The following is a 55365-nucleotide window of genomic DNA, read 5'->3' as shown; positions in this document are numbered from 1 at the left end:
AGAGCACCTTGCGCGGGTTCTCCATAAGCAGCTTCAGCAAAGAGAATTCCGTGCGAGTGAGCGAAATGGCGCGGTCGCCGCGCGAGACCTCGCGTGTGTCCCCGTCGAGCTTGAGGTCCTCGAACGCCAGCTTGGTGCTCGCCGCCGGGCGGGAGCTCGCGTTCGCATCAGCCGCGGCACGCCGGACGAGGGAACGCACGCGAGCCAAGAGCTCCTCGAGAGCGAAAGGCTTGGGCAGGTAATCGTCCGCGCCAGCGTCGAGACCAGCGACACGATCAGAGACACCGTCACGCGCAGTGAGCATGAGAATCGGACGACCCCAGCCTTCGCTACGCAGCGTGCGACAGACCTCGAGACCATCCATGTTCGGCATGTTGACGTCAAGAACCATGATGTCCGGGTTCTCGTCCTGGACGATCGTTATCGCCTCAGCGCCATCGGACGCGAGGAGGACTTCATATCCGTTAAAGCTCAATGAGCGGCGCAGCGATTCACGCACTGCCTGTTCGTCATCGACGACCAAAATTTTCATAGGCGCCATTATTCCTTATCTACACTGGGTTTTCGAAGTCCAAAGCCTTTATTAAGGATAGCGATCGGCGCGGTACGACGATGACGTCCCATAAAGCTCATCTGACCAAACACAACCTTAGAGATACGACTATTAAGGTGCAAGGTTCGACCGAAAATACAGAAACGCCCCACCCCCAAAAGGTGAGGCGTCAACTAGTTTTTACTACAGGGCACATAACCCTGCAAAACTAGAACTGCTCGACGTCGATGAGGCCGAGCTTCGCGGCCTTCACCAGACGGCGCGGGATGCGCACGGTCTGGCCGTCAATCTTCACTTCCTGAAGGGCGACGTTGTCAGCCTTCCACTGGGAGCGGCGAGCGCGCGTGTTCGCGCGGGACATCTTGAACTTAGGAGTTGCCATTTTCTACTATCCTCCTTACTTCGCAGACTTCTTCTTACGGCGGGCCATGCCACCGAAGCGCTGGTTGAACTTCTCGACGCGGCCAGCGGTGTCCATGACGCGCTGTGCACCGGTCCAGAACGGGTGGGACTCGCTCGTCACGTCAACGACGATGAGCGGGTACTCGTTGCCATCTTCCCACTCGACGGTGCGGTCGGAGGAGGCAGTGGACTTGGTCAGGAACTTGTGGCCAGTGCCAGCGTCCTGGAAGACCACCGGGTGGTAATCCGGGTGGATATCCTTCTTCATATATATCTTCCCTCAGGGTTGAACTACGGGTCGGTTCCTTGCGAGGCTTCGCCGCGCAGCCCCACTGGAGCCAGCCGGCAGCACGCGCATCCAAGGATCGTGCCCGAGTTGGGATGTATGTCGTGTACTAAAGATATCGAACACACGGTGTGGTACCCCTTTAAGTAAAGAGGAGCCAAGCACCCGCGCGTCGACAACTTGAACAATCATACAGGTCACACGACCTTAAAAGAAATCGCCTCCGCACACGCTGCGCTACGGCGCGATTAGGTAATTGACGTCTCGAACGGTAGACTTTCCCCTTGCTGTTGTCACAATGTACGTATAACGCCCCGTCTACTGGCGTTTTGCCCAGCATGTTCCGCCGCTTACCTCACTTTAAAGCGCGCTGCCCCTCACGCAGATACATGCCGGACAAACAAAGCCATGATGTGGGCGGCTAGGAGAAAGAAGACCCATGTCGGCTATTTGCCAGGTAACGGGCCGCAAGCCGGAATTCGGCAAGCAGGTCTCGCACTCGCACCGCCGCACGTCGCGCCGTTGGAACCCCAATGTGCAGCGTCGTCGCTACTACCTGCCCTCCGAGGGCCGCACCATCACCCTGACCGTTTCTACTAAGGGCATGAAGATCATTGACCGCGACGGCATCGAGTCCGTCGTTGCGAAGATCCGCGCCCGTGGGGAGAAGATCTAACCGATGGCACGTAATGACATTCGCCCGATCATCAAGCTGAAGTCCACTGCGGGCACCGGTTACACCTACGTGACCCGTAAGAACAAGCGCAACAATCCGGATCGTATCTCCATGAAGAAGTACGATCCGATCGCCCGCAAGCACGTCGAATTCCGCGAGGAGCGTTAATCTATGGCTAAGAAGTCTAAGATCGCCAAGAACGAGCAGCGCAAGGAAATCGTCGCCCGCTACGCGGAGCGTCGCGCTGAGCTCAAGGCCATCATCAAGAACCCGAACACCTCTGACGAGGACCGCTTGGACGCACAGTTCGAGCTCAACCGTCAGCCGCGCGACGCTTCCGCGTCTCGCGTGCGTAACCGCGACTCGGCCGATGGTCGTCCGCGCGGCTACCTCCGCAAGTTCGGTCTGTCCCGTGTCCGTATGCGCGGCATGGCTCACCGTGGTGAGCTGCCGGGCGTTCGTAAGTCCAGCTGGTAAAGGGAGAAACGACCAATGGCTATGAAGCGTAATAACTCCAAGAAGTTCCGCATGGAACAGTCCCGTCGCCCGAAGAAGAACCCGCTCAAGGCAGAGGGTATCGAGAAGGTTGACTACAAGGACACCAAGACCCTGCGTCTGTTCATCTCGGATCGTCACAAGATCCGTTCCCGTCGCGTCACGGGTCTGACCCCGCAGCAGCAGCGCCAGGTCGCTACTGCTGTGAAGAACGCTCGCGAAATGGCTCTCCTGCCGTTCACCACCCGCTAAATCAGTAGCAGGGTTTCAACAGCGTTTGTACCCATCCCGCTTCCCACCTCGTGGGCGGCGGGATGTCGTGCTTTTCCACCTCTCTTTCTGCCCCGCAATGCATGCATTGCGGGGTGCTACTATTTCTTGCTAGCACAGATCCCCCTGAGCCTAGTGAATCAAGGAGCGTTGACACATGGCATTGCACCCTTCCCTCGTGGACTTGGGCGAACTCGCTGCCCGTTGCGAGTCCCCGGCGGCCGCCCGCGGTATTCTCGCGGAGGCACAGGACCTTGTGCGCAATGCCGTCGACCACCGCGAGGATGAGGTGGCACTCGCCGCGTGGTTCTCGCGCGCGCTTGCCGATGTCCTCCGTTCCCCAGGTCTGGACTCCCCCGTCCGGCTCACCGGAGCGGCGGCCACGGGCGACGCCATCCCCACGACCACCATCTACTGGCTCGGTGAAGACTCAGACCTCGAAGAGCTATTTGCATCCGTCGGACTCAAGGCCACGACGGGCAAGGACAGCGCCGCCAATCGTGTCGATGCCGGCCTGCCCGTGGGCACCGGCGGCGAGGAGCAGTTACTCGAGGAGGCACTCGCGCAACGTCCGCAGCCGCTGCGCGTCGTGGATGGTCTGCCGGATCGCGACGTCCTCGTCGACGTGCGCGCACACCTACTCTCCCCCATCGCCGCCATCGCGCGCTGGGCGGCCCCCGCGCCACGTCCCACGCCAGACCGCATCGCCATCGGCCACGAGCGTGAGCTTCTCACCTCCAGCCAGCGCGACGCGCTCACGCAGGCCTGGGAAACCGGTCTTGCGCTCGAGCTGCGCAACTGGCGCGACCACGTGGACGGCCACCCGCTGCGATTGGGCGATCTCCCACCGCTTGACCGCACGGCCTACGGCGCGGCCTGCCGCATGGTCGCCGCCGTGTTTGATGGCTTGCAGGCAAGCCAGAATTAAATTCTATTTGTTTATCGGGTAGTGTAGTCGTGTTAAGAGTAACGGTTTTCTGGAAGGAGGCGTCCCACCATGGCAGGTGCTGTAGGTAGGCCGCGTAAACATAGCCCTCGGCGCCGCGGCAGCACGGCGCGCGAGGAGATCCTCGACGCATCCGCTGAGCTCTTCACCACGCAGGGCTTCGCCACGACGTCTACGCACCAGATCGCGGAAGCCGTGGGCATTCGTCAGGCCTCGCTGTACTACCACTTCCCGTCCAAGACGGAAATCTTCCTCACGCTCCTGAATTCCACCATCGAGCCCTCTCTCGGTCTGGCCGAGGAGCTCGACCACTCGGAAGCCGAACCGGAGCTCATCCTCTGGGCACTTGTCGCCGCCGAGGCCCGCCTGCTACTCACCAGCGGTTGGAACGTCGGCCGCCTGTACCAGCTGCCGGTCGCCAACTCGGAGGAGTTCTCTGAGTACCACGAGGCCCGCACCGCGCTACAGAACTACTTCCGTAGCCACGCCCGCGCCATCGTCGGCGAGGATGACCCGCGCGTCGAGCTGCCCTTCCACATCGCACTTTCTGTTATCGAGATGCGCCCCAACAACGGCACGCCGCCCTATGAGCCGGCCCAGTCCATTCCAGACACCGCGGTCATGCTTGCCGATGCCGCCCTGGCCGCCCTCGGCGCCACCCCACCCGAAGACCGTTACGAGGCCACCCTCGAGTTGCTCAAGAACCGCAACGACTCCATCGCCACGGCCACGGCGAAGAAGCAGACCAAGAAGGCCACAAAGAAGCAGGCTACGAAGTAAATTCAAGCCAGTCCCCGCGCGCTCCCACCCCCACGGTGCGAGCGCGTTTTACGTTTTCGTTGCACAGGTCACAGCTTTCGCCTAACTTCAGTTACTAGTGATTAACTGAAATCTCGAGCCACGAACGGAGCCGTCCATGACCCCACCAGCTTCTACCAGCGGACTGCGCATCGCCGTCCTCCTCAAAGAGGTTCCCGATACCTTCGGCGAGCGCGCCCTCAATCTCACCACTGGCCTCGTCGAGCGCGCCGCGAGTGACCCCGTCCTTGACGAAATCTGCGAACGCGCCGTCGAGCTCGCCCTCACCCTCGCCGCAGATCACCCCGCCTCGGAGGTCCACGCTTTCGCCATGGCTCCGGAGAACGCCACCGCCACCATTCGCAAGGCTCTCGCCATGGGCGCCGACGCCGCCTTCCACGTCACCGACCCCGCGCTCCTCGGCGCCGACCTCACGCTCACTGCTGAGGCCCTCGCCGCTGCCCTACGTCACGCCGGGGAACCCTATGACCTGATTGTTGCGGACAACGCGTCGACAGACGGCATCGGCGGGCTCGTGCCTGCCATGATCGCCGCCTGGCTGGACATGCCGCACCTCAGCGAACTCACCGCCCTCACGCTTGATGGCACGACGCTCACCGGTGCCTGCGAGGACGCCGACGTCCGCGCCGAGCTGCCCGCCGTCGTCTCGCTCACCGAGGCCTTCCCCGACGGCCGCTTCCCGAACTTCAAGGGGATCATGGCCGCGAAGAAGAAGCCGCTCACCACGCTCAGCCTCGCCGAGCTCGGCCTCGACGCCGAGGACTTTTCCGTCGCCCGCACCATCATGACCGCCGTGGCACAGCGCCCGCCGAAGGAGGCCGGGCAGAAACTCACCGACGACGGCTCGGCCGGCCAGGCCATCGCCGAGTACCTATTCGCCCACAAGCTTGCCGCCCAGCCGTCTTAGGAGACCACCATGACCGATATCATTCTCGTCATCCCTGACTTCACGCCAGACGGCGTGCCCGCTGCCTCCACCGCGGACCTCCTCGGCGCCGCCGCGCTCGTAGGCACGCCCGTCGCCGTCGCCCCCGCCAACGCTGACCCCGCGGCCCTCGCGAGTCTCGGCGCCACCCAGTTTTTCCAAGGCCCCACCTGGGCCACGCCTGCCGATGCCGCCGCCACCGCCCGCGCCGCCTACGCCGCCGCTCCGCCGCTCGCCCTCCTCGCGCCGCACTCCCCCCAAGGCCGCGATGTAGTGGCGCTGTTGTCCGTCCAGCTGCGCCTGCCCGTGAGCGCCCGCGCCACCGGCCTTGAACACGACGAGCAGGGTGTGCTCGCCCACCACGCGGCCTTCGGCGGCACTTTTACTTCCGTCTCCGCGCCCACCTTCGGCGCACCGCTCATCACGCTGCAGCCCGGCTCCATCGACCACCGCGCGCCGGCTGCCGAGCAAAACGTCACCGTGCTCGATGTCCCCGGGTCAGGCGCACGCCTGTCTATCACCCCGCGCGAGACGGCGCCCGCGTCGACGGACCGCCCCGGCCTCGTCGGCGCCTCCACCGTCGTCTCCGGTGGTCTGGGGCTTGGCTCCGCGGAGAATTTCTCACTCGTCACCGAGCTTGCCGATGCCCTCGGTGCCGCCGTTGGCGCCTCCCGCGCCGCCGTCGACGCAGGCTACATCGACCACACCGCCCAGGTCGGACAGACCGGCGTGACCGTGACCCCCGACCTCTATATCGCGCTCGGTATCTCGGGCGCAGTCCAACACCTCGCCGGCATACAGACCTCCAAACACATCATCGCTGTGAACAAAGACCCTGATGCCCCCATCTTCGAGATCGCCGATCTCGGTATTGTGGGCGACGTCTTTGACGTTGTTCCGCAACTAATTGCCGCCCTCAAAGGGCACGGGGGTTAGGATCCGCCTATGAGTTCCGATAATTTGCGCCGCGGTTTGCCGCGCACGCCCGATGGCGAGCCTTGGCCGCCTGCCGCTTCTGCCCCCGCAGCGCCCTCCGCCGAAACTCCCACCCCACCTGCGCCTTCCGCTCCCGCCGAAGCAGCCGCGGCGCCTTCCACGCCCGCGGCACCTACGGCACCCTCCGCACCCGCCGCGCCGGCTGCACCAGCCGACGATGCTTCAGTCCCTCAGACGGCTCAGGCTCCCACCCTGCGCAGCGGACTTCCCCGTGCCGAGGGCGGCCCGGCCTGGCCGCCGGGCTCAGCGGTCCCGGCAGCACCCGCTGCAACTGCCGTTGTTGGAGCTTCGGCCTCTTCCGCAGCACCCACTGCGCCCGCTGCACCTGCAGCGCCCACGGCCCCCACTGCCAGCACGCCTTCGGCCCCAGCGGCACCTGGCGTTCCGTCCGCGCCGACTTCTTCGAGCGTCCCCGCGGCTCCTGCAGCACCCGCTGATCCGGCTGCGCCAGCTGCGCCAGTAGCACCAGCCGCACCGAGCGCACCGGGAGTTCCCGCAGCGCCAGCTGCAGGCGTTCCGGCCGCGCCGAGTGCTCCGGCCGCACCAGCGGCGCCCGCTGTTCCCGGCGTGCCGGGTGCTCCCGCAGCTCCGGCGGCTGGTGTTCCAGCCGCGCCCAGCGCTGCGGCGGCCCCTGCGGCTCCGGCAGCCCCTGCGGTTCCGGCGGCACCTGGGGTGCCAGCTGCTGCACCCTCAGCGCCGGCGGCATCGGCAGCAGCTGCGACGGGCGCTGGCGCAGCCGTCGCTGCAGCGTCGGCATCTGCGGCACAAAAGCCCAGCGGCACGTCGAAGCAAACGCCGTCCAAGTCTTCTGCCCCGGCGAAGAAGGAGCCAAAGAAGTTTGGTCCGCTCAGCGTGGGCCAATGGATCGGCGCCGTGGTGGCGCTTGCCGTGGTCGCGGTGGTCCTCGTGTGGGCAGCGCGTGCCTACTTGGGCAGCGCGGGCGGCGAGGAGTTCCTCGCGAAGTACCCGGGACATGCGCCCATGCCAGACTCGGCGCCCATCGGCACGCCGGTGTGGCTCTCGTGGTCGCACTTCTTCAACGTTTTCCTCATGGTGCTGATCGTGCGTACGGGCTGGACGGTGCGCACTGAGCGTCGCCCCGCCGCTTACTGGAGCCCGAAGTGGAACCCCAAGCGCAAGATCAGTCTGACGCTGTGGCTGCACCAGGCGCTGGATCTGCTGTGGGTCATCAACGGCATCATCTTCTTTATCCTGTTGTTCGCCACCGGCCAGTGGATGAAGATCGTGCCCACGAGCTGGGAGGTCTTCCCCAACGCCGTGTCGTCTGGTCTGCAGTACTTGAGCCTCGATTGGCCCACGGAAAACGGTTGGGTGCACTACAACGCGCTCCAGCAGATTGCGTACTTCCTTACGGTCTTCGTCGCGGCACCGCTAGCCATCATCTCTGGCGTGCGCATGTCCGGCATGTGGCCCGCGAAAAATTCGACGCTCAACAAGATCTACCCGGCGCCGCTGGCTCGCAAGATCCACTTCCCCACGATGGTCTACTTCATCGTGTTCTTGTGCATCCACGTCTTCCTCGTTGTCGCGACGGGTCTGCTCCGCAACCTGAACAACATGTTCGCCGCACGCGGCGACGTGGACCCGGAGGTCTGGGCGCACAACTGGTTGGGCTTTATCCTCTTCGTCATCGCCATGCTCGTCACGGCGGCTGGCTGGTACTTCGCCCGCGCCATCTTCGTCGCTCCTATCGCCCGAGGGTTTGGCTCGGTCACGAACCGCTAGGATTCCTCGGCCATTTCCCCGCTTCCGCACTCGCGGTGGCGGGGCTTTTACGATCAGGCCACGTTCTTCTTTTCCGAAGGCGTCGCGCACGGCTAACTCAGCCGGAAGAGTAAATCTACATTCAGGACATATAAGGCCCGTGCGAGCGGTTAAAAGCGGGACTATATGTGCTGAAGGGATTTTTTAAGTGGGCACACGAAAGCGCCCCGGCTGATGAACAGCCAGGGCGCAGGTGACATGGAGTTACATGGCGCGGACGGTGAGCGACTGCTCGGCGCGGCCGACGGGGCCTTCAACGTCGTGGAGCGTCGACGAGGTAAGTCCCAGGCCGTGGGGTCCCCAGCTCACGCGGGTGTCGAGTCCGGTCCACTCGCCCACCGGCTGACGGAAGAAGTGCACGGTGAGGTCAACGTTGGGGAAAGCGAAGCGCGTGGGGTCTTCGCGCACGGCAATGCCGTTGGCGACGTCAATGCGGGAGACGAACTCGGCGATAGCGATGGGCTCTTCGTTCTTGACGAGGTGGTTGGGGGAGGTAATCCAGGCTGCGGCGCGCCCGGGGCGGTAGGCGCGCGGCTGGCGGGTCTCGACTTGGGCGATAAGCCCGCCGTTCCACACCGACGTCATGTCACGCGGCGGGCAGGACGCGGGCGCTGGCAGCGGTTCGAACTCGACGCCGGAGACGTCTGCTGTATCGGCCGGGATGAGATACCAGGCACGCGCGATAATAACGGGACGCTCGCCGATGGAGCAGATGGCCTCCACGAGTTCGATGGTGCGGCCGGGGCGCTTGATGGTGACCTCGATGGTCGCTTCCTTGAAAGGCAGGCGGCCCAGGATGTCGAAGGAGATACGCGAAAGGTCGAGCTTGCCGCCGTCGTGTTCCAGGCGGTGCTGCTCAATGACGTGCGTGATAAGGCCAGCCAGGCAAGCGAAGTGGTAGTCCTCATTGGACCAGGCGCCTTCGCCATGGATGGTGGGCGCGAAGGTCGAAGGGCCGGTGCGCTCAAAGAAGTAATCGGGTGCGGAAGTTGTCATAGTTTCACCTCGGAAGGAATGAATCGATGGGCTATGTGCGGCGCAGGGCCGTAATGGTGTCGAGGTCGACGATATAGTCCACCGGCGTCGTGCGCTGGATATCCATGAGCGTGACGCCCGGCGCGAGTGCGCGCAGGATGAGAAATTCGCCGGCGGACTCAAAGCGCGCGAAACGAGTGATGAGGCACGTTTCGGGCGGAGGCAGCGCTGAGCCGGCGCCCAACATGGGGGCACCGGCGGCATCAAGATGCTCCTGCACGAGGGCAGAGGGTCGGTCTGCGGCCTGCGCCGCCATGTCTGCGCAGGACCAGCCTGCAGGCATGGGGTTCGGCGCGGTCATGGCTTACACCCAGCCCAGGACCTTGGGCGCCATCTCGCGCAGCTCGACCTTACGGACCTTGCCGGAGGCCGTCATCGGGTAAGAGTCGACGACGTGGACGTAGCGCGGGATCTTCTGGCGCGAGAGCTGGCCGTGGGCGAACTCCGCAATATCGGACTGGGTGAGGTGCTCGGCGCCTTCATGAAGGATGAGCCACGCCATGATTTCCTCGCCGTATTTGTCGTCGGGAACGCCGATGACCTCGGCGTCGACGACAGACGGGTGGGTGCGCAGGAATTCTTCGATTTCACGCGGGTAGATGTTCTCGCCGCCGCGGATAAGCATGTCCTTGAGACGGCCAGTGACGGAAAGGTAGCCCTCGTCGTCGAAGACGCCCAGGTCGCCGGTGCGCATCCAGCCGTCGGCGTCGATGGCCTCGGCCGTCTTCTCCGGGTGCTCCCAGTATTCCTTCATCACGGAGTAGCCGCGGACAAGGATCTCGCCCTGGGTGCCGACGGGGACGATGTCCCCGGTGTCCTCGTCGACGATCTTTGCCTCGAGGTGCGGCATGATCTGGCCTACGGTGCCCACGCGCTTGTCCAGCGGGTCGTCCGCACGCGTCTGGAAGGACACCGGCGAGGTCTCCGTCATGCCGTAGCAGATGGCGACCTCCGGCATATTGAGCTCGCTGATGACCTCGCGCATGGTCTTCGAGGGGCACGAGGAGCCGGCCATGATACCGGTGCGCAGCGTCGAGAGATCGTAGGGCGAACCGTATTCGATGTGGTCCTCGGCCTCGGTGAGCTCCTGAATGAACATGGTGGGCACGCCATAGAGCGCCGTGGCCCCCGCGGCCTGGACCGCCTTGAGCGACTCACGCGGCTTGAACGAGGGCGCGGGAATGATGATGGCGCCGCCACGGCTAAAGGCAGCGATGGTGGCCATGACCATGCCAAAGCAATGGAAGAAAGGCACCGGCGTACACACGCGGTCAGCCTCGGTGAAGCCGAGGAGCTCACCAACGAAGTAACCGTTGTTCAAGATATTGCGGTGCGTGAGCGAGGCGCCCTTGGGAAAACCCGTGGTTCCCGAAGTGAACTGCAGGTTGACCACGTCGGTATTGGACAGTCCCGCGGTGTACTGGGAGAGGTCGTCGACGGGACCCTCGATAAAGGAGAACCACTCGTCGCCGCCAAAGTAGATGACGTCCTCGACCTGCGTGCCGCGCTGCTTGCGCGCGTCGTTGAGCATGGAACGGTAGTCCGAGTCTTTGTAGCGGCGCGCGGCGAAGACCATGCGGGTGCCGGACTTCTCGAGGACGTAGTTGAGCTCGCTTTGACGGTAGGCCGGGTTGATATTGACGAGGATGAGGCCCAAGTGATGGCAGGCCCACATCACCACGAGCCACTCCCAGCGGTTCGTGGACCAGATACCCACGCGGTCGCCGGGGCGCAGCCCCTTGCGCGCAAGTGCGGAGGCGAGCGCCAGCACGAGCTTGTAGAACTGCTCGTAGCTCAGTGTCTTATCCGAGTAGACATCCACGATGGCATCGCGCGACGGGAACTTCTGGACGGTGGCGCGCAGGGTGTCACCGAGGGTGTCCTCGCGCAGCGGCGGGGCACCCTCGTCGAGGGTCTTGCCAAAGACGTAGGACAGGTCATTGCCGTCCGCGTCAACAGCGATGGCGCCGTACGGGGTGGAACGGGTGGCGAAAGTAGAAGCGATGGTCATGATGGTTCTCCTGGAGTTTTAAGCGCTCACGCGCGCACGGTTGAGGATGGACTGGGCTTGGCGAAAGAGAGGTTCGTCCACCATGCGCCCCTGATAGCGAAAGGCACCCTGGTTATCGGCGGCCGCGGCGAGAAGGCCTTCGGCCCACTGGACTTGTTCGGCGGCGGGTGCGTAGGCCGCCCGGATAACGGGGACCTGGAGGGGATGGATGCACACGCTGCCGGCGAAGCCGAGCGCGGCGGCATCGGTAGCCTCGGACTGCAGCCCGACGGAGTCTTGGATGTCCATAAAGACGGCATCGAGCATGGCCTTGCCGTGCGCGGCGGCGGCAAGATGGACCTGGGCCCGGGCGAAGCGCGGAACGTCGCGGTAGACGCCGTCGGCAAAGCGGGAAGAGACCCCGCCCATGCTGGCCAGGAGGTCCTCGGCGCCCCAAAAGAGTGCCACGCAGCTTTCCGATGCCGCCGTCTCCTCCGCACACATGACCCCCAAGGCGGTCTCGGCGAGCGCAATGACCTGGGCGTCAGGCAGTTCGGCGGCGAAGACCTCCATACTCGCGGCGCCCTCGGCCTTGGGGCACATGAGCTGGCGGAATGCGGTGGTGCGTACCATCTCCATGTCCGCGGCAAACTCCGGGGTTCCGGGCGGGTTGACGCGCACGATGGTCGTCGCCGGGTCGAGGTCGCACTCGGCGATAGCGATGCGGGCGGCCGCGCGGTTTTCGGGGCGGCAGCCGTCCTCGAGGTCGAGGATGACCATGTCCGCGGCGGAAGCCGCCTTGGCGAAACGGTCGGGTCGGTCAGCGGGCACGAAGAGGATCGCGGGGCCCGCGGGCATCCAGGTCATGAGTCTTCTCCTTCTGGTCGACCTTCTGGACAGCACTGCACGAGTGTGGCGCGCGTGGCGCGGCAGACGATGTCGCCGTGCTGGTTGCGGCCGATGTGCTCGAGGTTGACGATTCCCTGGCCGGGGCGCGAGGAGCTCAGGCGCTTGGAGACGCACACCGTCTCCGCGTAGAGCGTGTCGCCGTGGACCATGGGATGTGGGAACGAGACCTCGGTGAAGCCGAGGTTGGCGACGATGGTCCCCAGCGTCAGCTGACCGACGGACAGTCCGACCACGGTGGAGACGGTCCACATGGAATTGACCAGGCGCTGGCCATCGAATGCCGACTGCTGGCTCGACCAGTGAGCATCGAGGTGGAGCGGCTGGGTGTTCATGGTGAGCGTCGTGAAGACGACATCGTCAGCCTCCGTCACGGTGCGGCCCGGGCGGTGGAGGTAGCGCACGCCCTCTTCGAATTCCTCGAACCACAGGCCGCGCTGTTCCACGGTCTTGGCGGTCGTATCAGTCATGCGCGTACTCCTAGATTCCCAGCTCGCGGGCGATGAGCATGAGCTGGACCTCGGTGGTGCCTTCGCCGATTTCCAGAATCTTCGAGTCGCGGTAGTGGCGGGCGACGCGGTACTCGTTCATGAAGCCATAGCCGCCGTGGATCTGGGTGGCGTCACGCGCGTTATCCATGGCGGCCTCGGAGGCGACGAGTTTTGCGATGTAGGCCTCCTTGCGGAAGTCCTGGCCCTTAATCATCTTGGCCGCGGCCGCGCGCCAGGCCAGGCGCGCGGTGTGGGCGCGGGCCTCCATGCGCGCGATCTTGAAGGAGATGGCCTGGTACTCGGCGATGGCCTTGCCCATGGACACGCGCTCCTTGGCGTACTTCACGGACTCGTCGACGCAGCCCTGCGCCGCGCCGGTGGCCACGGCGGCGATGGCGACGCGGCCCTCGGCGAGGATGGAGAGGAAGTTGGCGTAGCCGCGGCCGCGCTCGCCCAGGAGGTTCTCCTGCGGGACGCGCACGTCGCGGAAGGACAACGGGTGGGTGTCCGAGGCGTTCCAGCCCACCTTGTCGTAGGCCGGTAAGACGTCGAAGCCTGGCGTGCCGTTGGGCACGATGATGGCGGAGATTTCCTTCTTGCCGTTCTCGCGCTGGCCGGTCACGGCCGTGACAGTGACGAGCGACGTGATATCCGTGCCAGAGTTCGTGATGAACTGCTTCGTTCCGTTGATGACGAAGTCGCCGCCGTCCTCGACCGCCGTGGTCTTCGTCGCACCTGCGTCAGAACCCGCGCCCGCCTCGGTCAGACCGAAGCCGGCGAGCTCCTTACCGGAGGCCAGGCCTGGGAGGTACTTCTGCTTCTGCTCCTCAGTGCCAAAGTTGAAGATGGGCATCATGCCCAGGCCGACGCCGGCCTCGAGCGTCATGGCGACGGACTGGTCGACGCGGGCGAGTTCTTCGAGCGCGATGCCAAGCGAAAGGTAATCGCCGCCCATGCCGCCGTATTCCTCCGGGAAGGGCAGGCCGTAGAGGCCCATGTCGCCCATCTGTGTCTGGACCTCGTACGGGAAGGAATGCTCCTTGTCATGCTTGTACGAGACCGGATCGACGACTTCGTTGGCGAATTCGCGGACGACGTTTTGCAGCTCCTGGTACTCCTCAGGAAGGTCCGCGATGTTGACGTCGGGGCCGGAGGCGGTCGTGGTGGTCATGGTCGTGCTCCTTATCTGTGGGTGTTATCTGTAGGTGCTGTGTGGATGTGATTGGTCCGTGGTGGTGGCTTATGTATCTGGCTCCACCGTGGCCAGCGGCTGGCCCGCGGGCACGGTCTCGCCCGCCGCGCAGTGGAAGATCACCGTGCCGGGCTCGGCGGCGCGGAGGACGTGCTCCATCTTCATGGCCTCGACGACCACGACGGCATCGCCAGGCTCGACGTGGTCTCCCTCCGCGACGGCGAGCGCCACAACTGTGCCGGGCATCGGCGATGCGAGCGTGCCGTGGTCGTCCTCGGCCGCTGCCGAGACCGAGCGCGCCGCGGGTTGTTCAGTGAGCGCCCACGTACCGCGCGGTCCGGTGAGCAGAATCTGGTCGGCGTGGCGCTCAAGCGCCCAGCGGCTCGTGGTGCCGTCGAGGTTCACGGACCACTGCCCTGCTCCGAGGTTCGCGATAGACGCTGTGAAGGTGGTTTCCTCGGTCTGCTCCGGCTCGCGGTCGGCCTTGATGTCAAGCGCACGCTGAAAGGCTGGGGTATCACCAACCGTGACGGTGGACTCGGCGGGGTCGACGGTGACGACTGTGCCCACACCATCGGTACCGGGGACGCCGGAGGTGCCCTCGGCCAAGCGGACGTGGCGCTCGGCGGGGTGACGCAGGCGCCAGCCATCGGCGACCCAAGCGTCCGCGGCCTCAGCGGAACCGGTGCCTGGCTGGGCGAGGATAAGGGCCGCGGCGGCGAGGTCCTCTGCCGGCACCGGCGTGGGTGCGTAGTCGGGCGCGACGCGCTCGAGCAGGCTCGTGTCGAGGTCGCCCGCGCGAACCTCGGGCACGTTAAGCAGGAAGCGGCAGAAGTCGGTGTTGACGCCCACGCCGGCGACGACGGTGCCGGCGAGTGCGGCGTCGAGGCGGTCCAGGGCCTCCTGCCGGTCCGCGCCGTGCGCGATGACCTTCATAAGCATCGGGTCATAGAGCGAAGTAACCTCGGAGCCGTCCACGATGCCGGAGTCGACGCGGACGCCGGGGCCGGTGGGCTCGACGACGCGGGTGACCGTGCCGCCGGTGGGCAGGAAGTCGTGCGCAGGATCCTCGGCGTAGATGCGCGCCTCGATAGAGTGGCCACGCAGCACAATACCGTCCTGGGTAAAGGGCAACTCCTCGCCGCGGGCGACAGCGAGCTGCGTGGCGACGAGGTCGATGCCGCTTACTTCCTCGGTGACAGGGTGCTCGACCTGAAGGCGGGTATTCATCTCCATGAAGTAGAAATGGTCCGGGCGCGCGGCGGGGACGATGAACTCCACGGTGCCGGCGCCGACGTAGCCAACCGAGCGTGCGGCGTCGCATGCGGCCTGGCCAATCTCGGCGCGGGTCGCCTCGTCGAGCAGCGGCGAGGGGGCTTCCTCAATGACCTTCTGGTGACGGCGCTGGAGGGAGCACTCACGCTCGCCGAGATGGACCACGTTGCCGTGGGCATCGGCGATGATCTGAACCTCGATGTGGCGCGGGGTGTCGACGAAGTGCTCGAGGAAGAGCGAGTCGTCGCCGAACGAGCTCGCGGCCTCGCGGCGGGCGGTAATGAGAGCGGCCGGCAGATCCTCCGGGTTCTCGACGCGGTGCATGCCCTTGCCGCCGCCGCCCGCGGACGGCTTGATGAGCACGGGGAAGCCGATGCCCGGCGCGGCGGCGATGATCTCCTCGTCCGTAAGTCCCGGGCGGGAGATACCCGGCACGGTGGGCACGCCGCGGGCCTCGACGGCGGCGCGGGCCGTAATCTTGTCGCCCATCGTCTCGATCGCGCTGGCCGGCGGGCCGATGAAAATGATGCCGGCGTCCTCGCAGGCCTTGGCAAACTCGGCGTTCTCGGAGAGGAAACCATAGCCGGGGTGGATGGCCTGGGCGCCGGTACGGCGGGCGGCATCGAGAAGTTTCTCGGCGACAAGGTAGGACTCACGCGCGGGCGCCGGACCGATGGCGACGGCGAGGTCGGCTTCGCGGGTGTGGCGCGCGGCGGCATCGGCAGCAGAGTGCACGGCGACGGAACGCACTCCTTCCGCGCGCAGGGTGCGCATGACGCGGCAGGCGATTTCGCCACGGTTGGCGACGAGGACGGTATCGATGTGGTTAGTCATGATGTGCTCCTCTTACATGCGGAAGATGCCGTAGCCGGGGTCGCCGAGTGGGGCGCTGGACGCGGCGCCGAGGGCCAAGCCCACGACGCGGCGGGTATCAGCCGGGTCGATGACGCCGTCATCCCAGAGCCGCGCTGAGGAATAGTACGGATGGGACTCTTCCTCGAACTTCTCGCGGATGGGGCGCTCAAAGTCCTCTTGTTCTTCCGCGGACCACGTCCCGCCGGACTTCTCAATCTGGGTGCGCTTGACGGTGGACATGACCATCGCGGCTTGCGGTCCGCCCATGACGGCGATGCGCGCGTTGGGCCACATCCACAGAAAGCGCGGGCTGTAGGCGCGCCCACCCATGGAGTAATTGCCAGCACCGAATGCGCCACCGATGACGACGGTGAACTTGGGCACGCGCGTGGTGGCCACGGCGTTGACCATCTTGGCGCCGTGCTTAGCGATGCCCCCGGCCTCGTACTCGCGGCCGACCATAAAGCCGGTGGTGTTCTGCAGGAAGAGCAGCGGGATGCCGCGCTGGTCGCACAGCTCAATGAAGTGCGCGCCTTTGATCGCGGACTCGCCGAAGAGCACGCCGTTGTTCGCGATGATGCCCACCGGATGGCCGTAGATGCGGGCGAAGGCGGTGACGAGCGTCGTGCCGTACTCGGCCTTGAACTCCTGGTATTCGCCACCGTCAGAGAGGACCTCGATCACCTCGTGGACGTCGTAGGGCACCTTCGCGTCGACCGGCACGATGTCGTAAAGATCCGTTTGCGGGCGCTGCGGCTCACGCACCGGCTGCACGTCCCAGGGGGCCTGCGGGTCCGGGCGGGTCGTCGCAATGATGGCACGCACGCGGCGCAGCGCATCTGCGTCATCCGTGGCGAGGTGGTCCGCCACGCCCGAAGTTCGCGCGTGAAGGGCGCCGCCGCCGAGTTCCTCTGGGGTGACTTCCTCACCCGTCGCAGCTTTCACGAGCGGCGGGCCGGCGAGGAAGATGGTGCCCTGTTCTTCGACGATGACGGTCTCATCGCTCATCGCGGGGACATACGCGCCGCCCGCCGTGCACGAGCCCATGACGGCGGAAATCTGTGGGATGCCGTGCTTGGACATATTCGCCTGATTGAAGAAGATGCGACCGAAGTGGTCGCGGCCGGGGAACACGTCCTCCTGGTTGAGCAGCATGGCGCCGCCGGAATCCACGAGGTAGATGCACGGCAGGTTGTTCTCCCCCGCGATCTCCTGGGCGCGCAGGTGCTTGGTGACGGTGAGCGGGTAGTACGTGCCGCCGGAGACCGTCGAGTCGTTCGCGACCACCATGCAGCGGCGCCCCTCCACGAGCCCGATGCCGGCGATAACGCCTGCGGCAGGCACCTTGCCGCCATACATGGCGTGCGCGGCGAGCGGGGCCACCTCCAGGAACGGGCTGCCCGGGTCGAGCAGCTGGTTAATGCGGTCACGGGGCAGCAGTTTGCCGCGCGAGAGGTGACGCTCGCGAGCCTTGTCCGATCCCCCGCGCGCCGTGGTGGCAAGCAACTCGCGCAAATCCGCGACGAGGGCCTCATGCCGTTCGCGGTTCGTGGCCGCTGGCGACGCTGCGGGGGCGGTAGGTGCAGTCATGAATGAGCTCCCTAGAAGTCTCGATGAGTGAACTTGGTGAAGTTCAGTTAATCCCAATTAACTAGAATCAGAGAGTACCGCGCCTACGTGTGTCGCTCAACACTTTTCTTCCAGAATGTACAATGCGTCACCTGCCAATGCGGACACACCATCCCCCAAACGTCCCCCATCAGCGTGTTTGCGTGAGAATTTACAAAAGTTAACAAATCCGTGGCATAGATTTACACCCCTGCGCGGGGGTGTACGCGCGCTCCCCCTCGCCCCTGCCGGCTGGACCGCGGCTGGCACGCGTCCTCTCGGTTAGACCAAGATGGCAGCGACGGCCATCTGGCGCAGCTGGGCGCGCAGCACGTCGGGCACGGCCCAGTGGTTGACGTAGCGGGACGATGCGATGAGTCCCGCCGTAAGCTGCACACGCATACGCGCGGTCGAACGCTCCAAGTCCGGGCGCACCTGGACAAGGACATCGGTCCACACGTTCATGTAACTGCGCTGCAGCGAACGAATCTTCGCCGAGTCGACGGCCACGATATTCCACCGCTCGCGCTCTTGCACGCGTACGCGGTCGGGCTCCGTCATACAAATCTCCACGTGGAAATCGATGAGGTCCTGGAGCACTGCGCTCGGATCATCGAGCACCGCGTCCTCCCCCGTGCAGTGCTCGGCAAGGATAGCCAACGCGCCGTCGAGCAGGCGCGTGGAGATATCGACGAGGACCTCCGAAAGCAGAGTCTCCTTGCTGTCAAAGTAGCGATAGAGCCCAGGCCCCGAAATTCCCACGGCTGCGCCCACGTCACTGAGGCGGGTGCGCGCAAAGCCGACGTCCGCCATGATTTCAGAGGCCGCCGCGAGCAGCTCCTGGCGCTTGCGTTGCTTCGCCTTCTCACGCTCCGTGGTCATCGCGGGGTCTCCTTTCACCGGGCGTGGCTGTGGTCTTAGTGTTCGATCATAGCCATGCACAAAGCCCCGACCGCACGCGCCGCAGCAACGACGCGTGGGACCGGGGTTCGTAGCTCTCCTCGCCTTCCTCTAGTCCGGAATGCGGATTAGTGGAAGAAGTGGCGGGTACCGGTGAGGTACATGGTCACGCCGGCTGCCTTGGCAGCCTCGATGACCTGCTCGTCACGAATCGAACCGCCCGGCTGCACGACAGCCTTGACGCCAGCGTTGGTGAGGACCTCCAGGCCGTCCGGGAACGGGAAGAAAGCATCCGATGCCGCGAATGCGCCGCGGGCACGCTCCTCACCCTCGCCGAGGGTGTTGGCGCGCTCGACGGCCAGCTTGGCGGAGTCAACGCGGTTGACCTGCCCCATACCCACGCCCACGGAGGCGTTGTTCTTGGACAGCAGGATGGCGTTGGATTTCACAGAGCGCACGGAGCGCCATGCAAACTCAAGCTCAGCGAGGTCAGCGTCGTTGAGCGGCTCGCCGCAGGCCAGCGTCCAGTTCTCCGGCTTATCGCCCTCGGCCTGGTAAGTATCCGGCTCCTGGCACAGGACGCCGCCGGAGATGTGCTTGATTTCCTCTGCCGGAGCCTCGTGCTCGGCAACGAGGATACGGAGGTTCTTCTTCTCCTTGAGGATCTCCACGGCGCCATCCTCGTAGGACGGAGCGACGATGACCTCGGTGAAGATGTCCTTGACTTGCTTGGCCATCTCGACGGAGACCTCGCGGTTGACGGCGATGACGCCGCCGAATGCGGAGAGCGGGTCGCACGCATGCGCAGCGCGGTGTGCCGCAGCGATGGACTCATCAGACACGGCGATGCCGCACGGGTTGGCGTGCTTAATGATGGCCACACACGGACGCTCGTGATCCCAGGCGGCGCGCCACGCGGCGTCAGCATCCTGGTAGTTGTTGTAGGACATCTCCTTGCCGCCCAGCTGCTCCGCGTTGGCCAGGCCCTTGCCAGAGCCATCGCGGGTAACGGTCGCGGACTGGTGGGAGTTCTCGCCGTAGCGCAGCGTCGTGGTGGCGCCACCCTCGGTGAGCTGGTCCACGAACCAGGCGGAGACGGCCGCGTCGTAGTCAGCGGTGTGCAGGAAGGCGTCGCGAGCAAGCGCACGGCGCTCCTCGAGGGAGAAGCCGCCGTTCTTCACGGCCTCGGCGACGTCACCGTAACGCGACGGGTCGACGACAACGGCGACAGACGGGTGGTTCTTCGCGGCAGCGCGCACCATGGACGGGCCTCCGATGTCGATCTGCTCGACGCAGCCGTCGAAGTCAGCGCCGGACGCAACGGTCTCACGGAACGGGTAGAGATTGACGACGACGAGCTGGAAAGCCTCAACGCCGAGCTCCTCGAGCTGTGTGAGGTGATCCGGCTTGCGGGTATCGGCCAGGATGCCAGCGTGGACCTTCGGGTGCAGGGTCTTTACGCGGCCTTCGAGGCACTCCGGGAAGCCGGTGAGCTGCTCCACCGGGGTCACGTCAATACCCAGATCCGCGATCTTCTTCGCGGTCGAGCCAGTGGAGACAATCTCCACGCCCGCGGCGTCGAGCGCACGGGCCAAGTCTTCGAGTCCAGTCTTGTCGTAGACGCTGATAAGCGCACGCTTGATCTGCTTGGCGTCAGTCATAGGTTGTGTGAAATCTTCCTTGTACTAAAGATCGGTGTTAGAGATCGATGGAAAGGGCGTCGCCGTCCACGCGCGCTGCGCGCAGGACTTCGACGATGAGCTTGCGCTCAACTACTTTGATGCGCTCATGCAGGCTGGCTTCATCATCGCCGCGCTCGACCATGACGGGCCGTTGGGCGATAATACGGCCGGTGTCCACACCAGCGTCGACGAAATGGACGGTAGAACCGGTGACTTTGACCCCGTAGGCCAGCGCGTCGCGCACGGCGTGCGCGCCCGGGAACGCCGGGAGCAGCGCCGGGTGCGTGTTGATGGTGCGCCCTTCGAAGCGCTCCAGGAAAGCCGCGCCCAAAATCCGCATAAAACCGGCAGAAACCACCGCGTCCGGGCTGCCTACGGCAGTCACCAGGCGGTGGTTCCATTCTTCGCGGTCCTCGGCCAGCGCCACCACTTCCGTGGGGATGCCAGCCGCAGCAGCGCGCTCGATGCCCTGACATTCTTTGTCGGCCACAACTTTGACGACACGGTACGAGTCGTCTTGATGGTCGAGGATGTTCTGAAGCAGTGAGCCGGTGCCGGAGACAAGCACAACGATCTCAAGCGGTGCGATACGTGTCGAAGTCACACACCTAGAGTAGCCGGTCACACCCTCATGGCGGAATTTTTCACCGCCTAACGTTGTGTGTCCGCGTCTCCATCCTCCGCAGTGACCCCATCAGTGACAATCTCGCCCTCGATGATCTCGCCTTCTAAGACCTCATCAGAGGACTCGACGTCGAGGAGCTCGCCTTCAAGGACTTCATCCTCGACAGCTTCGGCTTCTGGCTCGTTGTCCTTCGCATCATCGTTCTTACCGGTGACTTCCGCGGTCTCAGACCCGGACGTGCCACGCTGATCCTCGGCCTCGGCCTCGACCTCTCCATCGGACCGGGTTTCGGCGTCATCACCAAACTCCGGCTCAGCGCCAGAGTCAGACTCAGCTTCCGCGTCCGCGTGGAGTTCAGCGTCGGTGTCCACCTCGTCATCGAAAGTCTCATTGTCTTCAGAATCCGCGACTTCATCGCGTGCATCGGTATCTTCCGCGACTTCATCGACCGTCTCAGCAGGCTCAGCTTCGTCGGCTTCAGCATCGTCAGCCGAATCCTCCGACCTTGCCTCGAGCTCGACGGCGTCAGACTCTGCTTCGCTCTCGTCAATGACCGACTCCGCGTGAGACTCTTCCTCGTCCGTTTCCGCCACAGCAGCACCCGCGGCGCGGCGGTCGAAGAAGTAGTAGCCGGCGGCAACGAGGAGGCCGGGCACTGCCGTCCACAGGAAGGCAAGGCCAGCAGCAAGCCAGAGCATGGGGCCGACATGCCCGTAGTAGCCCAGGGTGCCGGACGTGAAGTAGCACGCGAGCACCACTCCGAGCGCAGTCCAGACGCCGGCGAGTGCGGCGTGGGCGAAGCTCGGGCGGGCACGGAGAAAGAGTACTACGGCAACGAGGGCAGGCAGCGCGAGCAGGCCCACAGCCCAGGACGCGGATTGCGCAGGAACGGCGGCCAGGATTGGCAGAGGCGGCAGCGGCAGGAGAACGGTATCGAAGAGACTCACGCTCGCGGTGCCGAGGTGGAACTCGGAGCCGAGCAACACGGCGCCTGTCGCGACGATCGCGTTGGGGATATAGAAAATGGACAGCGCGATAAGCCCCGCCAGACCCACCCCGGGCAGCTTCGGATATCCGGCGAGCATGGCGGCTTGCGCGTCGAAGCGCACGATAAAAAGGACGAGGAAGACGAGTGCGGCCACGGTGGCGAACCCGATGAGCACGCGGCCCGCCGTCGATGCTGCGTCGACGACGACGCGCGGCACACCGTAGCGGCGAGCCAGCGCGCGCCAGAGGCGCGGCCCCATGCCCACCGCCATGGCAGCGAGATGCAGGATCCACACGCGCGGCAGTGCGGTGAGTAGGCTCGGCGGCGCGACGTCATAGACCTTGCCCGCATCCCAGAGCATGAACCACGCGATGAGCGTGAGGAGGGTGGGCACCGCGATAATGCAGCCCAACAGAATAAGGAGGTCCTTGACGCTCACCCGCTTCTTCACCAAGGAATGCACACGCGTGGCGAGCATGACAAAGAGCAGGCAGGCTGGCAACGCGGGAACGACGCCGATGGAGATTCCGTCGGCGCTGGCCGAGCCGAGCGTGGAGACCATCCAACCTTCGGCGATGGCGGTGGGCAGCCACGCCGCGGGCGAACCGGTGAGCAACACGAGCGCGAGGCCGACGGCGATGATGACACCGACCACGAGGGCATCGGGAAGCGCGACGGCAAAAAACATCCGGCGGATGCGGGCGCTGAGGGTGCGAGGGACGGCGGCCTGCTTGTCCTTGCTCCGGGAGCTCACACGGGAGGCGACACGGGCGGCGGCCGGTGTGGCGTGCGTGCGGCGAGGGCTGCGCGAGGTGGGGCTGGTGTTCTTGCTCATGATGGAAAACACTTTGCCACGACCCAGCGGCGGGCTGCGGGTGGCACGACGAGCGACGCCCGTTTTCTATTCCTTATATATAAGGGTAAAGAAGAGGTTGAGACTCGGCGGTGGGGGTAATCAGACACGGAATTTCCGTTCGGAATACGCCCCCAAGATACGACACAGGTTTCTATCAGATTGCTACCACCATGACGGCAAATTGCTAAGAATCAACCAAGAACAGCTCAAGCGGCTTGCCCGACCCCCATCGAGACGCTATTGTTATCTTTCGTTGATAACAAGTAGGTCACAAATTCGTAAACCTACAGGGCGCAATGTAACACTTCGCGCCTGGTAACGAATGAAGGACAAGAAAGAAGAAGTTAGATGCGAAGCACGACTCAGCGCGCCGGCTCCGGCCGCCACCGCAAGATCGCTACCGCACAGACCGCAAAGGGCCGCATCGCGCTCTTCACCGTCGCCGCGGGTGCCGTCTCCTCCGCAGGCGTTGGTGGCGCCACGGCCGCACAGCTGCAGTCCGGTTCCGAGACTCAGGACGTCAAGCTCGCCGCTACGACCAACCCGCTGGGCGACGCCCAGGAGCAGCTGCAGCAGTCCGCTGATGGCGCAATGACCGCCATCACCACCGCCCCGCAGGTCCTCAACCTTGCCGAGGTCAAGCCGGTGCCCAACCTGGACGAGCAGCTCAACACCGCTATCCAGGCATCTGAGGCCCGCCAAGCTGCCGATGAAGCTGCTCGTGCACCGTCTGTCGCTCGCCCGGCCGAGGGCGCTTTCACCTCGCCGTTCAGCCCGCGCTGGGGCTCCTTCCACTACGGCATCGATATCGCCAACTCCCCGGGCACCCCAATCCTCGCCGTCATGGACGGCACCGTCATCGACTCGGGCCCGGCTTCCGGCTACGGCCAGTGGATCCGCATCAAGCACGAGGACGGCTCCGTGTCCGTCTACGGCCACATGCAGACCCTCGACGTCGCCGTCGGCGAGCACGTCACCGCCGGCCAGAAGATCGCTGGCATGGGTTCCCTGGGCTTCTCCACCGGTTCCCATCTCCACTTCGAGATCCACCCGGACGGCACGACCCCGGTCGACCCGGCCGCATGGCTCGCTGAGCGCGGTATCAACGTCTAAATAAGCGCCTCACACTTCTACCGTCGCTGAGTGCCCGCCTCCTTCACGGAGGCGGGCACTCGGCGTTTTTCGTTCCTCCCCACAGCACCGCCCCAGCCATGGCCACCGAACATTCAGGCTCCTCGGCACGTGTAATCACGGGCAATAAGGGCCGCACAAGCCCCTCTTACCTCTACTGTGTGTTAAATCACTTTAATACACATGCCGCTTGCGGACGCGTCAGTATTCTTCACCCCTGAACTACCCCGTTTCACCGCTTTACTCCGGGGAGGTTCAAGACTTTAGTGCCAAACGGGGGTAAAGAGGTGGCACTCAGACGGCCCAGTACGAACCTCGCCCATACACATATATACAAACCCCCACATCACACCACCGAACGCACGTGCCATTGACGCCCCAATGGTTACCCGGTAATCTAACTCTCGGGTTACCCAGTAACCAACGCCCTTACCAGTACACATACCGCTTTCGTGAAGGACCATCATGTCAGTGAAACATTCACTATTGGCCCTGCTCGCGGCCGCGCCGGCGAGCGCGAGCGCCCTGCAGCATGGCTACGCGGAAGAAACGGGATCCACACTCAACATCGGACAGGTCTCCCAAACGCTCACCCGGTTGGAGCGCGACGAGCTCATCGCTCAGTCGGGCACCACCACCGGTCCCACTGGGCGCAAGGCCGATCAGTACGCCATCACGGAGGAAGGCCGCGCAGAACTGCACAACTGGTTCAACGCGCCCGTCCTCCCTCCGGCGGCTGACCGCGACGAGCTCGTCATCAAAGTCGCGCTCGCCGCACGCCGTCCTGAGATCGATCTCGTCTCGCTCCTCGATAACCAACGCTTCGCCACGCTCCAGGCCGTCCGCGAGCTCACCGCCGCACAGCGCGACATGCCCCAGGTGCGCAGCGCCCACCGTCTCGCTTCAGAGAAACGCATCTTCGAGCTCGAAGCCACGCTGCGCTGGCTCGACCGCGTCGAAGCGCTCGCTCCCCTTTCCACCAACGCACAGGAGAATGAAAACCGATGAATGCCGCCTCTCCGCTCCCCCTCGAGCTCCAGGACGTCACGTGCGTCTTCGGCACCGGCGCCCGCCAAGTCACCGCGCTCGACTCCGCTTCGCTCGAGCTACACCCCGGCGAGCTCGTCGCCGTCATGGGTCCCTCCGGTTCCGGTAAGTCGACGTTGCTCAATGTCGCGGGGCTCCTCCTACGCCCCACCTCCGGTCGCGTGCTCATCGAGGGTGTCGACACCGCGGACTTCTCCGCGCGTCGCGCCGCCCAGGCTCGCCGCAAGCACTTGGGCTTCGTTTTCCAGGACTTCAATCTTGTCTCCACGCTCACCGTCGGCGAGAATGTCACGCTGCCGCTTGAGCTCGACGGCGAGTCCCCCTCCCGCTGCCGCGAGCTTGCCGATGCCGCCCTCTCCGAGGTCGGCCTCGACGGCGCAGGGTTTGCCGATCGCTACCCCGAGGAAATCTCCGGCGGCCAGGCCCAGCGCGTCGCCATTGCGCGTGCGCTCATTGGCCCGCGCCGCGTCCTCCTCGCGGATGAGCCCACGGGCGCGCTTGATACCGCCACGGGCGAGGACGTGATGAACGCCCTGCGCGCGCGCATTGACGCCGGTGCCTCCGGACTCCTCGTTACGCACGAGCCACGCTTTGCCGCGTGGGCCGACCGCGTCGTCATGGTCCGCGATGGCCGCCTCAGCGAACCGGGCGCGCCACAGGCCGCGCGCCCGGGACAGGAGGAGAAATAATGTCTTCCCTTGCCGCCGCCACCCGCGCCACCCGGCGCGACATGTTCCGCGCGCCCGGACGGCTCATCGCCGCAGTCCTGCTCATCGCGCTGCCCATCGCAGTCGTCGTTGCGCTGGCCATCAGCGACGCCTCCGGCAGCGGGCGTCTTGCCAGTCCCGCGAGTGGTGAGCAACTCGCCATCGAAGGCGGGACCTGCGTGCAGGAACCGGGCATGTACTCGGGAACGTGCACCGGCGATCAGCGCATGCCCACCGCGTATTCCGATGCCGAGGCCGTCGTCCCCGACTCCATCGAAATTGGTCGCCAGCTGGAGTTCACCGTAGACGTTGCGAAGGGCGCGGATGCTACTCCGACGGGTAGGTACTACTCTCCCATCGTGCAGCTTTCCCCGGACTTCTTGCCTGAGGATCTCCCTACATCGCTGGGGCCTGATGAGATCTTCCTCGACGAGTTCAATGCGGAGGCGATGGACATCTCTGTCGGCGATTCCGTCACCACGGCCCTGCCCGATGGAACGACGCGCACGCTCACCGTCGCTGCTATCTCGCCTTCATATCAATCGCTCGTCATCGACGGCGCGCTCTATGACCGCGAGGTCGATCTCCCGACCACTGTGGAGGCCATGGTGACGTGGCTCTACCGGCCACGCGGGGAGATCTCGTGGGCCGACGTCGAGTACGTCAACGCGCGCGGCGGCATGCTGCTGAGCACCGACCTGGCCACGCATCCTCCGGCCGATGCCCCTGAGATCAATCCAGACCACGCGAGTGCCGCGCCGATGGCCTGGGCCGGCATGACACCTGGCCAGGTTGCGTTGGCAATCCTCAGCGCGCTGGCATTCTATGCGGTCATCGCACTGCTTATCATTCTGTTTATTTCGCCCGTGTTCTCGCTGGCGCTCGCTCGCCACACGCGACTGTTCGCGATGCTCTCCGCCCAGGGTGCGTCGCGCTGGCACATCGCGGCCGCGGTCTTGGTCTTCGCGCTCTTCGCCGGTGCCATCGGCGCCACGCTCGGCGTGGTCCTCGGCGGCGGCATCGGCTGGGCCTGGTGGGCTATCGCGAACCCCGGGTGGAGCGTGCACATCCCGTGGATGAGCATCGGCGTCGCGTGTCTTGTCGCCGTACTCGGCTCGATCACCGCCGCCGCGGTGCCTGCCTATCTCACCGCCCGCAATTCTTTAGCCGGTGCCTTGGCTGGCGGCGCACCCGACCGCATGGTCCGCTGGCGCTGGTGGATGGTGTGCGGCCCCGCCTTACTTGCGCTCACGACCATCGGCGCCCTCGTCCTATGGTTCACCCAAACCCCAGGGAACCGTCACTATGTCTCGGGGGGAGACTGGTGGACCATCATCGTCTTCGTCGGTCTCGTGGCGATGACGTTGAGCATTCCAGGGCTCGTCTTCTGGGGCGCACACGCTACACGCCGCGCTCCCGTCGCGCTGCGCACCGCCGGCCGCGGGCTCACGCGCCGTTCGCTCCACACGCTGCCCGCTGTGGCGGCCATCGCCGCACTCACCGCACTCGTGGTGGGTGGTGTCGTCTCGATGCGCACCGATGATGCCCAAGGCCAGGCCATAGCCGCGACGTATACGCCGAGCAATCTCGCCTTTGTCAATGCGGACTCCCGGGAGGCCGCCCGCGAGGGCATCGGTCGCATTGCGCCACACCTCGGCCCGACCAAGGAGGTCGACGTCTATGCACTCGATGCGGACGCGCGGCGTGAACCTTACGGCCCAGACGACAGCTCGACGCAGCTCTATGTTCCCGCGGCCGAGGAGTGCGCCACAACGTATACCGATGACCCAAGCGCCGTGGTATACGCCGACGCACAGGGACGCACGACCGACATCGATCCAGACGCCGCGCGTGCCTGCCTGTCCACGCTGGCTGGCACCTCTTCAAATCCCTCCGAATCGCCCCTGGGCAACCGTCTCATCGTCGCGTCCCAGGACACCATCGAGGATCTGTTCTCGCTTTTTAAGTTCGACTCACCCGAGGATCGCGACCGCGCGGCGGCAACGCTGCGCGCCGGCGGCGTGGTCATCAACAAGGGACATGGCTTGGCCGACGCGAAGACCACTGAGGTCGTGTCCAAGCGCTACGACGCAGTCGAGATTGCCAATGACGGTAGCTACGCATGGGAGGAAGCTTCGAAAGAAGCACGCAAGGAGCTTCCCGTTGCGGAGGCTCTGCCGCTCCACGCTGGGCCGCTCACCCTTGTGAGCGAGGATGCCGCGCGCGAGCTAGGAGTCAAGGTCATCTATGCCGGTACTGCCTTGCTTACCGATGACCCCATCACGCGCCACCAGGACAACACCATTCGTGAGGACATTTATGGCAGTGAGGAAGGCGACCCGCCTGCTCCCCTGGCGTACGGGTATTCCTCCGCGGTCTACAAGTCCTACAATCCGCCGACTTGGCCATTCGCCGCAGCAGTCGCAGGTCTATCCTTCGTCGCGTTGGCACTCGTCATCGCGCTCGCCGCCGCCGGCATTCGTCGCGAGTCCCGAGTCTTCGCCTCGCTTGGCGCAGCTCCCGGCTTCGCCGCCAAGGTCGCGGCCCTGCAGGCGGGACTCGTCGCTGCCCTCGGCCTGTGGACTGGCATCCTCGCTGGACATGTGAGCGCCTTCTTCTTCACTACCCGCGACGCCCACACCATTGCGGGCGAGGTATACCGGTGGGGCAGCCTACCGTACTACCAGCCGTCATGGCTCATGATGGCCGTCGGCGTGGTCGTTCCCCTCGTCATGGCGGCACTCGCGTGGTGGGTCCACCGCCCACGGCTCGACGCGCAGGGACGCGACCGAGCCGATCTGCTTCCGGGACGCGAGGCTGAGCGCTCGCTCGTTTAGCACGCAGGCGCCATCGCAGGCCTGGCTACATGGTGCGCGGTAGCGACACGCCGATTCTCACAGAAATTCCCTGCACACTCTCGCGTGCGCAGGGATTTCTTCTGTGTGCAGCGTTCGGCGATGCTGATGAGCTGGGAGGATACTGAATGTTACAGAGACGATATTTAGCCACCCCCGACCCTTACCCCCGTTCGCTAAATCGAGACTTTACAGTTGTAACACCTTTCACATTAGTAACATGCGTAACACGCTGGCGTGTTCGAATGGTTTTCGAATTTGGGGCATTTACCTGCATATTTTGATGTGTTGCCAATGGCGGACCCACGGGATAGCTTTTATTTCGTTGCCATAACGTGGCCGGAAATCGTGGAGCGACACGCCGACGGCCACTGGCAGTAATTTTTTGGAATTTTGTCCAACCCGAAAAGGACTCTTTTTATGAAGCGCACCCACCGCACGGGCCTCGCCGCCGCCGCACTCATCGCGGCGCTCGGCGTCGCCCCGGCCGCCACGGCGCAAACCCCCGTTGCCTCCTTCAACGTCTCGCAAGGGTCGTCCCAATCGGAGTCAAACGGAGCCGTGGACGGTGCTGGCCTCCTGGGCGCCGCCATCGGCTTTGCTCAGGCGGCGAACGGCGTCGTCAACGAGGGCGTTGTGCCGACTATCGATTACAAAGCAGAGACCAACGAGCTCAACATCGTGCTGGACCCGTCCATCGTGCCGGGCCTGGCTGAGGCTTTCGCTCCGTCGACGAGCACGGGTGCGCTCAACACGAGCATGCGCGGCCGCACGGCCTCCGGCGCCACGGTGGTCTTCCCGACCTCGGGTACCTACACTTCCGGCTTCGGTCAGCGCTGGGGTGCGATGCACAACGGCATCGACATCGCCAACCCGATTGGCACACCGATTGTCTCCGTCATGGACGGCACCGTCATCAGCTCGGGCCCCGCACAGGGCTTCGGCAACTGGATTCGCGTCCAGCACGACGACGGCTCCGTGTCGGTCTACGGCCACATGCAGGCCAGCTCCCTACTCGTGGGCGTGGGTGAGCGCGTGAGCGCCGGCCAGCAGATTGCGTCCATCGGCAGCGAGGGCCAGTCCACCGGCCCGCACCTGCACTTCGAGATTCACCCGGACGGCACCACGCCGGTGGATCCGCAGGCTTGGTTCGCCGAGCAGGGCATTAACTTCTAGTTGCAGCCCGGCTTACCGGGCACGGTCTAAAGCTTTTCCATCGGCACACCACCGATGAGCATGAGTCGGACCGTGCCCGCCGAGCCAAAATCAATGGTCACCGTCGCGCGAGCGCCGGTGCCACTGGCGGCCACCACCTTGCCGAGTCCGTACTTGGCATGGTTGACGCGGTCGCCGACCTCAAGGTGAAGATTCTTGTTCTTTGGCATGGACGAGGACGGTTCACGGCGCCGCTGCGTTGGGGAAGACGCGGACGACCCGGAACCACGCGAGCCGCCACCGCGGCTGCTCCCGTACCCTGACCAGTCACGGCCGAAGCTGCGGCCATAAGAATAATCGTCTCCACCACTGCCCCACGCTCCAGCTCCGTGACCGGAGCTGGACAGACTGGAATCGGGCTCTTCGCGGCGCCAGTCGATGAGATCTTCCGGGATCTCGCCGAGGAAGCGGCTGGCCGGGTTCGTCAAGGGATTGCCCCACGACGAACGCAGAATTGCTCGAGTGAGATACAGCTGCTCACGGGCACGCGTGATGCCGACATACGCCAGACGGCGTTCTTCGCTCAGCTCCTTCGGGTCTCCGAGGGAGCGCATGTGCGGGAATTGGCCGTCCTCCCAGCCGGTGAGGAAGACGACTGGGAACTCCAAGCCCTTGGCGGTATGCAGCGTCATGAGTGTCACGACTCCCTGTTCGGAGTCCGGAATCTGATCCGCGTCAGCGACCAGCGAGACCTTCTCCAGGAAGGCTTGCAGGGAGCCCGGCGCGGCTTCTCCGTCTTCTTCGGCTTGCTTTAGCACGTCCTTATCGTCGTCATCCATAAACGCCATCTGGTTCGCGGCCTCCGAGGAGAACTCGCGCGCGACGGAAACCAACTCGTTGAGGTTATCGAGGCGCGCACCATCCTGTGGATCATTCGACTGCTCGAGCTGTTCTTTATATCCCGTCGCCTCGAGGATCGCCGTGATGAGCTCACCCAGATCCGGCTGCCCTGTCACCTCATTGGTCATGCCCGGCAGCTGTGCGCGCAGGCCATCCATCATCTCATTGAAGCGCCCCACCGCGTTGCGTGCACGGGCGCCGAGGCCTGGGACCTTGTCCACGGCGGCATCGACAAGCGCGCGGCCAAAGCTCACCCCCATATTGTCCGCATGGACCGCAATGTGGCCCTGGGCTGCGTCGCCGATCGCACGCTTGGGCACGTTGATAATGCGGCGCAGGCTCACCGTGTCATCCGGGTTATCCATGATGCGCAGGTAGGCCACGATATCGCGGATCTCGCGGCGCTCGTAGAAGCGCGTGCCGCCGACCACCTTGTACGGGATGCCCGAGCGCATAAAGATATCCTCCACCGCGCGCGACGCGTTGTTCGTGCGGTACATGACCGCGATATCGGAGTAGTTGCGTCCGCTATCCGCGAGCTGGTCGATCTCCTGGGCGATGAACCGGGCCTCATCGTGCTCGTTGTCCGCGACGTAACCGATGATCTTGGGCCCCTCCCCGTGGGCGGTCCACAGGTTCTTCTCGCGGCGGTGCTCGTTCTGCGCGATGACGGCGTTCGCGGCGTTGAGGATATTCTGCGTCGAGCGGTAGTTCTGCTCGAGCAAAATCGTGCGCGCCTGCGGGTAGTCGCGCTCGAATTCCTCGATATTGCGAATGGTCGCGCCGCGGAAGGCGTAGATAGACTGGTCCGAGTCGCCGACGACGCACAGTTCCGGATTGGGTGCCACGCCATCGCCGACCAACGCGGAGACAAGACGGTACTGCGCGTGGTTGGTGTCCTGGTACTCGTCAATGAGCACATGGCGGAAACGCCGACGATAGAAGTCCACCACCTGTGGGTGCTGGGTGAAGATGCGCACGACCTCACCAATGAGATCATCGAAGTCCACGGCGTTGGCCGCGCGCAGGCGGCGCTGGTACTCGGCGAAGACCTGCGCGACTGTTGTATCGAACGGGTTCTTCGTCTTCGAGGCCTCCGCGAGCGCCTCCTCCGGACCGACAAGCTCATTCTTGTGATTCGAAATCTGGTTAGCGAGGACGCGGCCGGTGTACTTTTTCAGGTCCAGCTGCATGTCCTTGGCAATCATGGTGAGCAGCCGGCGCGCGTCATCACTGTCGTAAATCGTGAAGTTCGTGTTCAGCCCCGGCACAAGCTGCGCGTTCTGGCGCAGGATGCGCACACAGATGGAGTGGAACGTGGAGACCCACATGCGCTCCGCAACGGGACCTACGAGCTGACCCACGCGCTCTTTCATCTCCGCCGCCGCCTTGTTGGTAAACGTGATGGCGAGGATCTGCCACGGCTGCACGCCGCGGCGATGCATGAGGTACGCGATGCGGCGCGTAAGCACCGCCGTCTTGCCTGAGCCCGCGCCTGCCACAATGAGCAGCGGCGCACCAAGGTGCTCCACGGCTTCCTTCTGCTGGGGGTTGAGACCCGCAACGAGCGGGTCCTCCCCCGCTGGCTGGCCGCTATCGGCGGCCTCTGCGGCGCCCGCGGGCGCGCCGAAACCGCCCTGAGGGCGCGGACGGAAGCCCGGCACGGGTGCCTGGGACGCACGCGCGGCGTTATCTCCACCAAAGGGATTCTGGCCGGCGTTGGGCGTGGAGCCGGAGTCCGACTTTGAGGCAGGGTTCGAGTTAAAAGGAGACGCGTTATCCATGATGGCTTACTACCGTACTAGCAGGCGCCGACACGAGTCGTTCCCCACGCCCGAACACCCGCCCCTATCTTGCCCCTATGCTTGGCTTTTGGTGTGTCCGCGACTACATTATGAGCGCATGAGCGCTGACACTAACTCCGGTACCGATTTCCCCGAGGGCACCGACATCCCCGAGACCGGCACGACCACCCCGAACGTCGAGTCTGACTTTGACGTCCGCATGCCGTCCGGCACGGACGATCCCCTCTCCGACGCGGAGATCCAGCGCTACCGCGAGGAGATCAACCGCATGGACCGGATCATCCTCGACGCCGCCAAGCGCCGCCAACAGGTCTCCCAAGCCATCGGGCGCACGCGCATGAGCTCCGGCGGCACGCGCCTGGTCCACACCCGCGAGGTGCAGATCATCAACCAATTCCGCGATGAGTTGGGCGAGGAAGGCCCCGCCATCGCGTCAGCGTTGCTACGCATGGGCCGCGGGCGCCTGGGCTAGACACGCGCGCTGTGGCGAAAATCCCCGATCGGGCACCATTTTTCGCTATCTTTGCCCGCTCGTGCGTGAAACTTTTGGACTACGGTAGGAAGATGTAAAAGACCCCGCCTGAATAAGCGAAGGAAGGCCCCGCCTTATGTCCATTACGTCGAACCCTCAATGGAACGCTCTCACCGAGCTCGCCGCAGCTCCACGCCCGAATCTGCGTGAGCTCTTCGCCACAGATCCCAACCGCACGAAGAACTGGACGCTCGACGCCGCTGGTTGGCACGTCGATCTGTCGAAGAACCTCATCGACGACGCTGTGCGTGACGCGCTCCTCGACATGGCCCACGCGGCGGGCATCGAGTCTTCCCGCGACAAGATGTTTGCGGGCGAGCACCTCAACTCCACCGAGGACCGCGCCGTCCTCCACACCGCACTGCGTGCTCCGGCGGGCACCACGCTCACCGTCGATGGCCAGGACGTAGACGCCGATGTCCAGGAAGTGCTCAACCGCATGGAAGGTTTCGTCGCCTCCCTGCACAACGGCTCCTGGACCGGCCACTCCGGTAAGAAGATTAAGACCGTCGTCAATATCGGTATTGGCGGCTCGGACCTCGGCCCGGCCATGGCTTACAAGGCGCTGCGCACCTACCTCGCCGGCGATATTGAGGCGCGCTTCGTCTCCAACGTCGACCCATCCGATATGGCGGCCAACCTCGCGGACCTCGATCCGGAGACCACCCTGTTCATTGTCGCCTCCAAGACCTTCACCACGCAGGAAACCCTCACCAACGCCCACGCGGCACGCCGCTGGACGCTCGAGGCCTACGACGGCGACACCGAGGCCGTCGCCAAGCACTTCGTCGCCGTGTCCACCAACGCGGAGAAGGTCGCCGAGTTCGGCATCGATACCGCGAACATGTTTGGATTCTGGAACTGGGTGGGCGGCCGCTACTCCGTTGACTCCGCCATTGGCCTGTCGCTCATGGCCGCCATCGGCCCGGAGAACTTCCGCGAGTTCCTCGCTGGCATGCATGCCATGGATGAGCACTTCCGCACCGCACCGCTCGAGGAGAACGTTCCGGTCCTCATGGGTCTGCTCGGCGTCTGGTACACCGACTTCCTGGGAGCGCAGACGCACGCCGTGCTCCCCTACTCCCAGGACCTCGCCCGCTTCCCTGCGTACCTGCAGCAGCTGACCATGGAGTCCAACGGCAAGTCCGTATGCCACGGCGGCAAGGATGTGGACTACAACACCGGCGAGATTTACTTCGGCGAGCCGGGCACCAACGGCCAGCATGCCTTCTTCCAGCTCATGCACCAGGGCACGCACCTCATCCCAGCTGACTTTATTGGCTTTGCCCGCCCTCGTGAGGACTTCCCCACTGCGGACGGCTCGGGTTCCATGCACGACCTGCTCATGGGCAACTTCTTCGCGCAGACCAAGGTCCTGGCTTTTGGTAAAACCGCCGAGGAGATCGCCAACGAAGGCGTCGACCCCGAGGTCGTCCCCCACAAGGTCATGCCGGGCAACCGCCCCACCACCACGCTGCTCGCCGAGGAGCTCACCCCGCACGCCCTCGGCGCGCTCATCGCCCTCTACGAGCACATCGTGTTCACGGAGGGCATGATCTGGCACATCAACTCCTTCGACCAGTGGGGCGTGGAGTTGGGCAAGCAGCAGGCGAATGACTTGGCCCCGGCCGTCTCCGGTAAGGAAGAGGTCAACTCCGGCGACACCTCCACTGACGAGCTCGTGCGCTGGTACCGCCAGAACCGCTAAGACCACATCGCGCGTCCCCGGCCTCGCCGGTGGCGCACAAAGGAGAAACTCTCAGTTCACCATCGCGGTGGAACTGAGGGTTTCTTTTTAGGACTGGGACGCGTCCTGCTGCTTCTTATCCCACAGGTGCCTGCGGACTACGAAGATGGGCAGCACGAGGACGAAGTAGAACGCCATGAACCCCACGACGTAGAGAATCACTCCGTCCGAAGTCACCTCGCTCCACGGCACGCCTTCCTCATTGGAGGACGCCACCCCGCCCCAGCCGGTCACCTGGCTTACATAGAACGTCGCGATGACCAACAAGGGAAGGATGACGAAGGAGAACCACCACGGCGGCACCCACGGGCGCCCGTCCGAGTCCCTTCTATAGAAGGCTCCACCGAATCCCATAGCGCTGTCCTTTCTCTGTATGTCTAAGCACTCAGCAAAGAGAATCCTATTTTCAGTGCGCTCACGCGGTGACCGCGGCAACCAAAAATTCCGTCGCGAGCGCTTGAGGAATCACGGATATCCCGCCACGGTATGCGCTTGCCATCATCAGCCCGACGAGCTTCATCAAAGGCAGCAACATCCGCTTCCATTGCGAGCTCCTCAAGCCTTTCTAGATCACTGACGGGAACGATTGCCGCAACGCGTTTCCCATTGCGGGTAACGATCGTCCGCTTCCCAGTAAAGCGACTTTCATCAATAGTGACGCCCAATTCGTCGCGGTGCTCCCGCTGCATACTCCGCCATGCAGGATGCCATCGATGCTCTCGAGACCCTTCCATTCCCCACGGGCTACAAGAAACTCCAAGGGCGAGGGGGGCTTTCGCATCCGCGTGGGAAGGTACCGCGTGGTGTACACCGTGGATCAAGGCCAACTCGTCATCGGGATTTTTACCCTCGGTCCGCGCGGAGGTGTCAATAAAAAATAGGGACGCCCACGTCAACCGTGGCGTCCCTACATTTTCAGTGTGGTCTGCGTTTACGCTGCGCTCGATCCCTCATCCTTCGAGCTCAACGCAAAGCCGTCCACAGTGACCTTCTTCTGTGCGACGCCGGTCTCCGGTGCGGTGGCGCTGGCGGTGGCCTTGCCGGCCGGGCAGTCGAAGTTCACTTCCACGGTGGTGCCGGCTGGGGCGTCAAAGCCCACGGTGCCGTTCTGCGCGGTGTATTTGATTTCCTTGGTCTGAATCTCTGGCCACGTGCTCGTGTAGGAACACTGCATGGGAAGGCCAGCGCGGTCTACGACGGTGAAGATGACGGTGCCCTTCGTCTCGGTCGGGGCGCTCGAGCCGAGTCCCGGCACGAGGGAGGCGATCAGCGTGATGATGAGCGCGACCACCGCGGCGGCAGGGCCGGCAAACTGTTGCAGCTTATCGAGGCTAAAACCAGGCATGACGAACTCCTTGTAAAAGATTAGAACTAGGTTGTCCTCAGTCTATCCCTTTTCCGCTGCCGATAGCCGGTTTCTGGAGAAAATTCTTAGAGCTTGATCATGGGCTCCCAGCCGTGCGGGATGACATCCGAGTCCACGATCTTGCGGCCGAACGGGAAGCAGGTCACCGGGATCATCTTGAGGTTAGCCAGGGCCACCGGGATCCCCACGATGGTCACGGTCTGCGCGAGCGCGGTGGCGACGTGGCCGATGGCCAGCCAGAGACCCGCGATGATGAACCAGATGGCGTTGGAGACGGCCGACATGCCGCCGGTGCCTCGGGCAGGCTGCACGACGGTCTTGCCAAAGGGCCACAGGGCAAAGCGTGCCATGCGGAACGAGGCCACGCCCATGGGGATGGTGACCACGAAGATGCAGGCGAGGATGCCTGCCAGGAAGTAGCCCAAGGCGAGGAGGAAGCCGCCGGAGATAAACCAAATCACGTTGAGAATCGTCTTCATGAGCCCCAGCCTAGCCGCACAGACCTGCAGGGCACAGGGGTGGAACGCTCGGATCGCCACCAGCGTAACCAGCACCTAAGATGAAGCACCATCATGAGCACACCTACCCCGCATAAGAACATCCACTATCCGCGCATCACTGCACTCATCGCTATCATCCTGGCCGCGGTCAATTTGCGCTCCGTCATCACGGCGATCTCCCCACTCATTCCGGAAATCCAAGCCTCCACCGGCATGAGCGGAACCATGGTGGGCATCATCGGCACGGTGCCCACTGCGATGTTCGCGGTCTCGGCGTTCGTGCTCCCCCGCATCAAGGCACGCTTCACGCTCAGCGAGATGATGCTCCTCTCGCTCGGACTTACCGCCGTGGGCCAGCTCCTGCGCGTCGTCTATCCCAACGAGTGGCTGTTGCTCGTCGGCTCACTCATCGCGCTGTTTGCCATCGGCATCCTCAACGCGACCATGCCGCTTGTCGTGCGCGAATACTTCCCGCGTCACGTGCCCAGCATGTCGCTCACCTTCATGATGTCGAGTCAGATCATGCTCGCCGCAGCACCCGTTGTCGCCGTACCCATGATGGACTGGGCGGAGAACATGGGCCTGCCCGGCTGGCAGATTTCGCTTGGCTCCTGGGGCGTGCTCGCCGCCATCGCGGCAGTAAGTTGGATGCCGCTGCTCATCCACCGCGGCCCGAACCCCATCGACACCGCGCCCGAGCCCAACTTCCGTCTGCCGGTGTGGCGCACCACCCTCGGCGTCGGCATGGCCTTCATGTTCGGCTCCAATTCGCTGGTGGCCTACACGATGATGACGTTCATCCCGCAGATCTTCACCAACGCGGGCCACACCGCGCAGTACGGCGCGAATATGCTCGCTCTTTTTAGTGTTCTCGGCATCCCTGTCACGATCGTCGGCCCGTGGCTCGCCGGGCGTCTAGCCAATGTCTTCCCCGTCGTCATCATGTCCGCGGTCTTCTTTTCTGCCGCGCTGTTGGGCCTTGCTTTCGCCCCGCTCGCAGCGCCGTGGCTCTGGGTCACGCTCGCCGCCGTCGGTACTGTCCTCTTCCCCATGGCCATTGTGCTCGTCAATATCAGGGCACGCACCCTCGAGGGCGCCACCGCGCTCACCTCTTTCGGCCAGGGCGTGGGCTACACCTTTGCCTCACTCGGTCCCCTGCTCACCGGCGCGGCACACGAGGCCACCGGCTCTTTCTTCATTCCGCTCGCGGTGATGGCCGCCATCGGCGTGGTCACGCTTATCGCTGGCTACTTCGCATCTCGCCAGACCTATGTCGAGGATCAACTCCCCGCATAACGCGCGACCTCTCGCGCCATCACCCCGGTAATGAGCACAATTTCCCGCTCCTCCAGCGGCCGCGACAAGCTAAAGCGCAGGGCTTCCTCCCCGTTCAGGCCCAAGGCCGTCAGCACCGACGAGGTCCCCCGCCCGCACGCTGAGCCTGCCGATGCCGCCACTCCCGCCGCGTCCAGCGCCACGAGCAGCGCGTCGCCGGAGACGCCGTCGACGACAAACGAGGCATGTCCAGGCAGGCGTTCCTCCGGGTGTCCCGTGAGCCGCGCACTCGGCACCCGCTCCAGCACCGCGGCGATGAGCGCATCCCGGCTGTCCATGAGCGCCACTGCGCGCTGCGCGACGTCACGCCGGTGCGCCACCACGGCCGCCGCGAATCCTGCTATACCTGCAACATTCTCCGTCCCGGCGCGCCGCCCTCCTTCCTGAGCGCCGCCGTGGAGCAACGGCTCAAGCTCCACCGCCCGCTGCAGAAGCAGCGCGCCCACGCCCTGCGGGCCGCCAAATTTGTGGGAGGCCAGCGCCACCGCATCCGGTCCCGGTCCCGGCCACCCGTCCGCGGCAAGGCTAAAGGGCAACGAGACCGCGGCTTGAACCGCATCGAGGTGAACCAGCGCCCCCACCGCGTGAGCGCGCTCCACCACCGCAGCGATGTCCTGCACGGTTCCGATATCCGAGTTCGCCGCGCCCATCGCAACGAGCGTCGTCTCCGGCGCCAGCTCCCCCATCTCCACGCGTCCCGTCGCGTCGACGTCCGCGTAGTCGACCGCGAAGCCATGCATGCGCTCCAGGTAGGCGACCGACTGCGCCACTGCGGAATGCTCAATGCGCGTCGTCACAATCCGGCGCCCGCATGGGTGCGCCAGCGCCAGACCGAGGACGCCTAAGTTATTCGACTCGGTCCCGCCCGAGGTAAAGACCACGCCCTCCGGCGCCACGCCGAAGGTTGCGGCGACCGTCTCCCGCGCATACTCGAGTTCCCGGCGCGCTGCCGCGCCCGCAGCATGCAGGCTCGAGGCATTCGCCTGCCCTGCGTCCCACACACGCTCCATCGCGGCGCGCGCCTCGGGTCGCAGCGGCGCCGTCGCCGCGGCATCGAGGTACATCACAGCTCGTCGAGCCCCAAGTCGAGCACGCCCGCGCTGTGGGTTATTGCGCCGACAGAGATGACGTCCACACCCGTCGCCGCGATCTCTGCGACCGTCTCGAGGTTGACGTTGCCGCTCGCCTCCACGGTCACGCGGCCTGCGATGAGCTCCACCGCCGCCCGTACATCCGCGAGCGCGAAGTTATCAAGCAAGATCGTGTCGACACCCGCGTTCACAACGGCCTCGACCTGGTCCAGTCGGTCGACCTCCACGATGATCGACGTTGTATGCCCCACCCGCTCGCGCAGTCCGCGCAGCGCCACCGTGAGCTCCGAGGCTGGGGCCTGCGCCACGCCGAGCGCCGCCAGATGATTATCCTTCACCATCACCGCGTCCGAGAGCCCGAAGCGGTGGTTCGTCCCGCCGCCCACGCGCACCGCGTGCTTTTCGAATGCGCGCAGGCCCGGCGTCGTCTTACGGGTATCTGCGATGCGTGCAGGCCCCGCGAGCTCCACGAAGCGCGCGGTGAGGGTCGCAATAGCGCTCATGCGTTGGGCGAAGTTGAGCGCCGTGCGCTCCGCTGTGAGAATTGCCCGCGCCGGGCCCTCCACCACAGCCAAGCGCTCGCCCGCGACAAAGCGCGTGCCCTCGGGGGCGAGCTCCGTCACGGCGACGCTCACCTGGCGGAAGGCTTCGTCGATGACGGCACCGCCGGCGAAGACGCCGGGCTCACGCGCGACGACGGCCACGCGCAGCGTTGCCTCCGCCGGGATTGCGGCCTCGGCCGTGATATCGCCCCACGGCGCATCCTCGCGCAGGGCCGCGGCGACCGCAGTACGGATGGTCTCGGAAGTTAGCATGCGGTGACCTCAGCTTTCAGTCGGTGCGCGCGGGCGTGTACCTGGCGCGGGTCGGTGTGCGGATAATCGGTGCGTTGATGGGCGCCGCGCGACTCGGTGCGCTCCAGTGCGCCCGCGGCGATAAGCTTTCCGATGCCCACCACGTCCGCCGCCGCCTCATCCGTCACGGTCGCCAAGGTGGCGGCGGCGGCGCGAATGCCCGCCCCATCGCGCTCGATGCCAAGGCCTGCCGCGATGGCGTGCTGGGCGTCAGCCAGCGTGCCGTTGCCGGCCCGTGCGGCCGGGGCGACGTCCATGACCGCACCCTGCAGTCGCGCGTCGTCAAAGCGCCACTCCCCGGTTGCGGCCGCGGTGGGATCTATGGCGGCCGCGTGACCTGCTGCGTCGCCAAAGACGAGGCCTTCGAGCAGCGAATTCGAGGCCAAGCGGTTAGCGCCGTGCACGCCGGTATTCGCGACCTCGCCAGCGGCGTAGAGTCCCGGCACGCTCGTGCGTCCATGGATATCCGTAACGACGCCGCCCATTGAATAGTGCGCGGCCGGCGCGACGGGCACGGGTTCGCGCGTCCAGTCATAGCCTTCGGCGGCAAGCATGCGGGAGATGCCGGGAAATTCAGCCGCGAGACGACCAGGCTCGTTGCCCTCGACGGCTGTGGCGTCGAGCCAGATATGCCCGCCCGTCGCATTCTGCGCACGGAAGATGGCAGCCGCCACGACGTCGCGCGGCGCGAGCTCCCCGCGCGGGTCCACGTCGAGCATAAAGCGCCGGCCCGCGTCGTCGCGAAGCACGGCACCGGCGCCGCGCACGGCCTCGGAGATGAGGTGGCGCGTGCCTTCGAGCACCGTGGGATGGAACTGCACGAATTCCATGTCCGCGACGAGCGCACCGGCCCGCGCGGCGGCAAGAATGCCGTGGCCCGTGGCGCCAGGCGCGCCGGTCGAGCGCGGGTATACCCCGCAATATCCGCCGGTGGCGAGGACGACGGCATCGGCAAGCAGGATGCCCCTGTTCGTTTTCGCGCCGGTCACGACGCCGTCGCGCAGGACGAGCGAATGCAGCGCACGCTCCGGTAGCTGAGTGATCCCAGGGGTCCGCGCGACCTCGCCGCGCAGGAACTCATGGAGCTCCGCGCCCGTGCGGTCGCCGCCCGCATGGACAATGCGCGAGAAGGAATGCGCGGCCTCCAATCCTTGGTCCAGCCTCCCGTCACCGTGGCGGTCGGCCGGGAAACCTGCGTCGAGCAGCGCACCGACGCGCCCCCGGCCGCGGCGCACGAGCTCGCGGGCGGCGCACTCGTCGACGAGACCTGCACCCGCGGCCAAGGTATCGGCGAGGTGCGACTGCCAGGTATCCGCCGGGGCGAGGGCCGCTGCAATTCCGCCTTGGGCAAGCTGCGTACTGCCCGCGCTTCCCTGAATGGAGGGGCCAGGATAGGCGAGCGTGACGTGTGCGCCCGCGGCGTAGGCGGCAAGCGCCGCGCTCATGCCCGCAACGCCGGAGCCGACAACGAGAACGTCACGCATTTAAACCGCCTTCGGACGGGCGGCGAGCATGCGCTCGAGGGCGACGCGGGCATCGGCTGCCACCGCGTCGTCGACCGTGATGCGGTTGGGTATCTCGCCAGCGACGAGAGACTCGAGCGTCCACGCGAGGTAGGCCGGGTGGATGCGGTACATCGTCGAGCACGGGCAGACCACCGGGTCGAGGCAGAAGATGGTGCGGTCCGGATACTGCGCGGCGAGACGATTGACGAGGTTGATCTCCGTGCCGATGGCGAGCACATCGCCCGGCTGGGAGGCTGCGACCTCACGGCGAATGAGCTCGGTGGAACCGGCGGCATCGGCAGCCTGCACGACGGGTGCCGGGCACTCGGGGTGGACGATGACGCGCACGCCGGGGAACTCGGCGCGGGCGCGCTCAATCTGAGCGACGGTAAAGCGCTTGTGCACGGAGCAGAAGCCATCCCACACGATGACGCGAGCGCGCTCGAGCTCCTCCGGGGTGAGGCCCTTCCGCGGGTTCCACAGCACGATCTCCTCGTCCGGGATGCCCATGGTGTGCGCGGTATTGCGGCCCAGGTGCTGATCCGGCAGGAAGAGCACGCGCTGTCCCTGCTCAAAGGCCCACTCGAGGACCGTCGTGGCGTTCGAGGAAGTACACACGATGCCTCCGTTGCGGCCGCAGAAGGCCTTGATATTCGCCGCCGAGTTCATGTACGTCACCGGGACGGGTGCCTCGATGGCCGCCGTGATGTCAGCCCAAGCGCGCTCGACCTGCGCGAGCGTTGCCATATCCGCCATGGAGCAACCCGCAGCGAGATTAGGCAGGATGACAGCCTGGTCCGCGCCCGAGAGGATATCTGCGGTCTCCGCCATGAAGTGCACGCCGCAGAAGACGAAGGCGTCTGCTTCCGGATGCGCCTTCGCGGCTTTCGCCAGGTTGAAGGAGTCGCCCACGAAGTCTGCGTATGTCACGACCTCGTCGCGCTGGTAGAAGTGACCGAGGATCTTCACGCGTTCGCCCAAAGTTTCCTTCGCCGCGGCGATCATGGCGTCGAGTTCCTCGGGGCTGGCTTGGGTGTAGCGCTCCGGCAGCGCGCTCTGGTGCGGCGCATCTACAGGGAACGGGTCCGCGATGGAGGCGCCCGGGCCATAGCTCGAGTCCTGATTAAGCGCCCACGGGTCTTGGGCAAGATCGGTGCCGCAGGCTTCATCCTTTGCGGCAAGCCTGATGAGTTCGCGCACGCTGGGCATGGTGGTCTTCTTTCTAGTCTTCTTCGGGGAGGTATCTGTAGGTTTTTGCGGGTCGATGCTTCACGCCCGCCAGGGAGTGGCCGGTTTCTTCCAGCGTCTTCGACGCCAGCATCTGTCTTCGGAAATTCGCCGGATCCAACGGGCGGCCGAGGATGATCTCGTGGACCTCGCGTAGCTGCGCGAGCGTGAACTCGGGGTCGAGGAAGCGGTGCGCCACGGCGGCATACGTCGTGCGCGAGCGCAGCCTTGTGAGCGCCGTCGCGATGATCTCCCCGTGGTCGAAGGCGAGATCCGGCAGGACGTCGGCGCGGAACCACGCGACGTTGTCGTCCTCCCCGGCCGCGGCGGTGGCGCCTGCGGCATCGCGCGCGCTGTACTGCGCCCAATAGGCGATGGTGACAAGGCGCTCGGCATCCGCGCTGCGTTCGACCGAGCCGAAGGAGTAGAGCTGCTCCAGGTAGCTAGGCTCGATGCGCGTGGCCGCCACTAAGGTCGCGTGCGCGGTCTGCGTGAGCGTCTGGTTCCAGGCGGTGGGCCCGCCGGGCAGCGCCCACGCATCTTTGAAGGGTGCACGCACGCGGCGCACGAGGGGCAGCCACAGGCCCTGCCCCTCGTCTTTGCCGTGGACACGCGCATGCGCCGGTGGCCGCAGCGCAAAAGCCACGGTGGACACGGCGACGCGCGGCGACTGCCGCCGCCGCTCCGCGACGTTGAGTTTCTGCCAGTCGCTCATGGGCCGTTCACCTCCACTTTTAGTTAAGGTCATTATGACTTTAAGTGAAAAGTAGTGTGGTCGCCCTCACGATGTCAAGCATTCTTCTGCGGGCGGGGCTAGCGCCTACGCGCCGCGCGGGCCCGGCTGGCAGTGCGGGCACCACCAGATAATGCGCTCCAGCTCCCCTTTGTCTCCACCGGCATCGACGCCGCCCAGCACGCCTTTTTCAATGGGTGTTCCGCACCGCCGGCAGCGTGCGTTGTTGCGCCCAAAAACATACGTCGTCTCCCCGGCGCGCCGCACACCGGTCGTGACTCGGATGGGCGAGAACCTGTTGGCCCACATGATTGTCCGCGAGACGTCCACAATCTTGGCCACATCCACCGTGCTTGCCGATGCCCCCGGGTGCACGCCTGCAATAAAGCAGGCCTCTGCACGGTACTCGTTGCCAATGCCCGCGACATTCTTCTGATCAAGCAGCGCCGCACCGATGGCGCGTTCCGGGCGCGCTTCGATGCGCCGGATCGCCTCCTCACGCCCGCCATTTGTCTCCCAGTCCGGGTCGAGGATGTCTGGGCCCAGATGCTCGATGCGCCCTAGGTAATCCGACTCAGGATAGACCTCGACGAAGCCTAGCGTGTGGCCGACAACCTCAATATCGCGCGGTTCATCAGCAAGCTGCAACACCACGCGCGCGGTATGCCCGGGAGCGCGCCACTTGTCCCCGGCGTAATGGATGTGCCACTGGCCCTCCATTTTCAAATGCGTATGGAGGATGAGCGGCTCGTCCTCGTCGCCCGCGAATTCCATGAAGAGATGCTTGCCATAGGGCCACACAGCCACGCACTCCATCCCGTCAAAGCGCGCGAGCGCATAGCGCGGCACCCGCACCGAGGTCTTAGTCACCTCGCGGCCGACCATGAACTGCATGCGTTCGGCCAGCTGCAGGACGGAATCACCCTCAGGCACGCGGCATCACTCCTTCTTTAACGCCTGGCGAGTCTACGCCAGCCCTAACTAAAACCGTAAGGTGTCATCATGACATTCAACTGACTCAACGCCTACGGCGCCGACCAACTCGTGGTGTTGCTCGTGCCGAATATCATCGGGGCGCTCGCCGGCGGCAACGGCGACGCGCAACCGCCGGTGGACGTCCCCGTCGCACTCACGGTGGCTGAGAATATCGCCCGCTGTGCGTGCATAATCCTCGTGGTTCTCCCCTCGGCGTGGGCAGATGTGAGCTGCGCACGCGCGGCGCACGCTGGACCTATTCGGTCTGAACGCCGCCGCGCGCTGGAGCTCTTAGTGGCGGATGTTCACACGCTTGTGGTTGTAGAGGCCAGACTCGATGAGCTTGACCATGCCCAGGGCGTAGTCAGCGTAGGAAATCTCGTTGTTGCCGTTGGCATCGACGGTGAACTTGTCGGAGTCGACAATCTCAAACTTCCCGGTGCGCTCACCCTCGGCATCGAACTCGGCAGCCGGGGACACGAACGTCCAGTTGAAATCATCACGCATACGCAGGTAATCGAGCTGCTCCGACTGTGCGGAAGCCAGCGGCACGAACATATTCGGGAAGTCCGGAATCTCGAGCAGCTTGGTGCCCTTATCGTCCACGATCATGGAACCGGCACCACCTACAACGTAGAGACGAGCATCGGAACCGGCGAGCACGTCGCCCAGGTGTGCCACGGACCTGGTATGCAGCGGCAGCGTCTCCGGGGTAAAGGCGCCGAAGGCGTTGACGACAGCGTCGAAGCCAGCGAGGTCCTGCGCCGTGATGTCCATAATGTCGCGCGTGATGACGTTCGTTGCAGCGGAGCGGTTCTCGCCACGCACGATGGCGGTGACGTCGTGGCCTGCGGCCTGTGCTTCCTTGACGATGCGCTGGCCGGCCTTGCCGTTGGCAGCAATGACTGCAATCTTCATGGGAGTTCTCCTTCAGTAGGTTTAACTTTAACGTTGAAGCCAACCTTAGGCGCATGTGGTAGCTTTTGGGAAGTAGGAACCCAAAATTGCCCTAGGCACCAAAAAGAAACTATCAAGGTCACAGCCATGAAACAGCCGCTTACTTCTTTGCCCGCCTGCCCCGTCGAGACGACACTCACGCTTCTGTCCAACCGCTGGCGCGCCATGATCCTGCGCGATCTCCTCGACGGCACCATGCGTTTTAACGAGCTGCGGCGCTCCGTGACCGGCATCAGCCAGAAGGTCCTCACGTCGAACCTGCGCGAGATGGAAGACACCGGCATCGTCCACCGCGAGGTCTTCGCTGAGGTCCCGCCCCGCGTCGAGTACTCGCTCACTCCCCTCGGCCAGTCCATGCGCCCCATCCTTGACGCCATGGACGAATGGGGCACGCACTACCAGCAGCAGGTTGCCAAGGACATCGCCTAGCACCGGTATCCACGCTCCGCCGCTCACCCAGCTTTGGGTTTATGGCGCTTCACGCCGCCAAACCAGCCCCCAAACGCAACAAAACCAAAGCCAGGATGTGCTGCGGCACCAGTCGTATCCCTAGCGCCGATACCCACGCGGCCGGAATCCACCCGGCGCGGACCGCCAGCCTTCACGCCCCGCGTCGGCAGCACCATCAGAGGGTTCGGCCTCCGGCACCGACTCCAGCGCATCGGACAGCGACCGTCCCCGCCTGCTCGGCGCCACGGAGGTCGAAAGCTTGCCAGAAATCCGCACGCCCTTCGGAGTAATCCCTGCGCCGTGCTCGCGCAGCTGATTCGCCAACGGGGTCTCAAAGACCGAGGCCCCGTTGGCCTTTTCGATGGTGAGCGGCGAGAGGCGCCCAGATGCGACGGCCTCAGTGAGCGCCGCCACGATATAGCCCACGACCTCGCCGCCATCGATGCCCGCGGGCACCGGGAAGGTCGTGAGCGTCTTGCCGCCACGCGTGAGGTGCGCGACGGGCAGGCCGTCCACGAGCACGACCAAAGCACCCGCCGCGCGCGTGGGCGAGCCCTCCGTCTCCGGCCACGGCAACGCCGCACCGTAGGGGTTCGCCGGATCCGCCGCGGCCAGCAGGTAGGTCTGCGGCTCCTGCGTGCCCGACGGCCAGCCGGTCACGTCCGGTGAATCCGCGAGCCCGCGCAGGCGGTCGATGACAGCAGGCGTCGAGAACTGCGCCGCACCCAGGCCTTCAATGACGTAGCCACGCATGGCCTTGCCGGACTCCTCGAATCCGGAAAGCACCTTATACGCCAGCGCGAAGCCGCCCAGCACATCTTCAGCGACGACGCTCCCACGCGTGACCACGCCGTAGCGGTCAAGCCAGGCCTCGCCGTGTGCCAAAGAGCGAGCCGTTGCTTCCGATGCCGCCGGCACCGCCAGCGCCCAGCGCCCCGCCACGTCCGGCGGGGTCGAGGTTGCACGCTGCGACTGGGCAAAGGACGTGCGTCCCATGCGCAGGCGCGAACGGCTCGGCCGGCGCTTGGAACGGTGCGCCGCCGCGGAGCGAGATCCACCGGAAAGATGCGCGCGAATCGGTGCAAAGGAATCCGGCGCGACGAGCCCAGCCTCGACGAGCTGCCAGAGTGCCTCTCGTAGCTCTCCGGGAGCCGCCAGGCTACCGGGAACTTCCGCCAGCAAATCAGCAAAAAGGAACCCGCCGCCACGTGCAAGCACGTCGAGCACTGACTGCTGGAGCATGGACGGACCGAACTCGCCCAGCTGAGGAGCCAGCTGCGCCGCATAGTCCGCGGGCAGCAGCATGATCCATGGGTCGGACGCGCCGGCCTTGCCCGCGCCGAGGATGAGAACCTCGCCCGAGGACGTGAGCTCGTCCAAGTGCCGCGGGGAATAGTCCCCCACACGCGCGGGCAAAACGAGGGATTCCCAGGCGCTGGCGGGCAGACGCACCCCAGCGAGCTGCTCGATAACGGCAAACACGCCGTCGGCGCCACGCAACGGGGGCTGCTGCCCCACCGGTGCCACTTGCTGCCAGTCCGGTAGGAAGCGTCCATAGGTCGCGGGCGTGACTGGCTCCGTCGCCGCGCGAGCCGCAGCCAGGGAGCGCGATCGGATGACGCGCAGCACCTCGCTGGCCACGTACTCGGTTTCTTCGACACCCTGGCGGTAGTGCCCTTCCAACACGCTGTCCAACGAAGAGACAACAGCGAAGGTAGCGGAGACGGAGAGACCGAAGGCATCGGCAGCCTCGCGCAAGGTAAACGGGCCGCGGGTGCGCGCCCAGCGCGACAGGAGCTGCTCCAACGCATCCGTGATCGTCGCTTGCTGCGCCGGGATGCCCGGCGGGACGGGAACGCCCAAGCCATCGCGGAGTAAGGGGGCATCGAGAGACTGCGCGAGGTGCTCGCGCCCGCCAATACGCACCCGCATGATGCGCGAACCCAGAGCGTCGAGCGCCGTCATCGGCACCGAGGCATGCTCGCCGAGTTCAGCGACCGGGATGGGCCCCAGCACGCGCAGCAAGTCCGCGACCTGCTCTGTGGTCTTCGCGCGGCGCTCCGGGGTGCGACGCTGCAGCTGGGCGTCGACCTCCGCGATGATCTCTGGATCGAGCAGTTCGCGCAGCTCCACCGTGCCCAGCAGCTTCGCGAGCAGCGCAGGGTCAAGCGCTAGGGCGGCTGCGCGTTTTTCCGCCAAAGGAGAATCGCCCTCATACATGAACGCGCCCGTGTAGTTAAACAGCAGCGAGGACGCGAACGGCGACGGCTGATCGACGGTGACCTCCGCGATGCGCACGCGCCGGTGGCCCAGGTCCCGCATGAGCTCCGTGAGTGCCGGCAGGTCATAGACGTCCTGGAGGCACTCGCGGACGGTCTCCAAGATGATGGGGAACGAGGGGTACTTCCGGGCGACGTCGAGCAGCTGTTCCGCGCGCTGGCGCTGCTGCCACAGCGGGGCGCGCTTGCCGGGGTTCCGGCGCGGCAGAAGCAGCGCGCGGGCCGAGCACTCGCGGAAGCGGGAGGCAAACAGCGCGGAGCCGCCTACCTGTTCCGTCACGATATCTGCGATCTCGTCGGCATCGAAGGCAAAGAGGGACGCGTCCGGAGCTTCCTCGCCCTCGGGCAGGCGCAGCACGATGCCGTCATCGCCGGAGACCGCCTGCGGATCCATGCCGGTGCGCTCCGCCACCCGCGCGCCTACGGCAAGCGCCCACGCCGCATTGACGGGACGGCCGAACGGCGTGTGAAGGACCAGCCGCCAGTCCCCTACTTCGTCCTTGAAGCGCTCGAGCAGCAGCGTCTTCTCGTCCGGGATAAGCCCCGTCGCGTCCTCCTGCTCGCGCAGGTAGGCCAGCAGGTTATCGCGCGCCCACTCGTCCGAGTCAATAATGAGCGACGGGTCTGAGTAGGCCTCACGGCGGAAAGCACCCAAGGCCTTGCCCAGCTCGTACGGGCGGCCAGCGGCGTCGCCATTCCAAAACGGCAGGCGTCCCGTATGCCCCGGCGCAGGCGTGACCTGCACCTGGTCACGGGTGATGTTCTCAATCCGCCAGCTCGTGGCGCCCAACGTAAAGATGTCGCCGACGCGGGATTCATAAACCATCTCCTCGTCGAGCTCACCCACGCGCCGGGGTGCGCCGCCTTCCGCGCCACCCACCAAGAAGACGCCAAACATGCCGCGGTCGGGAATGGTGCCGCCGCTGGTCACGGCCACGCGCTGCGCACCTGGGCGCGGCGTCAGCATGCCCGTGATCCGGTCATAGACGACGCGGGGCTTGAGCTCCGAGAAATCCGTCGAGGGATACACGCCCGAGGCCAAGTCGATGACGGAGTCGAAGACCTCACGTGCCAGGTCCCGGTAAGGCCAGGCGCGGCGGACAGTCTCGTACCACTCGTCCGCGTCGAGGCCGTCCTCGCCCGCCGCAGCGACAGCCGCGACGGTCTGTTGCGTAAGGACGTCGAGCGGGTTGCGCGGGGTTTTCAGCTCCTCGATAAGGCCTTCGCGCATGCGCCGCACCGTCACCGCGGATTGCAGCAGGTCCGCCCTATGCTTCGGGTAAAACGAGCCTGCCGATACCGCCCCTACCGCATGCCCCGCACGGCCCACGCGTTGCAGGCCAGAGGCCACCGATGGCGGTGACTCCACCTGCACCACGAGCTCCACCGCGCCCATGTCGATGCCGAGCTCCAGCGAGCTCGTCGCCACAACCGCCTTGAGCGTGCCCTCCTTGAGCATCGTCTCCGTCATGGCGCGCTCGTCCTTGGACACGGAGCCGTGGTGAGCGCGCGCAATAACCGCCGGGGCCTTGCCCACGACGTCTGACTGCGCCATGAGTTGAGACGGCGGACGACGCGACGCCGACGACAGCGAGTCCGGATCGTGCTCCGCCGCGTAGAGCTCGTTGAGCCGGCTCGTTACGCGCTCTGCCGTGCGGCGCGAGTTCACGAAGACGAGCGTCGAGCGGTGCGCCATGATCTCTTTGTACAGCTTGTCCTCGATAAACGGCCAGATGGACTTCGCCGTGGGCAGCGCGGACTCGGTGGGCCCGGCGTCGATGCCCTGGCGCCCCAGCCCGGAATCCGACCGCGGCTGAGGCAGCGGACCACCGGTTATCCCCAGCGGGTCGTCGACGGTCATCTCGCCGATCGTCGAGCCGGCCTCCGGCACCGGTAGGTCCGACATGTCTTCGACCGGCACGTGAATAGTGAGGTCCCAGCGCTTCTCCGCCGGCGGCGCGATGATCTCCACCGGGCGCCCGCCGCCCAGGAAGTTCGCAACAGCCTCGAGCGGGCGCACCGTGGCCGACAGCCCGATGCGTTGGAATTCACCGGCGACCTGCGCCAGGCGTTCCAGGGTCAGCGCGAGGTGCACGCCGCGCTTCGTGCCAGCAAGCGCGTGAATCTCATCGATGATGACGGTATCCACGCTCTTTAAGATGCCCGCCGCTTTGGACGTGAGCATGAGGTAGGCCGACTCCGGCGTCGTGATGAGCACGTCCGACGGGCGGCGCACCTGCCGGTTGCGCTCAGCCTGCGGGGTGTCGCCCGAGCGCACGCCCACCGTGATATCCGGAACCTCCTCGCCCAGGCGCTCCGCTTTGCGCGCGATGCCTGTCAAGGGCGCGCGCAGGTTATTCTCCACGTCCACGCCGAGTGCCTTGAGCGGCGAGATATAGAGGACTTTCACTCCTCCATGACTTCCGGCGGCGGCGCCAGCCGACGCCGCGCCGGGAAGCGGCAGTGCCGTCTGGCCCTCGCGCTCGACCAAGTTATTAAGCGCCCAGAGGAACGCTGCGAGGGTCTTGCCGGAACCGGTAGGGGCGACGACGAGCGCGTGGGCATCGGCAGCAATGGCGCGCCAAGCCTGCTCCTGGACGTCGGTGGGGCGGGCAAAGACATCCTCGAACCAGCCCCGGACGGCGGGCCGGAATTGAGCGAGGACGGCGTCAGTCATTCCTTCACTGTAGCGCGGCGACCGACATGGCAAGGTAGGCTAATTCCCATGACCCGCGAACTTACAGATTCTCGTCTTACCAACCACATCGCTGAAGGCGTCGGCGAAATTCTTAAAGGCGTGCGCACCAGCGGTTTGCTGCGTGGCCTTGAGCTGGGTGACGCTGGTGACGTCCTCGCGCAGGAATGGATTTCCCGCGTCCTCGAGCAGCACCGCCCCGAAGATGGTTTCCTCTCCGAGGAGGCCACGGATGACATGTCCCGTCTGAAGAAGGACCGCGTGTGGATCGTCGACCCCATCGACGGCACGAAGGAATTCTCCACCGGCCGCCAAGACTGGGCCATCCACATCGCCCTCGTCATCAACGGCGTTCCGGAGCACGCCGCCGTGGGCATGCCGGACCTGGGCGTGACGTTCAAGTCCTCGGACGTGCGCGCCGTGACCGGCCCCATGTCGAAGAGGTTCGTGGTCTCCCGCAACCGCCCGCCGCAGGTCGCCGGCTTTATCGCGGAGAAGATGGGCTACGAGACCGTGGGCGTCGGCTCCGCAGGCGCGAAGGCCATGCACGTCCTCCTCGGCGACTTTGACGGCTATATCCATGCCGGTGGCCAGTACGAGTGGGACCAGGCGGCACCTGTGGGCGTGGCCCGCGCCGCAGGCCTGCACTGCTCGCGCCTCGATGGCTCCCCCATCACCTTCAACAACGAAGACACTTTCATCCCGGACCTGGTCATCTGCCGCCCGGAAATCAAGGACGAGGTCCTCGCCGCGGCCGCCGAGTTCGCGGAGGCCAACGGCGGGTACAACTAAACGCCTGACACACGCCCTGTCCCAGCTGAACCGGGATGGGGCTTTCGTTTTGCCACAACACGTTAGACTGTTGGGCATGATCGACACCCCGTATGAAGACCTCCTGCGCCGCATCCTCGAGGAAGGCACGCCCAAAGGCGACCGCACCGGCACGGGCACGCGCTCCATTTTCGGCGCGCAGCTGCGCTACAACCTGGCGGAGTCCTTCCCACTGCTGACCACAAAGAAGGTCTATTTCCACGGGGTCATCGGCGAACTGCTGTGGTTCTTGAAGGGCGACTCGAACATCACGTGGCTCCAGGAAAATAACATCCGCATCTGGAACGAATGGGCCGATGAGAACGGCGAGCTCGGCCCCGTCTACGGCGTGCAGTGGCGTTCCTGGCCCACCCCGGACGGAAGCCACATCGACCAGATTCAAGGGGCGTTGGACACGCTCAAGAACAACCCGGACTCCCGCCGCACAATCGTCTCTGCCTGGAACGTCGCGGAGCTCAACCAGATGGCGCTCATGCCGTGCCACCTACTCTTCCAGCTCTACGTCGCCGACGGCAAGCTCAGCCTGCAGGTCTACCAGCGCTCCGCGGACATGTTCCTGGGCGTGCCGTTTAACCTCGCGTCCTACGCGGCCCTGGCGCACATGTTTGCCCAGCAGGCCGGCCTTGAGGTGGGCGACCTCATCTGGACCGGCGGCGACTGCCACATCTACAACGACCACGTCGAGCAGGTCAAAGAACAGCTCACTCGCGAGCCGCGCCCCTACCCACAGCTCAAGCTCAATAAAGCGGCGAGCCTCTTCGACTACGACTTCGCCGACTTCGAGCTCGAGGGCTACGACCCGCACCCCGCGATCAAGGCTCCGGTGTCCGTCTAATGTGGGGCGCGATTTGGGCACAGTCGCTCGACGGCTGCATTGGCAACGGCGTCACCATGCCCTGGCACGTGCCAGAAGACCTCGCCCATTTTAAGGAGGTCACCCTCGGCGCGCCCGTCGTCATGGGCCGTAAGACGTGGCAGTCGCTCAACCCCACGTTCCGCCCACTGCCCGGCCGCGATAATTACGTCCTCTCGCGCCAGCTGCCCGGCCAATGGTCCGCAGGCGCGGAGGTCCTCCGCGACCTGCAGCACGCTCCGCATGAAGCCTGGATCATCGGCGGCGGCCAGGTCTACGCCGCAACGCTGGGCCAGGTCGAGCGCGTGGAAATCACCCTCATGGACGCCAATGTCGCCGAGGCCTATGGCAAAGACGCCGTCTTCGCCCCCGAAATCCCCGAGCACTTCTCGCTCACGGCCGAAACCGGCTGGCTTACGTCCGAGAAGGGCCATCTGGAGCTGCCGGGAATACCGCCCAGCGATCTGCCGTTGAAATACAAGTTCCTCACCTACGAAAGGAAAATCTCCGCATGACCGTCCAGCCCCCTGAGACCAACGCACCCGTTACTATTTTCTACGCCGATTGGTGCCCGTTCTGCGCCAAGCTGCGCAAGAACCTGGACCGCTCGGAGACCCCGTACGACCTCGTTGACGCGGAGGCCGAGGGCACCGAGGACATCAACGAGTGGATTAAGTCCGTCAACGACGGCAACCGCATTGTCCCCACCGTCCTCTACTCTGATGGCACGCACGTCACCAACCCGCCGGCCTCCGAGGTTCGCGCGAAGTACGCCGAGCTCACCGCGTAAATGGCGACCTGGGATACCGTCGCCCGTTCCACGGGCATCCAGGGCGAAGAATGGGTGAGGCTCCTCGACCCCGCCCACAACCACGCCCAGCTTGCCGATGCCGCCCTCTCCCACCTCCGCGCCACCCTCGCCGCCCAGCCGGACGGCGTCCTCAAGGGCAAGAACCTGGAATGGTGGGCCCAGGGCGTTGCCGTCTCTTTTGAGCAGCACATCGGCCGCCGCGTGCCCGGCAAGCGCTGCGACGGCTCCTTCGGCGCGAATGCCTCAAAGACCGTCCCCGGCGCGCAGGCCGATATCGCCGCCGCCTGGGCCGAGTTCGCACCACAGCTCCCTCTAATTCTTGACGGCGAGCCACGCATCAGCGAGACGGCCAAGTGGAACTACTGGCGCGTGACGGCCACGAGCCCCACCGCGCCGGACGGTTCCTCGGCCAGCGTGTCCATGAACATCCAGTCCCGCACGCCCGGCAAGACCACCGTCGCCGCTGAGGTCAAGGGCCTTACCTCCCCCCGCGGATTCCGCCCATTACAAGGCGCTCTTCAAGCGGGCTCTCGCCGACTTCGCGGCCTTCGTCGCGGCGCGCTAAGACGCATCGCGACACCACGCCAGATTAATCGTCGTCTTCGCCGAAAAGCTCGACCATATCAGCCGGCGACAGCGTGCCCGCCATGCCGGAAATCTCGGACGCGTAGACGGTGTTGAGGTACTCCTCAAGCGCCGTCTTCAGGCGCTGCGCGTCCACCTTATTGAGCAGCAGGATGCGCTCGGTGGAACCACCCGGCACCGTCTTTTCCACGGCCAGCGTCTTGTAGCCTTCCTTCGTCACCAGCTCGGTGACAATTTCGCGGCGCTGGACATCGTGAAACCTCACATTGGAATCGTTAACCATACTCAACAAGTTATCCGATTTAGGGCCCCAATGGGCAAGGCTGGTAATCTAATTCCTCGTGATTGTCCCCCCTCCCGTGAGGAGGCAAGTATCACCCCCGCCCCAGTAGCTCAGGGGATAGAGCACGGCTCTCCTAAAGCCGGTGTCGGAGGTTCGAATCCTCTCTGGGGCACACAATTTTCCGGGGGTTTCGGTTAACTTTTCCGTTCAATTCAGGAAACTCCTTCCAGGTTAAACCCGGTCTTCAAAATTCGGTAACTTTTGGAGAAACTATCCCCGAAACGACGAAAACCGGCCGGTTTCAAGCCTGAAAAGGGCTTTGCCGGCCGGTTTTTGCTTAGAAAGTCGGTGTCGTTCCACGACCTGTAGGCCACTCGGCGTGAAGTCCTCGAAAACTCAAGGTTCAGCCGGTGGCCTTTGGCTTATGCCGCCTTTGGTGGCGCGTTGTCGCCCAACTTCCACTGCTCAATGTCGTCCGAGCTGGGCTTGCGGCCGCCCCGCGGCGGTGGCGGAGTCGGCTTCTGGGACGTATTTGGACGCGACCAGGCAGCCGCGTCGAGCATGGCAAGGTTCACGCCCACCGCGGCCATGGCCATGCACAGCATTTGTGCTGCCCAACCGCGCATAAGGCGCGTGGTGACGTCGCCGGCACCCTGGTAGGAGCCGTTCTTGAGCATGGCGTTACGCGACTCAATGGTGTTGCGGCGGCCGTACTCTTTACGCCACTCGGCGGTCATAAATGCCGGTCCATGCTGGAGGAACTTCGCACCGTCCTCGGCGGTGTTCTTGAGCGTCACCGTGCGCTGCTGGCAGACCTTCGGGCAGGAAGCCTTGGAGGGCACCTCGGAGTCGGTCAGCTCGTCTTTTTGGAAGCCTGCCTTCTTCTTGCCTTCCTCGGCAGGCGGCACGAGAGGGCAGGTAATTTCCGCACCCTCAGCGCGGGCAGGACACCCCAGACGCACGTCACCCTTCTTGTTCGGCTTCGTGCCGTAACGCGCGAGCGCCAGACGCTTGCGAGCCTGAAGCAGGTTCGAGAACTGCTGGTCGGTCAGTTGCCCCTTTTCCCACGCGGTGTAGGGGTCGAGCAGGCGCGGCATGTTGAGAATTGCAGGACAGTACGCAGTACCGTCCACAATGGGCGCGCCAGACGTCGTAATGGTCTGGACACCGCGGGTGTCACGGCGCATGTCAGCGACGAACCCGTAGCCCAGTTTGCGCATAGGCATTTGGAACTTCGCCGGGTTCTGCCCCGGCGAGTAGAGACGGTCAGCAATGAAGTGCCGGCGCGGGAGTTCCGGACGGTCGGTCAAGTTCTTCAGCGACTCGAACACGCGCTGCGACGGTGCCACGGCAGGCACCCCGCCAGTCACGCCAAGAATGAGCCCCGGCGCGCCACCCGGCTCGGCAAAACCTTCACCGCACATGGCGACAACGGTGGCTTCAAGACCCCAGGTGTGCGTTGCGGTCTTCTTCGTGTTCTCGCCGTCGTGGTCGCCTTCCTTGGCGTGCCAGCCCAGTGTTGGGGTCGAGGCGACAAGGCAGTGCTTGCCGGCCTTGCCAGAGAGCGGACCTGACCCCCGTTAGGTAGACACCTCTGATT

54 protein-coding genes and 1 tRNA gene (1 of these 55 only partly in view) are annotated in these 55365 nt (G+C 64.9%); 25 read left to right on the top strand and 30 right to left on the bottom strand.

The window, feature by feature from the left end:
- From HMPREF0307_RS04165 to HMPREF0307_RS04155, 3 genes are all read right to left on the bottom strand, one after another.
- Positions 1–532, bottom strand: partial view of a response regulator transcription factor gene (locus HMPREF0307_RS04165; protein WP_066487841.1) — the 5' portion only. Its footprint begins 170 nt before the window's first position; 532 of the gene's 702 nt are visible here — the first part of the coding sequence; its start codon is at positions 530–532; its stop codon lies off the left edge, out of view.
- A gap of 229 nt (positions 533–761) precedes the next feature.
- Complete coding sequence (rpmF, locus tag HMPREF0307_RS04160) at positions 762–935, bottom strand: 50S ribosomal protein L32 (RefSeq protein ID WP_066487839.1); 174 nt, start codon at positions 933–935, stop codon at positions 762–764.
- Positions 936–950: 15 nt separating this feature from the next.
- Positions 951–1223: a type B 50S ribosomal protein L31 gene (locus HMPREF0307_RS04155; RefSeq protein ID WP_066487837.1), complete on the bottom strand. Its 273-nt coding sequence runs from the start codon at positions 1221–1223 to the stop codon at positions 951–953.
- A 457-nt stretch (positions 1224–1680) separates the two neighbouring features.
- Here HMPREF0307_RS04155 and rpmB point away from each other — a divergent pair, with 457 nt between their 5' ends.
- The 9 genes from rpmB (at position 1681) to HMPREF0307_RS12500 (ending at position 8114) form a co-directional block, all read left to right on the top strand.
- Positions 1681–1917, top strand: coding sequence for a 50S ribosomal protein L28 (gene rpmB, locus HMPREF0307_RS04150; protein WP_010187623.1), 237 nt, complete (start codon positions 1681–1683; stop codon positions 1915–1917).
- Between the two features lie 3 nt (positions 1918–1920).
- Positions 1921–2085 carry a 50S ribosomal protein L33 gene (rpmG, locus tag HMPREF0307_RS04145; protein ID WP_066487835.1) on the top strand — a complete coding sequence of 55 codons (165 nt, stop codon included), beginning with the start codon at positions 1921–1923 and terminating at the stop codon, positions 2083–2085.
- 3 nt (positions 2086–2088) lie between these two features.
- Positions 2089–2394, top strand: a complete 306-nt coding sequence (gene rpsN, locus HMPREF0307_RS04140) for a 30S ribosomal protein S14 (protein WP_066487833.1) — start codon at positions 2089–2091, stop codon at positions 2392–2394.
- A gap of 21 nt (positions 2395–2415) precedes the next feature.
- Positions 2416–2664: a 30S ribosomal protein S18 gene (rpsR, locus tag HMPREF0307_RS04135; RefSeq protein WP_066487956.1), complete on the top strand. Its 249-nt coding sequence runs from the start codon at positions 2416–2418 to the stop codon at positions 2662–2664.
- Between the two features lie 175 nt (positions 2665–2839).
- Complete coding sequence (locus tag HMPREF0307_RS04130) at positions 2840–3610, top strand: hypothetical protein (protein ID WP_066487831.1); 771 nt, start codon at positions 2840–2842, stop codon at positions 3608–3610.
- Between the two features lie 69 nt (positions 3611–3679).
- Entirely contained in the window at positions 3680–4408 is a 729-nt protein-coding gene (locus tag HMPREF0307_RS04125) for a TetR/AcrR family transcriptional regulator (protein ID WP_066487827.1), read from the top strand.
- A 136-nt stretch (positions 4409–4544) separates the two neighbouring features.
- Positions 4545–5354 (top strand): electron transfer flavoprotein subunit beta/FixA family protein, encoded by an 810-nt coding sequence (locus tag HMPREF0307_RS04120; RefSeq protein ID WP_231725036.1) that lies wholly within the window; start codon positions 4545–4547, stop codon positions 5352–5354.
- A gap of 9 nt (positions 5355–5363) precedes the next feature.
- On the top strand, positions 5364–6308 hold the full coding sequence (locus HMPREF0307_RS13420; protein ID WP_066487825.1) for an electron transfer flavoprotein subunit alpha/FixB family protein: 945 nt from the start codon (positions 5364–5366) through the stop codon (positions 6306–6308).
- A 9-nt stretch (positions 6309–6317) separates the two neighbouring features.
- Entirely contained in the window at positions 6318–8114 is a 1797-nt protein-coding gene (locus HMPREF0307_RS12500; protein ID WP_082723223.1) for a cytochrome b/b6 domain-containing protein, read from the top strand.
- Between the two features lie 243 nt (positions 8115–8357).
- On the opposite strand, the gene HMPREF0307_RS04100 is transcribed toward HMPREF0307_RS12500, so the two are convergent.
- The 12 genes from HMPREF0307_RS04100 to HMPREF0307_RS04045 form a co-directional block, all read right to left on the bottom strand.
- A complete protein-coding gene (locus HMPREF0307_RS04100; protein ID WP_066487808.1) occupies positions 8358–9149 on the bottom strand; it encodes a thioesterase family protein in 792 nt (263 codons plus the stop codon).
- A 31-nt stretch (positions 9150–9180) separates the two neighbouring features.
- Positions 9181–9489: a hypothetical protein gene (locus tag HMPREF0307_RS04095; RefSeq protein WP_066487799.1), complete on the bottom strand. Its 309-nt coding sequence runs from the start codon at positions 9487–9489 to the stop codon at positions 9181–9183.
- Positions 9490–9492: 3 nt separating this feature from the next.
- The gene (locus HMPREF0307_RS04090; protein ID WP_066487797.1) at positions 9493–11199 is read right to left on the bottom strand and encodes an AMP-binding protein; all 1707 of its coding nucleotides are present in this window, start codon (positions 11197–11199) and stop codon (positions 9493–9495) included.
- An 18-nt stretch (positions 11200–11217) separates the two neighbouring features.
- Positions 11218–12045: an HpcH/HpaI aldolase/citrate lyase family protein gene (locus HMPREF0307_RS04085; RefSeq protein ID WP_066487795.1), complete on the bottom strand. Its 828-nt coding sequence runs from the start codon at positions 12043–12045 to the stop codon at positions 11218–11220.
- Positions 12042–12554 carry a MaoC family dehydratase gene (locus HMPREF0307_RS04080; RefSeq protein ID WP_066487787.1) on the bottom strand — a complete coding sequence of 171 codons (513 nt, stop codon included), beginning with the start codon at positions 12552–12554 and terminating at the stop codon, positions 12042–12044. Before HMPREF0307_RS04080 ends, HMPREF0307_RS04085 begins: the two co-directional genes overlap by 4 nt.
- 10 nt (positions 12555–12564) lie before the next feature.
- Entirely contained in the window at positions 12565–13746 is a 1182-nt protein-coding gene (locus HMPREF0307_RS04075) for an acyl-CoA dehydrogenase family protein (RefSeq protein WP_066487782.1), read from the bottom strand.
- A 69-nt stretch (positions 13747–13815) separates the two neighbouring features.
- Positions 13816–15876, bottom strand: a complete 2061-nt coding sequence (locus tag HMPREF0307_RS04070; RefSeq protein ID WP_066487779.1) for an ATP-binding protein — start codon at positions 15874–15876, stop codon at positions 13816–13818.
- A gap of 12 nt (positions 15877–15888) precedes the next feature.
- Positions 15889–17487: a carboxyl transferase domain-containing protein gene (locus HMPREF0307_RS04065; protein ID WP_066487774.1), complete on the bottom strand. Its 1599-nt coding sequence runs from the start codon at positions 17485–17487 to the stop codon at positions 15889–15891.
- A gap of 300 nt (positions 17488–17787) precedes the next feature.
- Positions 17788–18387 (bottom strand): TetR/AcrR family transcriptional regulator, encoded by a 600-nt coding sequence (locus tag HMPREF0307_RS04060; RefSeq protein WP_066487772.1) that lies wholly within the window; start codon positions 18385–18387, stop codon positions 17788–17790.
- A 146-nt stretch (positions 18388–18533) separates the two neighbouring features.
- Positions 18534–20066: a bifunctional phosphoribosylaminoimidazolecarboxamide formyltransferase/IMP cyclohydrolase gene (gene purH, locus HMPREF0307_RS04055; RefSeq protein ID WP_066487767.1), complete on the bottom strand. Its 1533-nt coding sequence runs from the start codon at positions 20064–20066 to the stop codon at positions 18534–18536.
- A gap of 37 nt (positions 20067–20103) precedes the next feature.
- Positions 20104–20691 (bottom strand): phosphoribosylglycinamide formyltransferase, encoded by a 588-nt coding sequence (gene purN, locus HMPREF0307_RS04050; protein WP_231725034.1) that lies wholly within the window; start codon positions 20689–20691, stop codon positions 20104–20106.
- Positions 20692–20738: 47 nt separating this feature from the next.
- Positions 20739–22535, bottom strand: coding sequence for a cell division protein PerM (locus HMPREF0307_RS04045; protein ID WP_156435902.1), 1797 nt, complete (start codon positions 22533–22535; stop codon positions 20739–20741).
- A 369-nt stretch (positions 22536–22904) separates the two neighbouring features.
- On the opposite strand from HMPREF0307_RS04045, the gene HMPREF0307_RS04040 reads away from it, so the two are divergent.
- From HMPREF0307_RS04040 to HMPREF0307_RS04020, 5 genes are all read left to right on the top strand, one after another.
- Positions 22905–23669 (top strand): M23 family metallopeptidase, encoded by a 765-nt coding sequence (locus tag HMPREF0307_RS04040; RefSeq protein WP_066487763.1) that lies wholly within the window; start codon positions 22905–22907, stop codon positions 23667–23669.
- Between the two features lie 483 nt (positions 23670–24152).
- Positions 24153–24695 (top strand): PadR family transcriptional regulator, encoded by a 543-nt coding sequence (locus HMPREF0307_RS04035; protein WP_066487761.1) that lies wholly within the window; start codon positions 24153–24155, stop codon positions 24693–24695.
- Positions 24692–25423 carry an ABC transporter ATP-binding protein gene (locus tag HMPREF0307_RS04030; protein WP_066487759.1) on the top strand — a complete coding sequence of 244 codons (732 nt, stop codon included), beginning with the start codon at positions 24692–24694 and terminating at the stop codon, positions 25421–25423. The genes HMPREF0307_RS04035 and HMPREF0307_RS04030 overlap by 4 nt, the downstream gene beginning before the upstream one ends.
- Positions 25423–28278: an ABC transporter permease gene (locus tag HMPREF0307_RS04025; RefSeq protein ID WP_066487751.1), complete on the top strand. Its 2856-nt coding sequence runs from the start codon at positions 25423–25425 to the stop codon at positions 28276–28278. Before HMPREF0307_RS04030 ends, HMPREF0307_RS04025 begins: the two co-directional genes overlap by 1 nt.
- A gap of 438 nt (positions 28279–28716) precedes the next feature.
- The gene (locus HMPREF0307_RS04020) at positions 28717–29472 is read left to right on the top strand and encodes a M23 family metallopeptidase (protein WP_066487748.1); all 756 of its coding nucleotides are present in this window, start codon (positions 28717–28719) and stop codon (positions 29470–29472) included.
- A 26-nt stretch (positions 29473–29498) separates the two neighbouring features.
- Here the strand turns inward: HMPREF0307_RS04020 and pcrA are convergent, their stop codons facing one another.
- The gene (pcrA, locus tag HMPREF0307_RS04015) at positions 29499–32135 is read right to left on the bottom strand and encodes a DNA helicase PcrA (protein ID WP_082723222.1); all 2637 of its coding nucleotides are present in this window, start codon (positions 32133–32135) and stop codon (positions 29499–29501) included.
- Positions 32136–32253: 118 nt separating this feature from the next.
- On the opposite strand from pcrA, the gene HMPREF0307_RS04010 reads away from it, so the two are divergent.
- Together HMPREF0307_RS04010 and pgi are read left to right on the top strand one after the other, a co-directional pair.
- Positions 32254–32628 carry a chorismate mutase gene (locus HMPREF0307_RS04010; protein ID WP_066487746.1) on the top strand — a complete coding sequence of 125 codons (375 nt, stop codon included), beginning with the start codon at positions 32254–32256 and terminating at the stop codon, positions 32626–32628.
- A gap of 136 nt (positions 32629–32764) precedes the next feature.
- Positions 32765–34396, top strand: a complete 1632-nt coding sequence (gene pgi / locus HMPREF0307_RS04005; protein ID WP_066487735.1) for a glucose-6-phosphate isomerase — start codon at positions 32765–32767, stop codon at positions 34394–34396.
- Positions 34397–34483: 87 nt separating this feature from the next.
- On the opposite strand, the gene HMPREF0307_RS04000 is transcribed toward pgi, so the two are convergent.
- Positions 34484–34789 carry a hypothetical protein gene (locus HMPREF0307_RS04000; RefSeq protein ID WP_066487730.1) on the bottom strand — a complete coding sequence of 102 codons (306 nt, stop codon included), beginning with the start codon at positions 34787–34789 and terminating at the stop codon, positions 34484–34486.
- A gap of 23 nt (positions 34790–34812) precedes the next feature.
- Positions 34813–35124 carry a type II toxin-antitoxin system prevent-host-death family antitoxin gene (locus HMPREF0307_RS12495; RefSeq protein WP_082723221.1) on the bottom strand — a complete coding sequence of 104 codons (312 nt, stop codon included), beginning with the start codon at positions 35122–35124 and terminating at the stop codon, positions 34813–34815.
- A 15-nt stretch (positions 35125–35139) separates the two neighbouring features.
- On the opposite strand from HMPREF0307_RS12495, the gene HMPREF0307_RS13535 reads away from it, so the two are divergent.
- Positions 35140–35316 (top strand): type II toxin-antitoxin system RelE family toxin, encoded by a 177-nt coding sequence (locus tag HMPREF0307_RS13535; protein ID WP_141629001.1) that lies wholly within the window; start codon positions 35140–35142, stop codon positions 35314–35316.
- A 50-nt stretch (positions 35317–35366) separates the two neighbouring features.
- On the opposite strand, the gene HMPREF0307_RS03995 is transcribed toward HMPREF0307_RS13535, so the two are convergent.
- Positions 35367–35780, bottom strand: coding sequence for a hypothetical protein (locus HMPREF0307_RS03995; protein ID WP_066487727.1), 414 nt, complete (start codon positions 35778–35780; stop codon positions 35367–35369).
- A gap of 86 nt (positions 35781–35866) precedes the next feature.
- On the bottom strand, positions 35867–36280 hold the full coding sequence (locus HMPREF0307_RS03990; protein WP_066487725.1) for a YccF domain-containing protein: 414 nt from the start codon (positions 36278–36280) through the stop codon (positions 35867–35869).
- Positions 36281–36373: 93 nt separating this feature from the next.
- On the opposite strand from HMPREF0307_RS03990, the gene HMPREF0307_RS03985 reads away from it, so the two are divergent.
- Positions 36374–37597, top strand: a complete 1224-nt coding sequence (locus HMPREF0307_RS03985) for an MFS transporter (protein WP_066487722.1) — start codon at positions 36374–36376, stop codon at positions 37595–37597.
- On the opposite strand, the gene HMPREF0307_RS03980 is transcribed toward HMPREF0307_RS03985, so the two are convergent.
- The 7 genes from HMPREF0307_RS03980 to HMPREF0307_RS03950 all read right to left on the bottom strand — a co-directional run bounded on the left by HMPREF0307_RS03980 (position 37582) and on the right by HMPREF0307_RS03950 (position 44939).
- On the bottom strand, positions 37582–38700 hold the full coding sequence (locus tag HMPREF0307_RS03980; RefSeq protein ID WP_066487720.1) for a cysteine desulfurase family protein: 1119 nt from the start codon (positions 38698–38700) through the stop codon (positions 37582–37584). The two genes, HMPREF0307_RS03985 and HMPREF0307_RS03980, sit on opposite strands and share 16 nt — an antisense overlap.
- The gene (gene nadC / locus HMPREF0307_RS03975; protein ID WP_066487716.1) at positions 38700–39542 is read right to left on the bottom strand and encodes a carboxylating nicotinate-nucleotide diphosphorylase; all 843 of its coding nucleotides are present in this window, start codon (positions 39540–39542) and stop codon (positions 38700–38702) included. The genes HMPREF0307_RS03980 and nadC overlap by 1 nt, the downstream gene beginning before the upstream one ends.
- Positions 39536–41065, bottom strand: a complete 1530-nt coding sequence (locus tag HMPREF0307_RS03970) for an L-aspartate oxidase (RefSeq protein WP_066487713.1) — start codon at positions 41063–41065, stop codon at positions 39536–39538. Before HMPREF0307_RS03970 ends, nadC begins: the two co-directional genes overlap by 7 nt.
- A complete protein-coding gene (nadA, locus tag HMPREF0307_RS03965) occupies positions 41066–42295 on the bottom strand; it encodes a quinolinate synthase NadA (RefSeq protein WP_066487709.1) in 1230 nt (409 codons plus the stop codon). It lies immediately after the preceding gene.
- A 13-nt stretch (positions 42296–42308) separates the two neighbouring features.
- A complete protein-coding gene (locus tag HMPREF0307_RS03960) occupies positions 42309–43028 on the bottom strand; it encodes an NUDIX hydrolase (protein WP_066487707.1) in 720 nt (239 codons plus the stop codon).
- A gap of 105 nt (positions 43029–43133) precedes the next feature.
- Positions 43134–43979, bottom strand: a complete 846-nt coding sequence (locus tag HMPREF0307_RS03955; protein WP_066487705.1) for a DNA-formamidopyrimidine glycosylase family protein — start codon at positions 43977–43979, stop codon at positions 43134–43136.
- Positions 43980–44312: 333 nt separating this feature from the next.
- On the bottom strand, positions 44313–44939 hold the full coding sequence (locus HMPREF0307_RS03950) for an NAD(P)-dependent oxidoreductase (protein ID WP_066487696.1): 627 nt from the start codon (positions 44937–44939) through the stop codon (positions 44313–44315).
- A gap of 126 nt (positions 44940–45065) precedes the next feature.
- On the opposite strand from HMPREF0307_RS03950, the gene HMPREF0307_RS03945 reads away from it, so the two are divergent.
- Positions 45066–45407 (top strand): winged helix-turn-helix transcriptional regulator, encoded by a 342-nt coding sequence (locus tag HMPREF0307_RS03945; RefSeq protein ID WP_066487690.1) that lies wholly within the window; start codon positions 45066–45068, stop codon positions 45405–45407.
- A 120-nt stretch (positions 45408–45527) separates the two neighbouring features.
- Here the strand turns inward: HMPREF0307_RS03945 and HMPREF0307_RS03940 are convergent, their stop codons facing one another.
- Positions 45528–50384, bottom strand: a complete 4857-nt coding sequence (locus HMPREF0307_RS03940; RefSeq protein WP_066487681.1) for an Lhr family ATP-dependent helicase — start codon at positions 50382–50384, stop codon at positions 45528–45530.
- A gap of 48 nt (positions 50385–50432) precedes the next feature.
- Here HMPREF0307_RS03940 and HMPREF0307_RS03935 point away from each other — a divergent pair, with 48 nt between their 5' ends.
- From HMPREF0307_RS03935 to HMPREF0307_RS12855, 5 genes are all read left to right on the top strand, one after another.
- Positions 50433–51194 carry a 3'(2'),5'-bisphosphate nucleotidase CysQ gene (locus HMPREF0307_RS03935; protein ID WP_066487678.1) on the top strand — a complete coding sequence of 254 codons (762 nt, stop codon included), beginning with the start codon at positions 50433–50435 and terminating at the stop codon, positions 51192–51194.
- Positions 51195–51261: 67 nt separating this feature from the next.
- A complete protein-coding gene (locus HMPREF0307_RS03930; protein ID WP_197418383.1) occupies positions 51262–52068 on the top strand; it encodes a thymidylate synthase in 807 nt (268 codons plus the stop codon).
- Positions 52068–52601, top strand: coding sequence for a dihydrofolate reductase (locus HMPREF0307_RS03925; protein ID WP_066487662.1), 534 nt, complete (start codon positions 52068–52070; stop codon positions 52599–52601). Before HMPREF0307_RS03930 ends, HMPREF0307_RS03925 begins: the two co-directional genes overlap by 1 nt.
- A complete protein-coding gene (locus HMPREF0307_RS03920; RefSeq protein ID WP_066487659.1) occupies positions 52598–52876 on the top strand; it encodes a glutaredoxin domain-containing protein in 279 nt (92 codons plus the stop codon). The genes HMPREF0307_RS03925 and HMPREF0307_RS03920 overlap by 4 nt, the downstream gene beginning before the upstream one ends.
- Positions 52877–53578 (top strand): hypothetical protein, encoded by a 702-nt coding sequence (locus HMPREF0307_RS12855; RefSeq protein WP_156435901.1) that lies wholly within the window; start codon positions 52877–52879, stop codon positions 53576–53578.
- On the opposite strand, the gene HMPREF0307_RS03915 is transcribed toward HMPREF0307_RS12855, so the two are convergent.
- A complete protein-coding gene (locus HMPREF0307_RS03915) occupies positions 53487–53747 on the bottom strand; it encodes a cg0963 family protein (RefSeq protein WP_353935770.1) in 261 nt (86 codons plus the stop codon). The two genes, HMPREF0307_RS12855 and HMPREF0307_RS03915, sit on opposite strands and share 92 nt — an antisense overlap.
- A gap of 117 nt (positions 53748–53864) precedes the next feature.
- On the opposite strand from HMPREF0307_RS03915, the gene HMPREF0307_RS03910 reads away from it, so the two are divergent.
- A tRNA-Arg gene (locus HMPREF0307_RS03910) sits at positions 53865–53937 on the top strand.
- Positions 53938–54187: 250 nt separating this feature from the next.
- Here the strand turns inward: HMPREF0307_RS03910 and HMPREF0307_RS03905 are convergent.
- Complete coding sequence (locus HMPREF0307_RS03905) at positions 54188–55189, bottom strand: hypothetical protein (protein ID WP_066487643.1); 1002 nt, start codon at positions 55187–55189, stop codon at positions 54188–54190.
- Positions 55190–55365 lie beyond the last annotated feature (176 nt).

The sequence above is a fragment of the Corynebacterium sp. DNF00584 genome, from assembly GCF_001552965.1.
Lineage (GTDB): Bacteria > Actinomycetota > Actinomycetes > Mycobacteriales > Mycobacteriaceae > Corynebacterium > Corynebacterium phoceense.
Note: the sequence above shows the minus strand (reverse complement) of the source record. Positions and strands in the feature narration are given on the sequence as shown.

What these genes read in the sequence shown, in the direction of transcription:
- HMPREF0307_RS12495 (WP_082723221.1), bottom strand. Translation starts at nt 35,124, where the DNA reads ATGCAGCGGGAGCACCGCGACGAATTGGGCGTCACTATTGATGAAAGT.
- rpsR (WP_066487956.1), top strand. Translation starts at nt 2,416, where the DNA reads ATGAAGCGTAATAACTCCAAGAAGTTCCGCATGGAACAGTCCCGTCGC.
- HMPREF0307_RS03920 (WP_066487659.1), top strand. Translation starts at nt 52,598, where the DNA reads ATGACCGTCCAGCCCCCTGAGACCAACGCACCCGTTACTATTTTCTAC.
- HMPREF0307_RS03970 (WP_066487713.1), bottom strand. Translation starts at nt 41,065, where the DNA reads ATGCGTGACGTTCTCGTTGTCGGCTCCGGCGTTGCGGGCATGAGCGCG.
- HMPREF0307_RS04125 (WP_066487827.1), top strand. Translation starts at nt 3,680, where the DNA reads ATGGCAGGTGCTGTAGGTAGGCCGCGTAAACATAGCCCTCGGCGCCGC.
- HMPREF0307_RS03985 (WP_066487722.1), top strand. Translation starts at nt 36,374, where the DNA reads ATGAGCACACCTACCCCGCATAAGAACATCCACTATCCGCGCATCACT.
- HMPREF0307_RS03990 (WP_066487725.1), bottom strand. Translation starts at nt 36,280, where the DNA reads ATGAAGACGATTCTCAACGTGATTTGGTTTATCTCCGGCGGCTTCCTC.
- HMPREF0307_RS03935 (WP_066487678.1), top strand. Translation starts at nt 50,433, where the DNA reads ATGACCCGCGAACTTACAGATTCTCGTCTTACCAACCACATCGCTGAA.
- nadA (WP_066487709.1), bottom strand. Translation starts at nt 42,295, where the DNA reads ATGCCCAGCGTGCGCGAACTCATCAGGCTTGCCGCAAAGGATGAAGCC.
- rpmG (WP_066487835.1), top strand. Translation starts at nt 1,921, where the DNA reads ATGGCACGTAATGACATTCGCCCGATCATCAAGCTGAAGTCCACTGCG.
- HMPREF0307_RS04130 (WP_066487831.1), top strand. Translation starts at nt 2,840, where the DNA reads ATGGCATTGCACCCTTCCCTCGTGGACTTGGGCGAACTCGCTGCCCGT.
- nadC (WP_066487716.1), bottom strand. Translation starts at nt 39,542, where the DNA reads ATGCTAACTTCCGAGACCATCCGTACTGCGGTCGCCGCGGCCCTGCGC.
- rpmF (WP_066487839.1), bottom strand. Translation starts at nt 935, where the DNA reads ATGGCAACTCCTAAGTTCAAGATGTCCCGCGCGAACACGCGCGCTCGC.
- HMPREF0307_RS04065 (WP_066487774.1), bottom strand. Translation starts at nt 17,487, where the DNA reads ATGACTGCACCTACCGCCCCCGCAGCGTCGCCAGCGGCCACGAACCGC.
- HMPREF0307_RS04070 (WP_066487779.1), bottom strand. Translation starts at nt 15,876, where the DNA reads ATGACTAACCACATCGATACCGTCCTCGTCGCCAACCGTGGCGAAATC.
- HMPREF0307_RS04000 (WP_066487730.1), bottom strand. Translation starts at nt 34,789, where the DNA reads ATGGGATTCGGTGGAGCCTTCTATAGAAGGGACTCGGACGGGCGCCCG.
- HMPREF0307_RS04030 (WP_066487759.1), top strand. Translation starts at nt 24,692, where the DNA reads ATGAATGCCGCCTCTCCGCTCCCCCTCGAGCTCCAGGACGTCACGTGC.
- HMPREF0307_RS12500 (WP_082723223.1), top strand. Translation starts at nt 6,318, where the DNA reads ATGAGTTCCGATAATTTGCGCCGCGGTTTGCCGCGCACGCCCGATGGC.
- purH (WP_066487767.1), bottom strand. Translation starts at nt 20,066, where the DNA reads ATGACTGACGCCAAGCAGATCAAGCGTGCGCTTATCAGCGTCTACGAC.
- HMPREF0307_RS04090 (WP_066487797.1), bottom strand. Translation starts at nt 11,199, where the DNA reads ATGACCATCGCTTCTACTTTCGCCACCCGTTCCACCCCGTACGGCGCC.
- HMPREF0307_RS04035 (WP_066487761.1), top strand. Translation starts at nt 24,153, where the DNA reads ATGTCAGTGAAACATTCACTATTGGCCCTGCTCGCGGCCGCGCCGGCG.
- HMPREF0307_RS03980 (WP_066487720.1), bottom strand. Translation starts at nt 38,700, where the DNA reads ATGTACCTCGATGCCGCGGCGACGGCGCCGCTGCGACCCGAGGCGCGC.
- HMPREF0307_RS03925 (WP_066487662.1), top strand. Translation starts at nt 52,068, where the DNA reads ATGTGGGGCGCGATTTGGGCACAGTCGCTCGACGGCTGCATTGGCAAC.
- HMPREF0307_RS04085 (WP_066487795.1), bottom strand. Translation starts at nt 12,045, where the DNA reads ATGACCTGGATGCCCGCGGGCCCCGCGATCCTCTTCGTGCCCGCTGAC.
- HMPREF0307_RS04120 (WP_231725036.1), top strand. Translation starts at nt 4,545, where the DNA reads ATGACCCCACCAGCTTCTACCAGCGGACTGCGCATCGCCGTCCTCCTC.
- pcrA (WP_082723222.1), bottom strand. Translation starts at nt 32,135, where the DNA reads ATGGATAACGCGTCTCCTTTTAACTCGAACCCTGCCTCAAAGTCGGAC.
- HMPREF0307_RS04080 (WP_066487787.1), bottom strand. Translation starts at nt 12,554, where the DNA reads ATGACTGATACGACCGCCAAGACCGTGGAACAGCGCGGCCTGTGGTTC.
- HMPREF0307_RS03940 (WP_066487681.1), bottom strand. Translation starts at nt 50,384, where the DNA reads ATGACTGACGCCGTCCTCGCTCAATTCCGGCCCGCCGTCCGGGGCTGG.
- HMPREF0307_RS03945 (WP_066487690.1), top strand. Translation starts at nt 45,066, where the DNA reads ATGAAACAGCCGCTTACTTCTTTGCCCGCCTGCCCCGTCGAGACGACA.
- HMPREF0307_RS04025 (WP_066487751.1), top strand. Translation starts at nt 25,423, where the DNA reads ATGTCTTCCCTTGCCGCCGCCACCCGCGCCACCCGGCGCGACATGTTC.
- HMPREF0307_RS04045 (WP_156435902.1), bottom strand. Translation starts at nt 22,535, where the DNA reads ATGAGCAAGAACACCAGCCCCACCTCGCGCAGCCCTCGCCGCACGCAC.
- HMPREF0307_RS13535 (WP_141629001.1), top strand. Translation starts at nt 35,140, where the DNA reads ATGCCATCGATGCTCTCGAGACCCTTCCATTCCCCACGGGCTACAAGA.
- rpsN (WP_066487833.1), top strand. Translation starts at nt 2,089, where the DNA reads ATGGCTAAGAAGTCTAAGATCGCCAAGAACGAGCAGCGCAAGGAAATC.
- HMPREF0307_RS04100 (WP_066487808.1), bottom strand. Translation starts at nt 9,149, where the DNA reads ATGACAACTTCCGCACCCGATTACTTCTTTGAGCGCACCGGCCCTTCG.
- HMPREF0307_RS04040 (WP_066487763.1), top strand. Translation starts at nt 22,905, where the DNA reads ATGCGAAGCACGACTCAGCGCGCCGGCTCCGGCCGCCACCGCAAGATC.
- HMPREF0307_RS04020 (WP_066487748.1), top strand. Translation starts at nt 28,717, where the DNA reads ATGAAGCGCACCCACCGCACGGGCCTCGCCGCCGCCGCACTCATCGCG.
- HMPREF0307_RS04155 (WP_066487837.1), bottom strand. Translation starts at nt 1,223, where the DNA reads ATGAAGAAGGATATCCACCCGGATTACCACCCGGTGGTCTTCCAGGAC.
- HMPREF0307_RS03995 (WP_066487727.1), bottom strand. Translation starts at nt 35,780, where the DNA reads ATGCCTGGTTTTAGCCTCGATAAGCTGCAACAGTTTGCCGGCCCTGCC.
- HMPREF0307_RS12855 (WP_156435901.1), top strand. Translation starts at nt 52,877, where the DNA reads ATGGCGACCTGGGATACCGTCGCCCGTTCCACGGGCATCCAGGGCGAA.
- HMPREF0307_RS04060 (WP_066487772.1), bottom strand. Translation starts at nt 18,387, where the DNA reads ATGACCACGGAGCGTGAGAAGGCGAAGCAACGCAAGCGCCAGGAGCTG.
- rpmB (WP_010187623.1), top strand. Translation starts at nt 1,681, where the DNA reads ATGTCGGCTATTTGCCAGGTAACGGGCCGCAAGCCGGAATTCGGCAAG.
- HMPREF0307_RS03950 (WP_066487696.1), bottom strand. Translation starts at nt 44,939, where the DNA reads ATGAAGATTGCAGTCATTGCTGCCAACGGCAAGGCCGGCCAGCGCATC.
- HMPREF0307_RS13420 (WP_066487825.1), top strand. Translation starts at nt 5,364, where the DNA reads ATGACCGATATCATTCTCGTCATCCCTGACTTCACGCCAGACGGCGTG.
- HMPREF0307_RS04010 (WP_066487746.1), top strand. Translation starts at nt 32,254, where the DNA reads ATGAGCGCTGACACTAACTCCGGTACCGATTTCCCCGAGGGCACCGAC.
- pgi (WP_066487735.1), top strand. Translation starts at nt 32,765, where the DNA reads ATGTCCATTACGTCGAACCCTCAATGGAACGCTCTCACCGAGCTCGCC.
- HMPREF0307_RS04095 (WP_066487799.1), bottom strand. Translation starts at nt 9,489, where the DNA reads ATGACCGCGCCGAACCCCATGCCTGCAGGCTGGTCCTGCGCAGACATG.
- HMPREF0307_RS04075 (WP_066487782.1), bottom strand. Translation starts at nt 13,746, where the DNA reads ATGACCACCACGACCGCCTCCGGCCCCGACGTCAACATCGCGGACCTT.
- HMPREF0307_RS03905 (WP_066487643.1), bottom strand. Translation starts at nt 55,189, where the DNA reads ATGTGCGGTGAAGGTTTTGCCGAGCCGGGTGGCGCGCCGGGGCTCATT.
- HMPREF0307_RS03960 (WP_066487707.1), bottom strand. Translation starts at nt 43,028, where the DNA reads ATGAGCGACTGGCAGAAACTCAACGTCGCGGAGCGGCGGCGGCAGTCG.